52 protein-coding genes (1 of these 52 only partly in view) are annotated in these 57,671 nt (G+C 59.4%); 16 read left to right on the top strand and 36 right to left on the bottom strand.

What is annotated here, in order from left to right:
• A protein-coding gene (locus tag GXP70_RS09580) for a degradosome RNA helicase CshA (protein ID WP_162356227.1) crosses the window boundary here: on the bottom strand, nt 1–343 show its 5' portion. The gene continues 1,250 nt to the left of window position 1, outside the view; the window shows 343 of its 1,593 coding nt (coding positions 1–343); its start codon is at nt 341–343; its stop codon lies beyond the left edge, outside the window.
• 143 nt (nt 344–486) lie between these two features.
• On the opposite strand from GXP70_RS09580, the gene GXP70_RS09575 reads away from it, so the two are divergent.
• The 3 genes from GXP70_RS09575 (at nt 487) to GXP70_RS09565 (ending at nt 3,087) form a co-directional block, all read left to right on the top strand.
• The gene (locus tag GXP70_RS09575) at nt 487–1,335 is read left to right on the top strand and encodes a YitT family protein (protein ID WP_162356226.1); all 849 of its coding nucleotides are present in this window, start codon (nt 487–489) and stop codon (nt 1,333–1,335) included.
• A 151-nt stretch (nt 1,336–1,486) separates the two neighbouring features.
• Entirely contained in the window at nt 1,487–1,681 is a 195-nt protein-coding gene (locus tag GXP70_RS09570) for a hypothetical protein (RefSeq protein WP_161697648.1), read from the top strand.
• Nucleotides 1,682–1,794: 113 nt separating this feature from the next.
• Nucleotides 1,795–3,087 (top strand): putative glycoside hydrolase, encoded by a 1,293-nt coding sequence (locus GXP70_RS09565; protein WP_162356225.1) that lies wholly within the window; start codon nt 1,795–1,797, stop codon nt 3,085–3,087.
• 163 nt (nt 3,088–3,250) lie between these two features.
• Here the strand turns inward: GXP70_RS09565 and GXP70_RS09560 are convergent, their stop codons facing one another.
• From GXP70_RS09560 to GXP70_RS09530, 7 genes are all read right to left on the bottom strand, one after another.
• Nucleotides 3,251–3,784, bottom strand: a complete 534-nt coding sequence (locus tag GXP70_RS09560; protein WP_162356224.1) for an NADPH-dependent FMN reductase — start codon at nt 3,782–3,784, stop codon at nt 3,251–3,253.
• A 98-nt stretch (nt 3,785–3,882) separates the two neighbouring features.
• On the bottom strand, nt 3,883–4,098 hold the full coding sequence (locus GXP70_RS09555; protein WP_225442740.1) for a DUF3906 family protein: 216 nt from the start codon (nt 4,096–4,098) through the stop codon (nt 3,883–3,885).
• Nucleotides 4,099–4,244: 146 nt separating this feature from the next.
• The gene (gene pfkA / locus GXP70_RS09550) at nt 4,245–5,213 is read right to left on the bottom strand and encodes a 6-phosphofructokinase (RefSeq protein WP_162356223.1); all 969 of its coding nucleotides are present in this window, start codon (nt 5,211–5,213) and stop codon (nt 4,245–4,247) included.
• A gap of 41 nt (nt 5,214–5,254) precedes the next feature.
• Nucleotides 5,255–6,340: a tetraprenyl-beta-curcumene synthase family protein gene (locus GXP70_RS09545; protein ID WP_162356222.1), complete on the bottom strand. Its 1,086-nt coding sequence runs from the start codon at nt 6,338–6,340 to the stop codon at nt 5,255–5,257.
• Nucleotides 6,341–6,373: 33 nt separating this feature from the next.
• The gene (locus GXP70_RS09540) at nt 6,374–6,688 is read right to left on the bottom strand and encodes a hypothetical protein (RefSeq protein WP_162356221.1); all 315 of its coding nucleotides are present in this window, start codon (nt 6,686–6,688) and stop codon (nt 6,374–6,376) included.
• 307 nt (nt 6,689–6,995) lie between these two features.
• Nucleotides 6,996–7,193 carry a cold shock domain-containing protein gene (locus GXP70_RS09535; protein ID WP_161744850.1) on the bottom strand — a complete coding sequence of 66 codons (198 nt, stop codon included), beginning with the start codon at nt 7,191–7,193 and terminating at the stop codon, nt 6,996–6,998.
• A gap of 75 nt (nt 7,194–7,268) precedes the next feature.
• On the bottom strand, nt 7,269–7,967 hold the full coding sequence (locus tag GXP70_RS09530) for a class I SAM-dependent methyltransferase (RefSeq protein WP_162356220.1): 699 nt from the start codon (nt 7,965–7,967) through the stop codon (nt 7,269–7,271).
• 180 nt (nt 7,968–8,147) lie between these two features.
• Here GXP70_RS09530 and GXP70_RS09525 point away from each other — a divergent pair, with 180 nt between their 5' ends.
• The 3 genes from GXP70_RS09525 (at nt 8,148) to pepF (ending at nt 10,637) form a co-directional block, all read left to right on the top strand.
• Nucleotides 8,148–8,381: a hypothetical protein gene (locus tag GXP70_RS09525; RefSeq protein ID WP_162356219.1), complete on the top strand. Its 234-nt coding sequence runs from the start codon at nt 8,148–8,150 to the stop codon at nt 8,379–8,381.
• Nucleotides 8,382–8,480: 99 nt separating this feature from the next.
• Entirely contained in the window at nt 8,481–8,660 is a 180-nt protein-coding gene (locus tag GXP70_RS09520; protein ID WP_162356218.1) for a hypothetical protein, read from the top strand.
• A gap of 186 nt (nt 8,661–8,846) precedes the next feature.
• The gene (gene pepF, locus GXP70_RS09515) at nt 8,847–10,637 is read left to right on the top strand and encodes an oligoendopeptidase F (RefSeq protein ID WP_192043433.1); all 1,791 of its coding nucleotides are present in this window, start codon (nt 8,847–8,849) and stop codon (nt 10,635–10,637) included.
• A gap of 139 nt (nt 10,638–10,776) precedes the next feature.
• On the opposite strand, the gene ssuE is transcribed toward pepF, so the two are convergent.
• The 6 genes from ssuE to GXP70_RS09485 form a co-directional block, all read right to left on the bottom strand.
• Nucleotides 10,777–11,316 (bottom strand): NADPH-dependent FMN reductase, encoded by a 540-nt coding sequence (gene ssuE / locus GXP70_RS09510; protein WP_162356216.1) that lies wholly within the window; start codon nt 11,314–11,316, stop codon nt 10,777–10,779.
• A gap of 185 nt (nt 11,317–11,501) precedes the next feature.
• On the bottom strand, nt 11,502–12,383 hold the full coding sequence (locus tag GXP70_RS09505; RefSeq protein WP_162356215.1) for an ABC transporter ATP-binding protein: 882 nt from the start codon (nt 12,381–12,383) through the stop codon (nt 11,502–11,504).
• A gap of 3 nt (nt 12,384–12,386) precedes the next feature.
• Nucleotides 12,387–15,260, bottom strand: coding sequence for an ABC transporter permease (locus tag GXP70_RS09500; protein WP_162356214.1), 2,874 nt, complete (start codon nt 15,258–15,260; stop codon nt 12,387–12,389).
• Nucleotides 15,261–15,292: 32 nt separating this feature from the next.
• Nucleotides 15,293–16,333, bottom strand: coding sequence for an efflux RND transporter periplasmic adaptor subunit (locus GXP70_RS09495; protein WP_162356213.1), 1,041 nt, complete (start codon nt 16,331–16,333; stop codon nt 15,293–15,295).
• The gene (locus GXP70_RS09490; RefSeq protein ID WP_162360395.1) at nt 16,317–17,006 is read right to left on the bottom strand and encodes an ABC transporter ATP-binding protein; all 690 of its coding nucleotides are present in this window, start codon (nt 17,004–17,006) and stop codon (nt 16,317–16,319) included. Before GXP70_RS09490 ends, GXP70_RS09495 begins: the two co-directional genes overlap by 17 nt.
• A 410-nt stretch (nt 17,007–17,416) precedes the next feature.
• Nucleotides 17,417–18,235: a DUF92 domain-containing protein gene (locus tag GXP70_RS09485; RefSeq protein ID WP_162356212.1), complete on the bottom strand. Its 819-nt coding sequence runs from the start codon at nt 18,233–18,235 to the stop codon at nt 17,417–17,419.
• Nucleotides 18,236–18,389: 154 nt separating this feature from the next.
• Here GXP70_RS09485 and GXP70_RS09480 point away from each other — a divergent pair, with 154 nt between their 5' ends.
• Nucleotides 18,390–19,553, top strand: coding sequence for a GAF and HD-GYP domain-containing protein (locus tag GXP70_RS09480; protein ID WP_162356211.1), 1,164 nt, complete (start codon nt 18,390–18,392; stop codon nt 19,551–19,553).
• A gap of 86 nt (nt 19,554–19,639) precedes the next feature.
• On the opposite strand, the gene GXP70_RS09475 is transcribed toward GXP70_RS09480, so the two are convergent.
• The 3 genes from GXP70_RS09475 to GXP70_RS09465 all read right to left on the bottom strand — a co-directional run bounded on the left by GXP70_RS09475 (nt 19,640) and on the right by GXP70_RS09465 (nt 22,962).
• Nucleotides 19,640–20,374, bottom strand: a complete 735-nt coding sequence (locus GXP70_RS09475; protein WP_162356210.1) for a glycerophosphodiester phosphodiesterase — start codon at nt 20,372–20,374, stop codon at nt 19,640–19,642.
• Nucleotides 20,375–20,379: 5 nt separating this feature from the next.
• Nucleotides 20,380–21,804: a CapA family protein gene (locus GXP70_RS09470; protein WP_225442739.1), complete on the bottom strand. Its 1,425-nt coding sequence runs from the start codon at nt 21,802–21,804 to the stop codon at nt 20,380–20,382.
• A gap of 156 nt (nt 21,805–21,960) precedes the next feature.
• Entirely contained in the window at nt 21,961–22,962 is a 1,002-nt protein-coding gene (locus tag GXP70_RS09465; RefSeq protein WP_162356208.1) for an MBL fold metallo-hydrolase, read from the bottom strand.
• A 224-nt stretch (nt 22,963–23,186) separates the two neighbouring features.
• Between GXP70_RS09465 and GXP70_RS09460 the strand changes: the two genes are divergently transcribed.
• Genes GXP70_RS09460 through GXP70_RS09450 form a run of 3 tightly spaced genes read left to right on the top strand, consistent with a single transcriptional unit; the run spans nt 23,187 to nt 26,724 of the window.
• A complete protein-coding gene (locus GXP70_RS09460; protein ID WP_162356207.1) occupies nt 23,187–24,515 on the top strand; it encodes a spore germination protein in 1,329 nt (442 codons plus the stop codon).
• Nucleotides 24,512–25,627, top strand: coding sequence for a GerAB/ArcD/ProY family transporter (locus tag GXP70_RS09455; RefSeq protein ID WP_162356206.1), 1,116 nt, complete (start codon nt 24,512–24,514; stop codon nt 25,625–25,627). The genes GXP70_RS09460 and GXP70_RS09455 overlap by 4 nt, the downstream gene beginning before the upstream one ends.
• Complete coding sequence (locus GXP70_RS09450; protein ID WP_162356205.1) at nt 25,624–26,724, top strand: Ger(x)C family spore germination protein; 1,101 nt, start codon at nt 25,624–25,626, stop codon at nt 26,722–26,724. Before GXP70_RS09455 ends, GXP70_RS09450 begins: the two co-directional genes overlap by 4 nt.
• Nucleotides 26,725–26,934: 210 nt before the next feature.
• On the opposite strand, the gene fni is transcribed toward GXP70_RS09450, so the two are convergent.
• Nucleotides 26,935–28,002 (bottom strand): type 2 isopentenyl-diphosphate Delta-isomerase, encoded by a 1,068-nt coding sequence (fni, locus tag GXP70_RS09445; RefSeq protein WP_225442738.1) that lies wholly within the window; start codon nt 28,000–28,002, stop codon nt 26,935–26,937.
• 199 nt (nt 28,003–28,201) lie between these two features.
• Between fni and nagB the strand changes: the two genes are divergently transcribed.
• Nucleotides 28,202–28,924 (top strand): glucosamine-6-phosphate deaminase, encoded by a 723-nt coding sequence (gene nagB / locus GXP70_RS09440; RefSeq protein WP_162356204.1) that lies wholly within the window; start codon nt 28,202–28,204, stop codon nt 28,922–28,924.
• 3 nt (nt 28,925–28,927) lie between these two features.
• On the top strand, nt 28,928–30,118 hold the full coding sequence (nagA, locus tag GXP70_RS09435) for an N-acetylglucosamine-6-phosphate deacetylase (RefSeq protein WP_162356203.1): 1,191 nt from the start codon (nt 28,928–28,930) through the stop codon (nt 30,116–30,118).
• 65 nt (nt 30,119–30,183) lie between these two features.
• On the opposite strand, the gene GXP70_RS09430 is transcribed toward nagA, so the two are convergent.
• From GXP70_RS09430 to citZ, 8 genes are all read right to left on the bottom strand, one after another.
• A complete protein-coding gene (locus GXP70_RS09430; RefSeq protein WP_162356202.1) occupies nt 30,184–31,116 on the bottom strand; it encodes an NHL repeat-containing protein in 933 nt (310 codons plus the stop codon).
• A gap of 307 nt (nt 31,117–31,423) precedes the next feature.
• Nucleotides 31,424–32,227, bottom strand: a complete 804-nt coding sequence (locus GXP70_RS09425; protein ID WP_162356201.1) for a DeoR/GlpR family DNA-binding transcription regulator — start codon at nt 32,225–32,227, stop codon at nt 31,424–31,426.
• Nucleotides 32,228–33,142 carry a sugar kinase gene (locus GXP70_RS09420; protein ID WP_162360393.1) on the bottom strand — a complete coding sequence of 305 codons (915 nt, stop codon included), beginning with the start codon at nt 33,140–33,142 and terminating at the stop codon, nt 32,228–32,230.
• 85 nt (nt 33,143–33,227) lie between these two features.
• Nucleotides 33,228–33,653 (bottom strand): hypothetical protein, encoded by a 426-nt coding sequence (locus tag GXP70_RS09415; protein ID WP_162356200.1) that lies wholly within the window; start codon nt 33,651–33,653, stop codon nt 33,228–33,230.
• Nucleotides 33,654–33,727: 74 nt separating this feature from the next.
• On the bottom strand, nt 33,728–36,004 hold the full coding sequence (gene recQ, locus GXP70_RS09410) for a DNA helicase RecQ (RefSeq protein WP_162356199.1): 2,277 nt from the start codon (nt 36,002–36,004) through the stop codon (nt 33,728–33,730).
• A gap of 220 nt (nt 36,005–36,224) precedes the next feature.
• Nucleotides 36,225–37,166 carry a malate dehydrogenase gene (gene mdh, locus GXP70_RS09405; RefSeq protein ID WP_162356198.1) on the bottom strand — a complete coding sequence of 314 codons (942 nt, stop codon included), beginning with the start codon at nt 37,164–37,166 and terminating at the stop codon, nt 36,225–36,227.
• A gap of 210 nt (nt 37,167–37,376) precedes the next feature.
• Nucleotides 37,377–38,669: an NADP-dependent isocitrate dehydrogenase gene (gene icd, locus GXP70_RS09400; protein ID WP_162356197.1), complete on the bottom strand. Its 1,293-nt coding sequence runs from the start codon at nt 38,667–38,669 to the stop codon at nt 37,377–37,379.
• Nucleotides 38,670–38,890: 221 nt separating this feature from the next.
• Nucleotides 38,891–40,003, bottom strand: a complete 1,113-nt coding sequence (citZ, locus tag GXP70_RS09395) for a citrate synthase (protein ID WP_162356196.1) — start codon at nt 40,001–40,003, stop codon at nt 38,891–38,893.
• Nucleotides 40,004–40,350: 347 nt separating this feature from the next.
• On the opposite strand from citZ, the gene GXP70_RS09390 reads away from it, so the two are divergent.
• Nucleotides 40,351–41,871: a Ppx/GppA phosphatase family protein gene (locus GXP70_RS09390; protein ID WP_162356195.1), complete on the top strand. Its 1,521-nt coding sequence runs from the start codon at nt 40,351–40,353 to the stop codon at nt 41,869–41,871.
• An 18-nt stretch (nt 41,872–41,889) separates the two neighbouring features.
• Here GXP70_RS09390 and ppk1 read toward each other — a convergent pair whose 3' ends face one another.
• On the bottom strand, nt 41,890–43,950 hold the full coding sequence (ppk1, locus tag GXP70_RS09385; RefSeq protein WP_162356194.1) for a polyphosphate kinase 1: 2,061 nt from the start codon (nt 43,948–43,950) through the stop codon (nt 41,890–41,892).
• Nucleotides 43,951–44,149: 199 nt separating this feature from the next.
• Here ppk1 and ytvI point away from each other — a divergent pair, with 199 nt between their 5' ends.
• Entirely contained in the window at nt 44,150–45,268 is a 1,119-nt protein-coding gene (gene ytvI, locus GXP70_RS09380) for a sporulation integral membrane protein YtvI (RefSeq protein ID WP_162356193.1), read from the top strand.
• A gap of 44 nt (nt 45,269–45,312) precedes the next feature.
• Here the strand turns inward: ytvI and murI are convergent, their stop codons facing one another.
• The 9 genes from murI to GXP70_RS09335 all read right to left on the bottom strand — a co-directional run bounded on the left by murI (nt 45,313) and on the right by GXP70_RS09335 (nt 56,266).
• Nucleotides 45,313–46,107 (bottom strand): glutamate racemase, encoded by a 795-nt coding sequence (gene murI / locus GXP70_RS09375; protein WP_162356192.1) that lies wholly within the window; start codon nt 46,105–46,107, stop codon nt 45,313–45,315.
• 56 nt (nt 46,108–46,163) lie between these two features.
• A complete protein-coding gene (locus GXP70_RS09370; protein ID WP_225442736.1) occupies nt 46,164–46,559 on the bottom strand; it encodes an FxsA family protein in 396 nt (131 codons plus the stop codon).
• Nucleotides 46,560–46,778: 219 nt separating this feature from the next.
• Entirely contained in the window at nt 46,779–47,270 is a 492-nt protein-coding gene (locus GXP70_RS09365; protein WP_162356191.1) for an acyl-CoA thioesterase, read from the bottom strand.
• A 134-nt stretch (nt 47,271–47,404) separates the two neighbouring features.
• Entirely contained in the window at nt 47,405–49,159 is a 1,755-nt protein-coding gene (pyk, locus tag GXP70_RS09360) for a pyruvate kinase (protein WP_162356190.1), read from the bottom strand.
• A gap of 49 nt (nt 49,160–49,208) precedes the next feature.
• Complete coding sequence (locus tag GXP70_RS09355) at nt 49,209–50,219, bottom strand: acetyl-CoA carboxylase carboxyltransferase subunit alpha (RefSeq protein ID WP_162356189.1); 1,011 nt, start codon at nt 50,217–50,219, stop codon at nt 49,209–49,211.
• The gene (gene accD, locus GXP70_RS09350) at nt 50,209–51,081 is read right to left on the bottom strand and encodes an acetyl-CoA carboxylase, carboxyltransferase subunit beta (protein WP_162356188.1); all 873 of its coding nucleotides are present in this window, start codon (nt 51,079–51,081) and stop codon (nt 50,209–50,211) included. Before accD ends, GXP70_RS09355 begins: the two co-directional genes overlap by 11 nt.
• Nucleotides 51,082–51,217: 136 nt before the next feature.
• Nucleotides 51,218–51,412 carry a glutamate decarboxylase gene (locus GXP70_RS09345; protein WP_162356187.1) on the bottom strand — a complete coding sequence of 65 codons (195 nt, stop codon included), beginning with the start codon at nt 51,410–51,412 and terminating at the stop codon, nt 51,218–51,220.
• 295 nt (nt 51,413–51,707) lie between these two features.
• Nucleotides 51,708–52,202 (bottom strand): phosphatidylglycerophosphatase A family protein, encoded by a 495-nt coding sequence (locus GXP70_RS09340; RefSeq protein WP_162356186.1) that lies wholly within the window; start codon nt 52,200–52,202, stop codon nt 51,708–51,710.
• A gap of 185 nt (nt 52,203–52,387) precedes the next feature.
• Entirely contained in the window at nt 52,388–56,266 is a 3,879-nt protein-coding gene (locus GXP70_RS09335) for a DNA polymerase III subunit alpha (protein WP_162356185.1), read from the bottom strand.
• A 463-nt stretch (nt 56,267–56,729) separates the two neighbouring features.
• On the opposite strand from GXP70_RS09335, the gene GXP70_RS09330 reads away from it, so the two are divergent.
• Together GXP70_RS09330 and GXP70_RS09325 are read left to right on the top strand one after the other, a co-directional pair.
• A complete protein-coding gene (locus GXP70_RS09330) occupies nt 56,730–57,056 on the top strand; it encodes a YtrH family sporulation protein (protein ID WP_162356184.1) in 327 nt (108 codons plus the stop codon).
• A 3-nt stretch (nt 57,057–57,059) separates the two neighbouring features.
• Complete coding sequence (locus GXP70_RS09325) at nt 57,060–57,572, top strand: sporulation membrane protein YtrI (RefSeq protein ID WP_162356183.1); 513 nt, start codon at nt 57,060–57,062, stop codon at nt 57,570–57,572.
• The last annotated feature ends 99 nt before the right edge of the window (nt 57,573–57,671 follow it).

The following is a 57,671-nucleotide window of genomic DNA, read 5'->3' as shown; positions in this document are numbered from 1 at the left end:
GGATTTGGCGGCCGATCTCCTGACCGCCGTAAATCGGCAGCGAACGCAAACCTTTGTAACGTGTAAGCTTTCCGATTTCTTCCGACACTTGGATCGCAAGCTCGCGGGTCGGCGTCATGATGAGCGCCACGATACGGTCTTCCGTCACCGGAATCTTGTTGACGAGCGGGATTCCGAATGCGGCCGTTTTTCCCGTTCCTGTTTGAGCTTGACCGATCAGATCGGATCCGGTAAGCGCAATTGGAATGGATTTGGACTGGATCGGAGTCGATTCCTCGAATCCGAGTTCCGTAATGGCTTGCAGCACTTTAGGCTCCAAACCGAATTCAGCAAATGTTTTCAAACTGTTTCAATCTCCTTCTATCTGCATCCTACAGAAAATATACAGTTCATTATAGCACAACTGTATTTCAGAATACCAGCAAGGACTAATTACACATACTAAACGGCAATTCCCGGCCATTCGCTTTCGAGGTGAATCCTGACATGACAACGTCCTTGAGACCGTCCACGAGAACGTCCAAAATCGCGGCAACGACATTAATCAGCGCCCTGCTGATCGCATACGGCTTCAATCAACTGCTCATCCCGCTCAAAATGATCAGCGGCGGCGTCTCCGGCATTACGATGATTATCGGCTATGCGACCGGCCTGAATATCGGCTGGCTCTATTTTATTCTAAATGTCCCGGTTCTAATCTGGGGCTGGCGGGAGCTCGGCTTGCGCTTCGTCGGCTGGAGCCTCGTCGCCGTTATCGCGACGACGATCTTCATGCAGCTCATTCCGACCGAAGCGCTCGTGCAGGACCTGACGCTCGGCGCCGTCTTCGGCGGCGTCGTCGTCGGCTTCGGCAGCGGACTGGCGCTGCGGGCCGGATCGTCCTCGGGCGGCTTCGATATTATCGCCGCCATCCTGTCGCGCAAGCGGGACATGTCGATCGGCATGGTCATTTTCGCGTTGAACGGGTCGGTCATCGCGGCGCTCGGCTTCCTGACGGACGACTGGGACGTCGCCCTCTTCTCGCTGCTGTCGATCTTCACGACCGGCAAGATCATCGACCTGATTCACATCAATCACGTCAAAATGACGGCGTTCATCGTCACCTCGCGCACCGAAGCGATGCGCGAGGCGCTCATCCCGCTGTACCGAGGCGTGACGGTAATCCGCACCCGCGGCGGCTATACGAACACGGAGAACGACATGCTGATGACGGTGACGACGCGCTACGAGCTGAACGAGCTGCGCAAAATCATCGCCGCCACCGATCCGAAAGCGTTCGTCAACATCGTGGAGACGGTCGGCGTTCTCGGCGATTTCCGCAAGCCGGTCCTCTGAATCGCGCGCTGCAAACGGGCGAAGGCGAACATGGAATTTTGCAAACAGCACTAGGTTTTTCAAACTCCGGCTGTTATACTATAGCTATCCCGTACAACGCAGTTTCGTGCCATACGTTTTACCCTCCATTACGATGAAAGGGTGATGCATCATGGATATGGAAACGGTCAGACTCGTGCAAATTGTGGAGAAGCTAGCGCCTGAATTAGTGCCTTTCCTCACGGAGCGGGAATTGAATTTAAATATCGTGCTTCGGGATGGACTGGCATGGCTGGAACCGGAAGACGCGATGGAAATCGTGCAGCAAAGCATCTGTGAGCACCAAAGGGAAGTGCTTTTGCAATAGATCGGCGGAACGAGAACAACTTGTTTGTTCTCGTTCTTTTTTGTTTATGGAACATAAAGGGCCTAACCGCCGCATGATGATCGAAGTGACTTTGCTTTCGGGGAGAGATGGCAATGGACGCACTGATATCCGCATTACTTTTGCTGCTGCATGTCGCGACGGCTTCGTCTTCGCCTGCCGCGCCCGGACCGGCAACGGCCGCGACGCACCAGCTGCTCGCGACGCTGCTGACGGCTCCCGCCGCCAAGCTGCAGCCCGGCGCATTCGCGCAGCCGCCCGCTTTCGGCTTCGGCTCCGGCGGATCCGCGCCGGCAAGTCCCGGCACGGCCGGCGGCGATTCCGCGAATGCCGGCGGCGGCTCGGCGAATGCCGCGTACGGCACCGGCGCCCACTCCGTCAAGCACGATCCGCAACCGGACGCGCCGAAGGTCAAGGGCATCTACGTCACGGCCTACAGCGCCGGGGGATCGCGCATGAGCTCGCTGTTGAAGCTGCTGGACGATACGGCGCTGAACAGCATGGTGATCGACGTCAAAGACGATAACGGGTACATAACGTTCCCTACGACGAATCCCGACCTGCTCAAGTACGGCAAGCCGCAGAAATTTATCCGCGACATGCCCGCATTGATGGCGACGTTAAAGCAGCATGACGTGTATCCGATCGGGCGGATCGTCGTCTTCAAGGATACGATGCTCGCGAAGAGCCATCCGGAGCTGAGCTTCCGGCGCAAGGACGGATCGGTCTGGGCGAACGGCAAAGGCGACGGGTTCGTGAATGCCTACCGGAAGGAAGTATGGGATTACAATATCGCGGTCGCCAAAGAAGCGGCCAAACTGGGCTTCAAGGAAATCCAGTTCGATTACGTCCGGTTCCCGGAAGGCTTCGAGAACAAAGCCGACGCCCTCGTCTTCGACAAAACGGACGAGTCCCGCGTCGATACGATCGCGGACTTCGTGTCGTATGCCAAAGCCCGGCTGGAGCCGCTCGGCGTTCGGGTATCGGTCGATATCTTCGGCTATGCCGCCTCCGTCCCCGCCGCGGAAGGGATCGGCCAGGATTTCGTGAAGATCTCCAAGCACGTGGACGTCATCTCGCCGATGATCTATCCGAGCCACTACGGCCCGGGCTGGTTCGATGTCAAGGATCCCGATACGAATCCATACGCGACGATTAAAGGCGCGATGAAGGATACGCACAAGAAGCTGGATCCGATCGGCTCCTACAAGCCCGTCATCCGCCCGTGGATTCAAGATTTCACGGCAAGCTGGCTCGGGAAGGGCCATTACATCGCCTACGGCAAGCCGCAGCTCGAGGCGCAAATCAAGGCGCTGCACGAATCGGGCGTCGACGAATACCTGCTGTGGAACGCCAACAACCGTTACACGGCGGATGCCGATTTCTAACGCTGCGCATCGTATACCGCCGGGATCCGCTGTTTGGAACGCGCACTTCATTCCAATAAATGCCGGAACTCCAAAAAGCTCCACGCAACCCAAGAACGGACGGATTCATCCGCCCTCCGGGCTGCGTGGAGCTTTTATGTTCTTCTCGCGGTATCGTTGCTGCCTAGGCCCGCTGCTTCGCGGCAAACTTCAAGAAGTAGAGCACCGTCCGTTCGACGCGATTCCGCACATCCTGCGATTCCGGCGTGCCGTCCGCTTGGAATTGACGCTGCGCGCCGCCGATCGAGATCCATTCCGGCGAATTGACGCCGTGCATGTTGCGCACGATCGTCTGCATTTGCGTCAAGGAGCTTACGCCTACCGCGCCGCCGGCCGAGCTTACCGGCAGCACCGCTTTATCGTTGAACTGATCCTTGCCCAGGTAGTCCAGGGCATTCTTCAGGACGCCCGTGAGGCTCCCGTGGTACTCCGGCGTGCTCAGCACGACCGCATCGGCATGCAGGACCGTATCCATCAGTTCCGCCGTGTTCGGATGAATTTCTTCATCGTCGTCATTATATAGCGGCAGCGGCTTCTCGCGCAGATCGAACAGCGTCGCTTCATGCCCTTCTTTCCGCATAATATCCGCAATATAGGCAGAAAGCTTGGCGCTGGTAGACTCGCGCCGGGTAGCGCCGATAATAATCGCGATACGCATAGGAAAAATCCCCCTCAACTCAATCAACATTACATACATAGTAGTGTGTAATGTCGGTTTGGTCAAGGGGATTGTGTCCTATACGTGCCGGCGCCCGCTTACAGCAGGCTCTGGTGCGGAATAAAATAGCCTGCGCCGGCCGAGGTCCGCTTCTTCTCGACGATCGCCGCCGACTTCAGAACGGGCATCTTCACGTAATGGCGTTCCAGTTGGCTGTCTACCGCCTCGAATGCCTTCTCGTCCGTCTCGGCAAGGATGATCAAGTGACCCGTTGCTTCTTCCATTTCGATTTCGATCTTGTATAAGAACATCATGAACGTCCCCTATCCGTGTCCGATACGCCCCATCCGCGGCCGCGTTCGTATGGACCGCAGAGATGAAGAGAGCCCTAAACAGCCGCCTGGTCGCTAGTCCCGAGCGGCGCTTGTTCAAGGCTCTGTTGAATTTGATCCGATTGCGTTTATTGCGAGAGACGAAGCGCCAGGTTGTACAGTTCCATATTGAACGGCTTCTTCGTATTGACGACGGTATCGATGTCCGTAACGGTCAACTCGCCGTTGATGATGCCGCAGGACTTGCCGGAATCGCCTTCCATCAGCTTGCGCACCGCGAAATCGCCGAGCTGGCTCGCCAGGATCCGGTCATTGTGCGTCGGCGATCCGCCGCGCTGAATGTGGCCGAGTACCGTAACGCGGGGTTCCATGCCGCAGCGCGTCATGATGCCGTTCCCGATCTCTTCGCCCGTGCCGGCGCCTTCGGCGACGACGATGATGCTGTGGCGCTTGCCGGAAGCGAAGTTTTCCTTCATCCGGTTCGCGACCGCGTCGAGATCGAACGGCACTTCCGGCACGATGATCGTTTCGGCGCCGCTCGCGAGACCCGCGTACAGGGCGATGTCGCCGCAATGGCGGCCCATGACTTCGACGACGGACGAGCGTTCATGCGACGTCATCGTGTCGCGCAGCTTGTTGATCGCGTCGACGACGATGCTGACCGCCGTATCGAAACCGATCGTGTAGTCGGTGAACGGAATATCGTTATCGATCGTGCCCGGCAGGCCCATCGTCTTAATGCCGAGCTTGGACAGCTTGTTCGCGCCCTGGTAAGAGCCGTCTCCGCCGATGACCACCAGGCCGTCGACGCCGCGCTCGCGGAGTACTTCCGCGCCCCGCTGCTGGCCTTCCGGCGTGAGAAACTCTTTGCACCGCGCCGTTTGGAGGATCGTGCCGCCGCGTTGGATAATATCGCCCACGCTCCTGAGATCCATTTTGCGCAAATCGTCGTTAAGCAGGCCTTGGTACCCGCGCTGCACGCCGTATACTTCAAGACCGTGATACAGCGCGCTTCGCACGACGGCGCGCACCGCGGCGTTCATCCCCTGCGAATCTCCACCACTTGTAAGAACGGCAATCGATTTTACTGCTGACATACCTCTTCACTCCTCAATGTTATCTGTAAGCTGGCAAGGATCTAGTTCGAATACAGGCGCTTGCGGATCAAGACGCTGTTGCCCCAGAAGAACAGCCGCGTCAGCGGGCTTCTGCGCATCAGCCGCTTCGACACCAGCTCCACGTCCTTCTGGCCGCTCACCTTGGGATCGGATAAATAAAGCGCGATCAATCCTTCGATGACCATCCGGTGAAACCTCGGCGCCGGCAAGCTGCCGACGTCCTTGCGGGCCCGTTCGACGATCATGCCGATCCGTTCGATCAGCTGGCTCTGATTCTCGTAATAATTGCAGAAGTTCAAGTCGCCGCCGAGGCGGTCTTCTTCCTGATCGATCAAATAGTCCAGCATGATATGAAGTCCGCACACATGCGGAAAATAAGCGTTCCGAACACGCAGCGCGTCCGCGGGCGTGCAGCCCTCGTCCGAAGCGGTCAAGAACAGCATGAACATGCCGAGCGTGGATCCCGTCGCGGCCGCAAACTCGTTCCATTGCAGCTGCGGCACGGCATGACGGTGCTTCTCCCACCACGACAGCAAGGCAGGCTCCCGATTCTCTTTCGCTATATGCTTGTACACTTGCAAATCGCCGTATAGTCCGACCAGCTCGGAGACGTACGATCGAACATGCGCATATGCGGGCAGCTGCTTGACGCAGGCTTGGCAGGTGCGGACCAGCTCATGCAGATAGCCGCCGTCCGCCCGCTCCGCGCGCAATGCGTAATAATCCCGAAGCGGCGCGTCAGGATCTACGGCATCCAGCATGGATTGGTGAAGCAGCCGGAAATCGTCGGGATCCAGCGACGTGCTCCGGTCGCACAGATTGTCCAAGTAATCGCTGATCGTTTGCAGGCAAACGATCAAGGGCACGAGAATATGTCTGCGCTTTAAATTTCCGGCCGCATAGATGCCGCCGCCTTCGCAATGAAATTGTTTGCTTGTCATGCTGGCAAGCGCTTGTACGCGCAATTCATCATCCGGAATGCGTTCGGCGATGACCCGCAGCCGAGCCAGTTCCGCGCGCACTTCGGGCAACACGTATTTGTATACCCTGTACATGAGGGTAACGGGCGTTCGGGGCACTTGGCGGGCCTGCGCTGACTTGCTCATTATCGGGCGCCCTCCTTCATTCCACTCCGCTTACTAGGAATGGCGCTTGTTTTCGATTTCTTGGTTGATACGATACCAGATATGCAAGTCGTTGATCCGGCTTGCCAAATCCGCGATATCCGAATTAATGCCGCAGGAACGCTCGAAATCTTCCTCTTCGAACAATTCCGCCTGCTTGACGTTAATGATTCGCTCAAAAGCAATGACGCGATCGGGAATCGTACCGCGAATGGTTTCCCATTTCGCGACGATAGCCATCCGTTCCGATTCGCTGTATTGCTCCCATTCCAGTTCAAGATCCGGCAGCGAGATTCCAAGCCTGTCATCCCACGTAAAGTAATGGTTCACGTCTCAAAACCTCCATGCACTAATGTACCATTTCATAGAGTGTAAATCCAGCGCGAAAACTTGTTCCCCATATGCTATAGCGAGCGTTGGCGATTCGTCCGACGGCGTCCCCTCCCGGACCGCGCAGCCGTTGCGGCTGCATGCGCGCCAAGCGCATGCGCGGCCACGCCGCGGAAGGGTACTTCACGCGTTTCGGCCGCCGATCCGCGACGCAAAAAAAACCCGGCCGCATCGGCCGGGTAATCCTATCGCATGGGATCTATTCCATTACTCCATTATAAGAAGCTTCCCGCAGGAAGCCGTTACCTTACAACTTGATAACGTTAGCGGCTTGAGGTCCGCGGTTGCCTTGCGTAATGTCGAATTCTACGGATTGGCCTTCGTCCAACGACTTGAAGCCGTCGCCTTGGATTGCGGAGTAATGAACGAACACGTCTTCGCCGTTCTCAACTTGGATGAAGCCGTAGCCTTTCTCTGCGTTAAACCACTTAACTGTTCCTTTCAATGTAACAACCTCCTAAAAATGAGCGCCGTATTCGGCGGCTTTCTCCATTATATACCCCATGGGATATTTTTGCAATTAGACCTTGACAATTAGACCAAGCGTTGACCCGGGAATAAATGGCAGCTTGGCCGCGAAATACTCCGGCGATCCGCCCGCCCCGCGAATGTCGTTCAGCAATTCATCCATATGCGCGTACGGGGTCCAGCCAAGGGACATGACGGGATAAATGCGGATCTCCCCGCCCGGCTTGCAGACGCGCATCATCTCCAGCACTGCGTCCCGGTGAAACGCATAGTCGAACTGCTCCTCGTAGAGGAACAGGAAATGGCTGCACAGCACGCGGTCGAAGGAATCCGGCGCGAAAGGGAGATTCGGCAGACTGCCGGCCTTGTAGCGCGCATCCCGCTCCTCCGGCTGCCCGAAATGGGCATCGAACCGTCTAAGCGAAGCCTCCCGGTTCGCGCGATGGTTCGCCACGCTGCCGTAATAGCTGAAATCGAATTGATGGGCCAGCTTCTCGATCTTCGCCGTCGCGGCGGCGATCTCTTCCAACGCTTCCCCGACCAGCGCCTCGCTGTCCAGCGCATATCTTGGATCCGCGGCGTAAGCGTCCAGCCCGCCCGCTACGGCGTCGGCCGTAAAGGACGACGCGCCTCCCGCAATATCGAGGATGCGCCCTGCCAGCGGCCGTTCCTCCAGATCGAACATGCGCACGTACTCCCCGAAGCTGCGGCATGTCACGGCAACGCCGATTTGCTCATACTTGTCGCTCATTCTCATCTCTCCTCGTCTCTGCTCATCTCTTCTACATTCTCTTCTCGTCTCCGAACGGCAGAACGCGCGGGTTCCGCGAGTCCGGTTGCCATATTCTAACATGCGTGCCATTTGATTTCTACCCCGTTTATTGGCTATCATGGGAAGATAGACGAGCTTTATTATTGAAGGGATGGTCTTATGTTCAAGAAAGTGCAAATTTATAAAACCGACAAATACAACATGCTCAACGTCGAGGTGCAGGGCAAGACGCTGATCGTCCGCGAAATTTCCGATCAATGGGGCGAAGAATGCCATACGTTCGTCAGCCGCCAGGAGATGCTGCATTGGGCCGAGAACCGCTTCCGTCCCGAGGATTTCGTAGGCAAGGAAGAAGAGCGCGCCTCGATCATGGCAGGTTTCCGCGCGATTTAACGACAGCCTCCTCCGAGCAGGAGGAAATTGGAACCTGCATAGCGAACATAACCCTATGCGAACATGCATAGGCTTTGCGAAGGGGAGATCATTAGTCACGTGGATATGACATCGACGATCATTTTCATCATCGCGGCTTTTTCGCTGGGCGGCATCATCCTTATGCAGCGAAACAACATTCCCGCAAGCATGCGAAGAGGCCTTGCGCTCACGGCGATCGTATTCATCGCCTTCGCATTTTTCCTGATCGTGTACAGTTTGACGACCATGGGGTCATAACGAACGCGCGGCCGGGTCACACTAAGAGGCACATTCTGTCAAAGGAGCGTGACCTCTGCCGTGAAGTGGCTGCCGATCGTTCTCTCGCTCTCGCTGCTGCGCAGCAGCGCGGACGGCTTGCTCCCGCAAGCGCCCCATGCCGCAATGTCCGATTCACCATCCCAAACCGAGGCGAGGAGGGTTCCTATGAACCACGTACTGAAACGATCCGAAACCGCACCCGAATACCATTGGAAGCTCGAGGACTTATTCGCGGATCAATCCGCATGGGACAAGGAATACGCGCAGGCGAAAGAGCAAATGAAAGGCGTCGCGGCGTTCCAGGGCAAGCTGGCCGATCCGGCGCAATTGAAAGCTTGCTTCCAGCTCGAAGACGATCTGTCGCTTAAGGTCGAACGCCTCTACGTATACGCGAACATGAAGCATCACGAAGATACCGCCGAGCCGAGCTTCCAGGCGCTCTCGGAGAAATCGAAGAAGCTGAGCGTCGAAACCGGCGAAGCGCTGTCCTTCGTTACGCCGGAAGTGCTCGCCCTGTCGGACGAGGCGCTGAATGCGATGATCGAGAATCCGGACCTGGCGAAATACCGCCAAACGCTGGAAGAAATGCGCCGTCAGAAAGCGCATGTGCTCTCCAAGTCGGAAGAAGCGCTGCTTGCGCAAGTCGGCAACATCAGCCAGGCGCCGAACACGATTTACAGCATGCTGAACAACGCCGATCTGAAGTTCCCGAAAGTAAAGGACGACAACGGCGAGGAAGTCGAACTGACCCAAGGCCGCTACATACAGTTCCTCGAGAGCAAGAACCGCGACGTGCGGGCCGGCGCTTTCAAGGCCATGTACGACACGTACGGCAAATTGAAGAACACGATCGCCGCCACGCTGAGCGCGAACGTGACGAAGAACATTTTCTATTCCCGCGCGCGCAAATACCCGTCGACGCTCGAAATGTCGCTCTACGGCGATAACATTCCGAAAGAGGTTTATACGAACCTGATCGGCACGATTCACAAGCATCTGCCGCTCATGTACCGTTACATGGAGCTGCGCAAGAAGCTGCTGAAGGTCGACGAGCTCCATATGTACGACCTGTTCGCGCCGCTGGTGGACGAATTCAAGATGGACATTACCTACGAGCAGGCGAAAGAGACGGTCAAAGAAAGCTTGCAGCCGCTCGGCAAAGACTATTTGAACGTGCTGCAGCAGGGCTTCGACGACAAGTGGATCGACGTCTACGAGAACGAAGGCAAGCGGACCGGCGCTTACAGCTGGGGCGCGTACGGCACGCATCCTTACGTGCTGCTGAACCATAAGGACAACCTGAACAGCATGTTCACGCTGACGCATGAAATGGGCCACGCGCTGCATTCCTACTATTCCGACAGCAATCAGGACTACCGCGACGCGCAGTACACCATCTTCCTGGCCGAGGTCGCCTCGACGCTGAACGAAGCGCTTCTCATGGATTACATGCTGAAGAAGTCGACCGATCCGAAGGAGAAAATGTACCTGCTCACCTACTACGCCGACCAATTCCGCACGACGGTGTTCCGTCAAACGATGTTCGCGGAATTCGAGATGCTCATCCACCAGCGCGCGGAGGAAGGCGATTCCTTGACGCCGCAGGATCTGAGCAAAATCTACTACGATCTCAACAAGCTGTACTACGGCGACGGCATGGTCATCGACAAGGACATCGAGATGGAATGGGCGCGCATCCCGCATTTCTATACCAGCTTCTATGTCTTCAAGTACGCGACAGGCTTCTCCGCCGCGACGAGCTTCTCGAAGCAGATTCTGGAGGAAGGCGCGCCTGCGGTGGATCGCTACCTCGGCTTCCTGAAGAGCGGCGGCAGCGATTACTCGATCAACATTCTCAAGAAGGCCGGTGTCGACATGTCCTCGCCGCAGCCGATTGAGGAAGCGATGAGCGTCTTCGAAAGCCTGATCGAGCAAATGGAACAATTGACGAAATAATCGGCTTCCCGCCGGGAGGCAACATAAAAAGCAGCGGAGCTCCGGATCGTCCGGAACCGCTGCTTTTTTATTAGGCGTATGAGCGCCAAGGCACGATTACGGCGGCCGCCGCGCGAAGACGGCTGCCGTCAGTCGGTGTCTACTGCTTCAGCAGCAGCGTCGTCTCCGCGAACGAAGCGACCGCCGCGTTCAGCCGCTGCGCGAGCTCCTCTTCGAGGATGAACGAACCGTCGTCGGTTTTCAAGATTTGCGAATCGACCGCGTAGACGCCGGTCTCCACATGCTTGGCGTACAGCGCCGATAGGAGCGGCTTCAGCGCGAAATCGATCGCGAGCAGATGCGCGATCGTGCCGCCGATGAAGAACGGAAGGACGATTTTGCCGGCGAGCCCTTTCTGCGGGAGAAGATCGAGGAACGTCTTCAGCACGCCGGTGTACGACGCCTTGTAGACGGGACTTGCTACGATGACCGCGTCGGCTTCCGCGACGAGACGGCTTGCTTCGGCGATCGCCGGGCTGTCGAACCGGGCTTTGATCAAGTCTTCCGCGGGCAGCGACGCGACATGCAGGTGCGCGATTTCCCAACCGAGCGCAACGAGCTTCTCCTCGGCGTACAATAGAATGCCGTTCAGACGGGATACCGGATTCGGGCTTCCGTTAATGACGATTACTTTTGGCATATGATTACTCCCCCTAATCGACTACTGGATAGGCTCATTATACATTCATTATTCCTACCCGTAAACTATGAATTAATCGTTATATCGGAACATCACTCCGGGCTGCCGATGCGCGCACGCGGAACCGAAAGACCGCCTTCATCTCGAAAGCGGTCTCGGCTGTGTCGCGTATTGGCGTGCTGCAATCAAGATTCGGGCGGATAGATGATGATCCGGCCGTCTTCCATCTCGACGCGCACTTTGTTCTTCTCTTTGAATTCGTCCGCCTGCAGGTAAGTCGACGGGATTTGGAGCCGTCCGGCCTTGTCGATGACGGCGTATTCCACGTGGCTCTCCTCCGCGACGGCGATGTCGCCGTTCTCCAGCGCTGCGAGCTCCTCCGCGTACGACTGGCGCCGGATAATCTCCGACGACGTTTTGCCGTCGCGGATCGCGACGACGCGGTCTACTTTACGCGCAAGATGCGGGTCATGCGTAACGATGACGATCGTAATGCCGATGCTGCGGTTCAGCTCGCGGAACAGGTCCAGAATTTGATTCGACATCTTCGTATCAAGCGAGCCGGTCGGCTCGTCCGCGAGCAGCAGCTTCGGCTCGTTCGACAGCGCGATGGCAATCGCCACGCGCTGCTGCTCGCCGCCCGACAGCTCGCTGAGCCGGTTCTTGATGCGGTGGCTGAGGCCGACCGCATCCAGCAGTTCCAGCGCCCGCAGCCGCTTGTTGCGCCCCTTGAGCATCATCGGCAGCTCCACGTTCTCGAGCGCCGTCAAGTATGGAATGAGGTTGCGCGCATTGTTTTGCCAGACGAAGCCGACCGTTTCTCGCTTGTACGTGACCAGATCCTTCTCCGTGAATTTCAGCAAATCCTTGTCGTCCACGGTCAGCTTGCCGGCGGACGGGCGGTCAAGCCCGCCCAGCATGTTCAGCAGCGTCGATTTGCCGCTGCCGCTGTTGCCGATGATAGCCATCAGCTCGCCGGCTTCGACGTGCAGGTCAAGCCCTTGCAGCGCGACGACTTCCAGATCGTCGGTTTTATAAATTTTCACAAGTCCGTCGCAATGGATCATCGCTTATTCCTCCCCTAGCTTCAGCGCTTGCGTGATCTTCATGCGGGATACGCGGTAGGCCAGCACGCCAAGGCCGATCGCCAGCATCAAGCCGACGACGCTGTACAGCTGCACGTAATCGCTCAGTTGGCGGACGATCGCAAACGGCGGCACTTGATCCGACGCGTTGAAGGACAGCTGGAACAGCGGCACGAACAAGCGGCTGACGGTATTGCCGATGATGACGCCGAACAGAATCGCCGCCGCCGAGGTCAGCAGCTGCTCGCTTAAGAGCATGCCGAGAATCTGCCTGAACGATATCCCCATCGCCCGCAATATGCCGAACTGCAGCGTTCTGCGCGACAACGTCAGCACCCAGAACAACAGGAAGCCGAAGAAGCTGATGAGCATCGAAATGACGAAGCCGAGCGTCATGACGCCGTTGATTGCCAGCCGGAACGGATCGTTCTTGGAACGGATCAGCAGCTGGTTGGCATCGACGAGCTTCTCGATCGGAATGTTCTTCTTGATCAGATCGTCATAAATGACTTTGCTGCCCTCGCCGTCCTTCAGCTTGATCCATACTTCGTACGGCTCGAGCGCCAAGTGATTCTGGATATAAGACAGCTGGCCGACGATGAGGTTCGGCAGCCTGACGTTCTCGTCGTCCGCATTGCCCGAGGTCGGCAGCGGGCTCCAGCCCGGCCAGTAATCGACGATGCCGTAGACGATGAAGTCCGCGCTGTCGAGCCCCTCCCACTTCGCGGAAATCGTATCGCCGGCTTTGACGCCGTACTGCTTCGCCATCGAACGCGAGACGAGCACCGCCTTCGGATTCGACGCGATCAGGTTCAAGTAACTGTTCAACGGATACTGCAGCAGTCCACCGCGCATCCAGGCGACTTTGCCGAACTCGTACGTATCGATGCCGTACAAGGTGACGGAGCCGTTCTGTCCGTTCGCGGAGAAGCTGGCATCCGGCCTGCGGAAGACGCGCGCGGCCGTGTCGACGCCCGCCAGCTGGGTCATCGTGATGAACGAAGGCTCCGTGTACGTGACGACCTTCGGCTTCGTCGCCGTCGAATCGCCTGAATCTCCGCCTTGCGGCGCCCCCGGCGGCGGAGGCGGCGGCGCGTCATTATCCCAATGGACGGAGAGCTGGATATCGGAGCCGGTCGTATACTGAATCCGGTCCTCCATGTTCCCGTTGATCGTGCGGGCGGCGTTCGCGCTGAACAGCCCCGTCGCGATCGTCATGATCAGAAACACCTTGATCGTCAAATACTGGGTCGAGGAACGGCTGATCTGCAGCAGCGTGGAATAGAGCGCCGGCGTCCACCATCTGCGTCCGACCCAGAACACCAATTTAATGAACCACGGATAGATCCGAAGAATGAACAGCCCCGCGCCAAGCGAGAAAATCGCCGGCATGAAGAACATGAGCGGATCGACCTGAATGGAGGTCGGATCGAGCGCGAGCTGCTTCAAGTCGGAAAGCTGGTTGTTGAAGCGGTACAGCATGTAGACCGATATGCCGATCAGAATAAAATCCGCGCCGATCGTATGCCAGAACGACAGCTTCGTGAGCCGCGCCATCTGCTGCTTGTGGCCGACGATGGTCACCTTCGTCGCCAGGAAGGCCGGGATCAGGATCAGAATGATCGAGCCCACGACCGCGCCGGCGGCGATTTTGTAAGAGGTGCTGTTCAGAACGACGTCAAGCGAGGCACGCGACACGAATTCCAGGAACCCGCTGGACGCGCCGAGCAGCTTGGTGAAATAGACGCCGATGAACGGACCCGCCGCGAGCGCCAGCAGCCCGAGCAGCAAGCTTTCGAACAGAAACACGGACATGATCTGCATCCGGCTGGCGCCGCGGCTCCGCAGCACCGAGATTTCGGTTTTCTGCCGGTCGATAATGAGATTGGCCGCCATGTAGAGATAGAACGCTAGCATGAACATGACCGGCGAATAGAGCGACCAGAGCATCAGGTTCAGCTTGTCCTTCTTCTCCGTGTACGTCGCGATCGGCGTCTTGGCCGGCATTTCGACGTTGCCGATGCCAAGGCGGGTATTGAAATATTTGGTCATGGCATCGAATTGCGACACGTACGTGTCGATGCGGTCGATGTTCATCTGGGAATAATCGAGCGAATACTGCCAGGACAGCACCGACAGGTTAAGCTTCCCCGGGTTGTCGACGAAATCGTGATTGAACTGGTCGAACGGAATGTAGAAGGAGTTGTTGTTCGCTTCGACATTAATCTGATCGTAGGCGTTCGCTTGCTTGGACTCTATGATGCCGACCGGAATAATACGGATCTTATCGCCCGTATCCTTGTCCGTGTAGACGAGTTCCTTGCCCAGATCGCGCTTCAAATCGATAATGAACTTCGGCGTAACCAGCACCTCGTAGACGCCGTCGCTCCGCTTCGGATCCGGCAGACGCCCGTCGATCACGTTCACGCGCTTCTCGAGATCCGATACGGTGCGGAAGCTGCCGGACACGACCAGGTCGCGCTTCTCCTGGGCGGATGCGTCGGCAGGCAGGACGCGGATCGACTGCGTGCTGCGCGAGACGATGTAGGATTGCGCGTCCATGCCCAGCCTCTTCGGCGCGTCCGCCATGTATTGGTCCGCCTTCTGGATCAGCCCGTGCACGACCTCGAACGAGCGTCCCCCCGAGACGGAAGTCGCCGCGCGCAGCATGCCCGGATAGACGTTGCTGTCTTTCTGCAGCTGCTGCAGTTCCTTGAACAGCGTACGCTGCAAAATCGCGTGCGAGTAAAGCGGCATCGAGCTGAACAGCGCGACGCATATGGTAAGCCCCAGCCACAAGTTGAGCTGCAGCCAGCGGTTCTTTGCCATTTTTCGAAAAATCATCGTTACGATTGGCATCGTTTCACCTCTTCTCGCCTGATCCGCAGGGATTAGTTATTCAAAATGACTTTCATGCCTTCTTCTAATCCCTTCTTGATCTCGACATCCGTCTGCGTCATGATTCCCGGTTCCACGTCGACTTCCTTGCGGCGGTCGCCGTCGGCCACTTGCACGTAGGTGCGCCCCAAATACGTCCGCAGCCCGCTGCGCGGAATGACGATGACGTTCGATTTCTTCTCCAGACCGATTTTGATCTGGACGGATTTGCCGAGTTCGAGCTTGACGGACGGATCCGAGATGCCGACGTACAACATCTTCGTATTGCGTTCGTCGACGTCCTTGTTCCCGGTGATCGGCGCATCCAGAGGCGCTTGCAGCACCTTGCCCGCGACCGGTTTATTGTTGATCGTGATCTCAACGGGCATCTCCCGCTCGATCGACGCAATCTGCTTCGCGTCGTCGGCCGCGAAGACCAGGTACGTCTTCTTCGGGTCGTCGATCGTGACGATCGGCGTATACCCGTTAATGCTGTCGCCCGAGGACTTCTGGTCCATATAAGCGATTACGCCGTCGATCGGTGCCGTCAGCTGCGCGGATTCGAGCTGCTGCTGCATGGACTCGAGCGTAATCTGCTCGCGCTCCACGTCAATCTGCTTCAGACGCAGATCGTTGCCCGACGCGCCGTCGCGCAGGGCGGCGTTAAGCGCGATCTGGGCGCGCTCGAGGTTCAGCTTCTCCAGCTTGATCCGCAGGTCGATATCGCCCCGGTCGAGCTCGGCGATCAGCTGGCCCGCTTTGACTTCGGCGCCTTGCGTCACGTGCAGCGCTTTCAATCTGCCGCTTTCTTTATAGAAGACGGGGACCGTGTGGCTGGAAGCGACGACGGCCGCGCCGGAGAAATAACGTTCGATCGTGCCTTTCTTCACCGCGACGGCATCGATCTTCTCCTCCACCGGCTTGATGAGCGGCGGCTGAAGCGTCGTTTCTTTGGCTGGGAGCAGGGAACAGCCGGACAGCATGGCTGCGGCTACAATTACGGTGGCGGCTTGTAAGCCAATCCGCCCTCTTCGGCGATTAGACGGTCGGTTCAACGGCAATCTCTCCATCCTCCAATGCAATAACATGATCGACGATTTCCATAATGCCGGGGTCATGCGTCGTCATTACGATCGTCATGCCCAAGTTCTCAACGAGGTCGCGAAACACTTTGATGACTTGCAATCCCATCCGGCTGTCCAGCTCGGCCGTAGGCTCGTCCGCCAGCAGAAGCGCCGGACGATGCGCGATCGCCCTTGCGATCGCGATACGCTGCTGCTCGCCGCCCGAAAGCTCCGGGGGACGATGCTTCATCCTTCCTTTCATGCCCACCCATTCCAGCGCCTGCTCCGCACGCTCCTTGTGCAGCGCGGGATTGCTGCCCGCGATGCGCAGGCCGAATTCCACGTTCTCGTAGGCCGACATGAGCGGAATCAAGCCGAAGGCCTGAAACACCAGTCCGAGGTTCGTTCGCCGCCATGTGCTCCGCTGCTTCTCCGACAGGTCCGAGATGATCTTGCCATCGTAGAAGACCTGGCCTTCCGTCGGCTGATCGAGCGCCGCGAGCAAGTTGAGCAGCGTCGTCTTCCCGGATCCCGAGCGCCCTTTAAGCGCGATCATCGATCCCCGACGGATGGATAGATTGATATTTTTGATAGCGGTTACAGCATTGTCGCCCCTGCCGAACACTTTCTTCACCTTCACCGCTTGCAGCAAGACTTGCGCCATCGGCGTCTCCGCCGGAACGATTGTCACGTTCGGTCAATCCCCTTCCGCAGCTAGCTATGAATTCGCTTACAAGTTAATTAAATAAGTTGTAAATTTTTTCTATCAGAGTTAGGATACTAGGGGTTTCCCCTCTCTGTCAACCTTCATATATCTCCATTTACATAGGTAAAATTAGGTTTTTGAAATCGGATACAAGATTGCGGGCGAATTTGCGGCGTTATCGTGGATTGATTTATTCGTAATTTGCGGTTATTGGTAAATTATGGTTCAGAAGGAAAGCAGTGATATGCGGCGCTTCGCAGGCGTGCGAGCCGCTGGTGCGGTGCTGCCGCACGCGGCGCGCGAGCAAATCGGCCGTGCCAGCGAGCGCGCGCTGCGGCGTTACGCGCGCGACGCGGCCTGGACCGCGCCTAGCCGAAGGCGCAGCCGATGCCCCACGCCAGCAAGCCGGCGGCGGCCGAAGACGCGAAATTGACCGCGTCGTTCGTCATGACGGCGAAGCCGCGGATCCGCACGGCCGCGACGCCGCAATGCGCGGCGCGCTCCGTTTCGCTGCCGCATACGGGGCAGCGGTACATTGCCTGCACGGTCGCGCCGAGCAGCGAGTCCGCGAAGGCGCCGGCCGTGCCGGCGATGGCCGCGGCGGCGAGCAGCGCGCCCGGCCAGGCGTCTCCGCCGGCCGGCGCGAGCACGGCGGCGACCGCGCCGATGAACGCCGCGCCGGCCAGAGCGGCGGCGCTGCCGAGCGCCGTGACGCCGCCGCTCGTGCCGGCCGTCACGCGGCGGCCGCCGAGCAGCGAGCGCGGAGGACGGCGGCTCAACGCGCCGATCTCCGTCGCCCACGTATCCGCGTTGACGGCCGCCATCACGCCTGCGAAGGCATACATCCAGCCGGCCGCGGGCCACGCGGCGTGCGCGATGCACAGCAGCAGTCCCAGCCCGCCGTTCGCCCATACTTGCATGGCGTCGCGGCGGCCGCTTTTGGCATAGTTCGCTTCCGCCGCTTCCTTCTTCGCGTGCCGCCGCTTCCATTTGGACCACAGTGTCGAGGACAGGAAGAAAGCAAGCAGCGCGCCGGCCCATAACGGCCCGCCAAACGCCACGTAACCGGTCCCCATGATCGCCGCCGACCAGGCGCCGGAACCGGACAGCGATCTCAGCCGGTAAGCGGCGGCCGCTATCAGGCCGCTGCCCAGCAAACCCGCGGCTGCTCTTATCCACCATTCCATTTTTGAATTCCCCCGCTGCTTTGCGAATGTCGATGTCGAAATTTGTCTTTGCTCGGAAACGGAAGCAGGATTATGACCGTTGATGTTGAACTACTGTCCTAGCATCCTAATTATAAACGGAACAACCCCATATGCGAAGGAGTATCGTCTGAAGATGAACAAATCCGACTACGCGCACGCTGACGAAACTTCAACTCCGCCGGAGCAGACGCCCGAAGAGCTGCTGCGCATCATCTTCGAGTATACCGCCAAGATCGGCGGCCAGCGCAGCTTGCGAAACGTGCTCCTGCTCATGGCGGACATGGGCCGGGAAATGATCCTCGCCGACCGCTGCACCGTCTGGCTGATCGACCATGCCAACCAAGAGCTGTTCACCAACATCGCGCACGGCGTGCAAGAAATCCGCGTCCCGCTCGGAACCGGATTCGTCGGCCATTCCATCGAGACGGGAGAATGCCTCCTGATCGAAGACGCCTACGCCGACGAACGGCATAACGCCGATAACGATCAACGGACAGGCTATCGGACGAAAGCGGTCATAACCGTGCCTTTCGTCGGCAATGACGGCGTCATTATCGGCGCGTATCAGGCCGTTAACAAACAAACGCCGCAAGGCGCCTTCGCGCAGCGGGACCTCGAGCAGCTCAAGCTTGCCGCAGCCTACGCCGGCAAATCGCTGGAATCCGTCATGCTGCAGGAGGAGATCGAATCCACGCAGCGCGAAATTATATTCACGATGGGACAGATCGGCGAAGGACGCTCCAAGGAAACCGGCAATCACGTCAAACGGGTCGCGGACTACTCCTCCGTACTCGCGCTCGGCCTCGGCTTGTCCGTCCAGGAGGCGGAGCTGCTGCGCACCGTCTCCCCCATGCACGACATCGGCAAAGTCGCCATTCCGGACGCCATCCTGCTCAAGCCGGGCAAGCTGACGCCCGAGGAATTCAACCGGATGAAGCTGCATACGGAAGTCGGCTACCAGCTGCTCCGAACATCCGGACGCAAGCTGCTGAAGACGGCCGCCATCGTTGCGTACCACCACCACGAGAAATGGGACGGCACCGGATATCCGCAAGGGCTGCAAGGTGAGGAAATCCATTTGTACGGCCGAATCACCGCCGTCGCCGACGTATTCGACGCGCTCGGCAGCGACCGGGCGTACAAGAAAGCATGGGAATTGGACCGCATACTGGAGCTGTTCCGCGAAGAGCGCGGGCGGCATTTCGATCCCCGCGTCGTCGACGTGTTCCTGGACAAGCTGCCCGAGCTGCTTGAAATTCGCGAACGCTACAAGGACGACGTAGACGAAACGCCTTGATCGGCTTCCAGCCAAGCCCAGCCATTCGTCCACATAACGAGACGCATAGCCGCGGCCAGACCGCGCTATGCGTCTCTCTCAAGCTACTATTCGCAGGCATGGACCGCAGACTGGAACCGGTCCGGGTAGTTCGTGCAAATCATGAGCGAGCCGTTCAGCCTGGCCAGCCGCTTCATCATCGGCACGTCGTTCACCGTCCATGCCATGACGTCGATGCCCGCCTGCCGCATGTCCGCGAGCAGCGTCCCGGAGACGCGCGAATAGCCGATCGACAAGAACGACGCGCCCATCCGTTTCAGCTCCTCCTTCAGCGTCCAGGGCAGCGCATCGATAATGAGCCCCGTCCGCACCTCCTGCGTCAGTTCCCGCACTTGCCGAAGCGCGTCGCGGTCGAAGGACGTGATGACCGAATCATGCTGGAGCCTTTTCCGGCACAGCAGCTCGACCACCTTGCGTTCCAATCCGGGATACCGGCCGCCGTATGTTTTCAGCTCGATATTGAGCCGGCAGCGACCGATCGTCGCGTCCAAGACTTCCTCCAGCGTCGGAATCCCTTCGCCGGCGAACGACTTATCGAACCAGCTTCCCGCATCCATCCGTCCCAATTCCTCGGCCGTATAATCGCTGACCCGTCCGGCCGTTCCGGCCGTTCGTTTCAGCGAATCGTCGTGAATGACGACCGGAACGCCGTCTTTGGAAAGCTGCACGTCCAGCTCGATCCACTGCACGAACGGGAACGACATCGCCTTCCGGAATGAAGCCATCGTGTTCTCCGGCGCCAAGCCCGACGCGCCCCGGTGGGCAACGCATGGGTTTAACATCGCCATCACTCCTTCGAATGAACTTGTCCCTGCGCGTCGACGGCGGCGCGGATCGAGATGCCCGACAGCCGCTTCAGCAGCGCTTCGGCTTCCTCGCCTTCCAGCGGGGCCGGCTGCGACTGCACCGCCCGCATCGGATGGAACGTGAGCGCGCACTTCCCGGCGGCGTCGCATTGGGCGTCCAATACGCCCGTGTCGGCCGTCCGCTTGTCGGGCATGCCGCTGAATATGAAATTGCCGAGGCTGTAAGCAATCCATTTGCCTTTGTACGATTCGAAGCCTTCGAGTATATGCGGGTGGCTGCCTACGACCAGATCCGCGCCCGCATCGATATAGGCATGGCCGAGACGCGTCTGATCCGCATTCGGCATATCCTGCAGCTCGGTGCCCCAATGCACCATGACGACGACGACGTCCGCTTCCGCCTTCGCTTTCTTGATGGCGGCGACGGCCCGCGTCGGATCGTACGATTCGGCAAGGCCCGGATGATTCTTATCCGCCTTCCAGGAGGTGACGGGCACGACCCGCGTCAGTCCGATGTAGGCGATCTTGATACCGTCCGCTTCCTTGATGACCGGCTTGAACGCTTCGGTATCGTTTATCCCCGCGCCGATATAAGGCAGCTTCGCTTTGTTCAAATAATCGATTGTATCTAGAAGTCCTTCTTCCCCTTGGTCGAGCGTATGATTGTTGGCCAGGCTGACGACGTCGACCCCGGAGTCGACCAGGGCCGGCAGCGCGTCCGGCGATGATTTATAGACGTACTGTTTATTCTCGGCCGGCGTTCCGCGCAGCGTAACGGGCGTTTCCAAATTCGCGGCCGTCACGTCCGACAGCTGCAAATACTGCTGTACCTTCGCGTACGGATAGTCGTAGCCGTTCTTGAGCAGAAGCTTCTCGACCGAAGCCGCAAGCAGGATATCCCCGGTAAACGACAGGTTGACCACGCGGTCCCCGAGCGCGGCTTCTCCCGAACCGCTTCCCGTCGTCGCCGCGCCCGGGGCCGCCAAGCCGCCGGCAGCGCCGCTGTCCGCCGGACCGTCTGCGCCTCCCGTCTCCTGGCCGCTCGCCGAATTATCGCTTCCGGACGATGCGTTCGTCGGCGCTCCGCCTGCACCGTCGCCGACGGCTCCTCCGCCGGCCGAACCGGAAGCCGCTGGGCCGTCATCCGAACCAGCCGCCGCTCCGTTCGAAGCGGTCGTTCCGTTCGCATCCTGTTGCGCCGCTTCGCTGCCGGCATCGGAATCGGCGCCGGCAGCCGGAGGATCGTGCGAGCCGTCCGCTCCCGCTTCATTCCCTGCGGGCGGTTGATTTCCGTTCCGCCCGGCATCCAGGTTGCCGCCTCCGTCTTGACGCTGGATCGCGTACAAGACCGCCAGGATGCAGAGAATCGCAAGCATGACGAGATTGACGACGATCAGCCTTCGCATCCGCCTGGATCGTTTCTCCTTCTGTCGTTGATGGGATTCAGAGCGTGACATGACCATAATCCGCGGGCTCCTTTTCCGGGAAATCGCATGAAATCCCTCTATGCAATGTGCCTCTTGCAATGTTCCTCTCGCAATGTGCCTCCATGCAATGAACGTCTATGCAAAGTACTCGACTATCCCATTCCGGACGCGTCCGGCAATGACATTCCGGTGCTCCAGATGGTAAACGTGGGCCAGCGTCTCCGACATCGCGAACCGCATATGGTGGGCATCGCCCGCGATGCGTTCGCCGAACAGCCGCATGCATACCGAGTACGCCGAACCGGGCGATTCGCGCAGCATGTCGGCGATGTTCGCCAACCGCCGCTCATGATGCGCCGCCAGCTCGGCCGCCCGCTCTCCGAAGCGCTCGAACGGCTCCCGGTGCCCCGGGAAGGCGAGCTCGACGTCGTAACCGGCCAATTCCCATAGGCTGGCCAGAAACCGTTCCAGCTGCCTGTCGTCTTCGCCGGGAACGACGCTGATGTTCGGCGTAATGGTCGGCAGTACTTGATCGCCGCAGAGCATCCACCGCTTGGCCGGCGCGTAGAAGCATAATTGCCCGCCTGCATGGCCCGGCGCGTCGATCGACTGCCAGTCCGTCTCCGCCATGCGGAAGACTTGTCCCGCCGTTATGTATTGCACCTCGGGCTGCGGCGATACTTTCGCGATAAAACCGTCCAAATGCGGGCGCATCGTCGCGACAACCTCTGGCGGCATGCCGTGCAGCGCGTACAGCGCCGTCAATTCGTCCGCGAACGCCGCTCCGCCGTCCGCTCCCCACAGTCGCTGCGCGTAAGCGTGCGATTCCGCCGACATGAGGACCGGGGCGCCGCTTCTCGCTTGAAACCATCCGGCAAGGCCGTAATGATCGGGGTGCTGGTGCGTCAGTATGATCGTATGGATTTCCGGATACCCGATTCCGTGCGCGGCCATGCCCCCTTCCCATGCCTCAACCGCCTCAGGCGTGTGCAAACCGGGATCGATCAGCGTATACCCCCGCCCGTCCCGCAGCAAATAGCTGTTTACCCACTTCAGCGAGAACGGCAAAGGCACCCGCACTTGCAAAATTCCTCCGGGCCACGCTGTCGCGGCCGGTCTTCCTGCTAAACCGCTCAATGGCTTGCCCTCCCGATTACTATCATCCGAACCGAGTCCATGCCCCTTCCGCCGTTCCCGTCCAGGTGAAATTTACATATTCGCTTCAATTGTACCGTACGTCCGCCGATCTGGCAAAATGCCGCCGGAGGCATATTTTTCATGCCCCGCATCCATACTATACCAAGCCGCCGGCCCGTACGGGCCCGCAGCGCCAACTCCCTTCGCGAAAGGATGCGACCGTCATGCTGAACCGGATTCAAACGTTGTTTGCCGAAGCGCGGGATCTGACCATGAACCGCCTGCAGAACGGTCCGCTGATCGTCGAGTTGGCCTATATCGAATCGCTGTGCGACGAGAGCAAGGTCAGCGACTTCATCCTCGTCCCGTTCACGAAGCAGGAAATTCCGTTCGAAGAGATGGTGCAGCACGACCCGTCCTTCATTCGGCTGGACGACCCGGCCAAGTGGGCGGAAACGCTGCTCCACGGGTTTGCGCTGCTGCAGGTGAACAGTCGGATCTACAAGCTCGACGTGGCGCGCATCATCCGCAACGAGAACCCGCAGACGATGGTGGAAACCGTCATCATGGGACCGCAAATCGCGCTCAGCGAAGACCTGATCGATTCGATCAATATTATTCGCAGCCGCTATCCGAGCGAAGAGCTGGCGATCGAGGAACGGACGGTCGGCACGCAATCCAAAACCCGCATGACGCTGGTGTACGACAAGCACCGGGTCGACGCTACCGTGCTCAGCCATATCCGGGCGAAGCTGGAGCGCATATCCGATCCGAGTTATACCGCCGCGGGCGAATTGGTCCGCTCGCTCGGCGACCGCTATCGGCTGTTCCCGTCCATGATGATAACGGAGCGGCCGGACCGGGTATGCTCCGGCATCGGGGACGGCAAAGTGATTCTGCTGCTGCAGGGCTCGATGTTCGCGATCATTTTGCCCGCTACGTTCTTCGACTTCCTGCATGCGATCGACGACGAATACGATTCCTTCTGGATGACGCGCACCATGATCCTGCTGCGCTACATGGCCGTCGCTTTCACGGTCACGCTGCCTGCGCTCTACGTTGCCATTATGTCGTACAATCCGGAATTATTCCGCGTACAGCTGACCTTCTCCATCGCGGGGAGCCGGACCGCGGTGCCCTATCCTTCGTTCATCGAGGTATTCATCATGCTCTTCATGATCGAGGCGCTCATCGAGGCCAGCGTTCGCCTGCCCAAATACATCGGTTCTACGGCGACGACCGTCGGCGGCTTGATTCTGGGCCAGGCGGCGCAGCAAGCCGGACTCGTCAGCAGCATCATGATCATCGTCACGTCCGTCGTCGCGATTTCGAATTTCGTCATCCCCGTCAACAACATGTCGACGGCCATCCGGTTTCTGAAGTATCCGCTGATCGTGCCCGCGATCTTCTTCGGCATTTCCGGCGTGACGATCGGCCTCTTTTGCTACCTCGTCTACTTGGCCGATCTGCGCAGCTTCGGCAAACCGTACTTCCGACTATTCGGAAAGCAGCGATCGCTTTCCACCGACATTGGGCAGGTGAGCCAAGAATGAACCGTTACTTCTATTACAACGTCATTTTCATCAGCTTCCTGAATTTAGCGCTGTTCGTTCCGCACACGCTGATCGAATACCGTTATACGGGAGCCATCACCTCGATGGCATGCGCCACGGCGGTCGGCACCGTTATGGCCGTCTTGTTTATGCATGTCATGAAAGCTTTTCCCGGCAAAGGGATTCCGGAAATTCTGTCCGCGTTCTTCCCGAAGTTCTTGATCGCGCCCTTCCTGCTGCTATGGGCCTTCGTCTGGTTCTCGGCTTCGACGCTGTCGCTCAATACGTTCTCGGTGCTCATCAACCGTTTCTTCAATCCCGATACGAGCCCGCTCATCGTGCTGATCGTCATGTCGCTGGCCTGCATGTACGGGGCGACGCGCTCCTTGCTGACCATCGTCTTCGTCCTTGAAATCGGCCTGCTGACCAGCGCGCCGATCATCGCTTTCGTCTTCTTCAAGGCGCTCAACAACCCGAATATGCAATGGGACGCAGTCATGACGGTGGTCCAATATTGGAAACAGATGCCCCGTATCAAGCCGTTCGCCGCGGCTTCTTTCGCGTTTACGGGCTACATCAATTTCTTCCTGATGAACCGGCTGGTGTCGCCGAATGCCCGTCTCCGGTTCCGCTGGCTCATTCCGATCATCGGCTCGCTCACGCTGCTCATATCGTTCTTCGTGCCGATCGGCATTCACGGAACGGAAGGGGCCGCCAATTATTTGTATATTTGGAGCGTGACCTCGGACACCCTCATCATGTCCTACGGATTCATCGAACGGGTTATTTTCGTCTTCCTGCTCATGTATTTGCTGCTGACGCTGATCTTCGCTTCCATCGGCTGGCTGATGGCCATGGAAATGGTCAAGAGCTGTATGCCGAAACAAAAGCCGGACATCGACCCGCCGCGCACGCCGCGTTCGAATTGGATCATCGTCGGCTTGTTCGCCGCGATGACTGTCGCCTATTCGCACTGGATCAACGAGAAGCAGAACTTCCAAGTGACCGGCTACTGGATCGTTATGCGATCGGGCGTCGAGATCGTCTCCATCTTGTTCCTGTTCGCGCTGAGCCTGTTCGCGCCCAAGGCCGGGAAGAGGCTGGAACAATGAACGCCCTGCGGATCGCATTGCTGGCCGCGCTGGTGCTGCTCCTGCCGATCGTAACGGGCGGATGCGGCTTCAAAGATATCGACAAACGGTTCTTCGTCGTTACCATGGGCATCGATCCCGCCGACAAAGGCGCGAAAGGGTATAAAGTGACGCTGCGTCTCGCGGTTCCGTCCCCGAAGAACGAACCCGGATCGAGCATGAGCAAAGTCGTCTCGACCCAAGCCACTTCGATCGCGGAAGCCGTCCGCCTGCTGAAGGCGCATGTCGACAAGGAGCTCGATTTCGGGCATTGCAAGCTGTTTATTATCGGGAATGGGCTGGTAGAAAAAGATTTTAAACCGTCGCTGAATTGGCTCACCCGCAGGCGGGATGTCCAAAGCATCGCGTACATGGCCGTCGGCCAGCCCGATGCGCAATCGATTATCCAGATCCAGCCGACGACCGAGCGGTATCCCGGCAATACGCTCTTCCTGATGTTCGGGAACGACGGCACGAACACGTCCTACTTGACCCACGTCTATTTGTTCGATTTCATCCGGCGCTTCGAGGAGAACGGCATCACGCCCGTTCTTCCGATCATTCGCGGCGAGAAGGACGGATACGCGGTTACGCGGATTGCCTTGTTCGACGACACCAGACTCATCGGCACGTTAAATCCGGCCGAAACTGAAACGTTCAATCAGATCAAGAACCGCAGCAAAAAGTCGACGGTGGCCGCGATGATGAACGGTGCTCCGCTGATCATTAACGTCGACCGCATCAGCTCGCATTACAAAATCGTCAAGGCGAATAACGACCATGTGGTTAAGCTTGCCTTTCACGTCAGCGGCTTGTTCGAGGAAGCGCCGCTCGGTATTTACGGAGAGGATTGGGGAAAGCTGGAGGCGTTGTTCAATAAGCAGATCAGCGGAGATATCGAGAAGCTGCTCCTGAAATTCCAGAAGGCCGGCGTCGATCCGATGGGCTTCGGCCTTCGCTACCGGGCGACGCATGCCGGCAGCCCGCAGACGTGGCAGGCGTGGCAGAAAATCTACCCGAATTTGAAGTTCGACGTCAAGGTCCGCGTGAAGATCGACGGCGCGGGGCTTGTGAAATAACCACCAACGAAAAACAGACCCGTGCGCAGCGCGTTGAGCAAGGGTCTGTTTAGGGCAAGGGTCTGCTTGAAGTTAGTCCACTTACGGTCTGGCTGCTGCAAGGCTCAGCTTGCAGCCAGGTCTGCTTACGGTCTGGCTATTGCAAGGCCCAGATTGTTCGCGTTCGGCGCGATAAGCGCCGTGCCCTGCGGCGGAGCGCAGCAGAAGCTGTTACGGGTATGCGCGTACCAGACGGTCCGTCTCGCGCAGGCGGCGGATCGAATCGGCGCCGATGCCGAACATGGCCGCGCGCAGCTCGAATTCGATGCGCGCCATCTGGCCCGCGAGCGCATCGGCGCTGCCGGCTTCCGGATCCGCCGCGCCGGCCAGCAGCGACCGCCCGAAGGCGGCGAGATCGGCGCCGAGCGCAATGGCCTTCGCGGCGTCGACGCCGGTGGCGAGCCCGCCGCTGGCAATGACGGCCGCGTCCGGCAGCGCCGCGCGGATGTCGCGGACGCAGTCGGCCGTCGGCGTGCCCCAGTCGGAGAACGCGCCGGCGGCATGCGCGCGCAGCTCGTCGCGCGCGCGGTATTTCTCGACCTGGCTCCACGACGTGCCGCCCGCGCCGGCGACGTCGATGAACGACGCGCCGGCTTCCAGCAGCGCGGCGGCCGTCTCCGCGTCGATGCCCCAGCCGACTTCCTTGATGCCGACAGGCACGTCCAGCCAGCGGCATACTTCGCCGATGCGGTGCAGCAGGCCGCGGAAGTCGGTGTTCCCTTCGGGCTGGAACACTTCCTGCAGGCTGTTCAGATGCAGGACGAGCGCGTCCGCCTCGGCCAGCTCGACCGCGCGCCGGCACTGCTCGACGCCGTAGCCGTAGTTCAATTGCACGGCGCCGAGATTCGCGATAATCGGAACGCTGGGCGCCAGCTTCCGCATTCGAAACGAAGCGGCAAGCGCCTCGTTCTCGATCGCCGCCCGCATGGAGCCGAGCCCGAGCGCCCAGCCCCGGGCCTCGGCCGCTGCGGCAAGCCGTTCGTTAATGAGCGCGGTCTCTGCCGTGCCGCCCGTCATCGAGCTGATCAAGAGCGGCGCCGACAGTCTTCTGCCGAGGAAGGAAACGGACGGGTCGATGCCGCGGAAATCGATTTCCGGCAGCGCCTGGTGGCGAAACCGGTAGCCGTCGAACCCCGTGCCCGCTCCCGTGTTGTGCACCTGCTCCTGCAGGCATATGCGAATGTGCTCGCCCTTCCTCTTGGCGGTAACGGCATGCTCCGCATCCATTCTGTCTGCCATGCTGTACGTAAGCTCCTTCCAACATCTCTCGTCATTTCCATCCATCATGGCATAGTGCGGACGTCTGAGCAAGCTTGCACGAAGGAAAGTATATTTTGATCGTTTTTATCTATAAAATGACTTTTATAATCATTTTAATTGTCGGATCGAACGAAATGCCATATAATTATTTCATAACGAGTTTTAGGAGGCGCACGACATGCAAGTGAAATGCTTCGATACTACATCCGATCTGGACCTCTATGCCGCGCGGCTGTTCGCATCGGCCCTGAAAGCGAAACCGGAAGCGACGCTCGGCCTGGCGACGGGCTCGACACCTATCGGAATTTATGAAAAAATGATAGAGATGTACGAAAACGGCGAAATGTCGTTTCAATATGCGACCACCTTCAACCTGGACGAATACGTCGGTCTGCCGCCGGACCACGAGCAAAGCTATGCGCGGTTCATGCGCCGTCATTTGTTCGGCCATATCGACCTGCCGGCCGGCAAGGCCCATCTTCCGAACGGCAACGCGGCCGATCTGGCGGCGGAATGCGCCGGCTATGACCGGATGCTCGAAGCGCAGCCCGTCGACATTCAATTGCTCGGCATCGGGCATAACGGCCATATCGGCTTCAACGAGCCGGACGAGGAGCTTCAAGGCGGTACGCATATCGTCGCGCTCGAACAGGATACGCGCGAGGCGAACGCACGCTTCTTCGCTTCCATCGACGAAGTTCCGACGCAAGCGATCACGATGGGGGTCGGCTCGATTCTGAAGGCCGAGTCCATCCTGCTGGTCGTCAAAGGCGCGGACAAAGCGGCGATCGTCAAGCAGGCGCTGCAGGGCCCGATTACGACGGAATGTCCCGCATCGCTGCTGCAAACGCATAAGAACGTCACGGTGCTGGTGGATCGCGAGGCTGGGAGGTTATTGTAAGCAATGAATGAAACTGCTGGAAATTGGCTCATTCGCGGCGTGAATGCCGTGGTCGGCGACACGGTCGTCGAAGGCGCGGCCGTCATCGTCGAGGACGGCAGGATCGCGAAGATCAGTAGCGGAGATGCGCCGGTTCCGGCCGGCGTCCTGACGGTGATCGACGGCAACGGCGGCTGGCTGCTGCCGGGCTTCATCGATATGCATGTCCACGGCGGCTTCGGCGCCGACTTCATGGACGCTTCGAAGGCATCGTACGATGCGATCACGTCTTTCCACGCTTCCAAAGGCACGACGCGCATGCTGGCGACGACGGTCACCGCTCCCCCGGAAGCGATCGAAGCCGTGCTTGACGCCTCGGCCGCGTACCGCAGTGGCGACATGCCGCATGCCGCCCTGCAAGGCGTGCACCTGGAAGGCCCGTTCATCAGCGAGCTGTGGCCGGGGGCGCAGAACCCGGCGTTCATCTCGCCGCCGCGGCTCGACTGGGTACAAGCCTGGCTGGAGAAGCATCCCGGCCTGATCAAGCAGCTGACGCTCGCCCCCGAGAAGGGAGGCGCGGCCGAAGTCATCGCATGCTTGGCCGAACATGGCGCCGTCGCCGCCGCCGGACATACGGACGCCCTCTACGCGCAGGTGGAAGCGGCGGTTGAAGCCGGCCTGACGCAGGCGGTGCATACGTTCAATGCGATGCGGCCGCTTCATCACCGCGAGCCGGGCACCGTCGGCGCCGTGCTCAGCGACAACCGGATTCATGCCGAGCTGATCGCCGACGGGCATCACGTTCACCCTGCCGCTATCCGGCTGCTCGTGCAGGCGAAGCCCGTTGACCGCGTCATTCTCATTACCGACGCGATGTCCGCCGCCGGCCTTGGCGACGGCCAATACGACCTTGGCGGGCTGGCCGTCGACGTCGCGCAGGGCGTCGCCCGCCTCCGCGAAGGCGGTAGCCTGGCCGGCAGCACGCTGACGATGATCGATGCGTTCCGCTTCATGCTGACGCATACCGGTCTCGGCGTCGCCGAGGTCAGCCGGATGGCCAGCGCCAATCCCGCGCGCCAGCTCGGCTTGCAGGAGGTAACCGGCAGCATCGCCGAGGGCAAGTACGCAGACCTCGTGCTGGCGGACGCTTCCTTCGAGACCGTCAGCCGCACGTGGGTGGAAGGCAGACTCGTATACCGCGCCGACGCGGAGTAACACACACAAAAGCCCATGGAAGTCCGGCATGCCGGACTTCCATGGGCTTTATTCCTGTCGTCTGCTTATTTCTGGCGAACCAGCTTCGTCACGCGGCCGTCGAAAATCCATTCCGCCACGTACACGTTGCCCTGCGAATCGACGCAGACGCCGTGCGGCGAGCTGAACTTGTCGGGACGGTAGTACGACTTCGGCAGGTTCGGCCATCCTTGCTGCTTGTAGGCCTTCTGGTCTTCGCCCAGGTGCGTGATCAAGCGATCTTGGCTGTCCAGCACCGTAACGCGGCTGTCGAGATCCGGCAGGTAGACTTCATCGCCGAAGAAATAGAAGCTGCACGGCTTGTCGAGGTTATGATCCACGAAGCGCTTGTGCTCGCCTTCGAGCGTGAACACTTGAATGCGTCCGTTGCCGCGGTCGGCCACGTAAATTTCCGGCTCGCCGCCGCGCAGGTTGATGGAGATGCCATGCGGTTCGATCACCTTGCCCGGCTCGGAGCCGCGGCCGCCGAACGTGCGGATGTAGCTGCCTTGGGCACTGAACTGGTGAATGTGATACTGGCCGTAGCCGTCGGATACGTAGATATCGCCGTTCGGCGCTACGCAGACGTCCGTCGGTACGTAACGGCGCTCCGCGTCGTACAGGTCCGGACGGTCCGGCGAGCCGATTTCGAGCAGCACGTCGCCGTTCAGCGTCGTCTTGACGACCAGCGCCCGGTTCGTATCGGCGAAGTACAAGTATTCGATGCCGTCATTGTCGCGGTGCAGGTAGAAGCCGTGCGCGCCGCCTTCGAACTCCGCGCCCCAGGACGTCTTGAAATTGCCGTCTTTGTCGAAGACGACGACGGAATCTTTGCTGGTGTTATGTACGTAAACGTTATCGTTCTCGTCGACGACGATCCCATGCGTATACCCGTATGCAATGCCTTCAGGAAGCTTGCCCCAGCCGCTAACCACTTCGTACGAATGCGTGGCGTTGCCGACGATCAGTTTATCAGTCACGAATTCATTTCCCCTTTACGATATAATCGTTATCAGTATACCAAATAATATGAGGACCGGAAGTAAAATTATTTTAACGATCCTGACCTTGTTTTTAAACATACGGATGGGTACCGCAGCACGATACGCATGGCACTTCCGGCTGCGGGCGGCCAGTCACCGGCTTCGTTTACGGCGCCAGAGGGCTCTTGCAGCAACAAAAAATGCAATGTCCGCGGATTTCCTGAGGAGTATCCTGCACACATTGCATTTACGCTTCCGTTCCTTATCGGCTCTGTTTCCATCCCTGGAGACGGGCAAATCGCCGCTACAGGCTGATCTCCTGCTCTCCGCCGGCGACAACCGTCTGAATGCCGTGCGATCTGGCGATGGATGCGAGCTGCTGCGGCAGTTCCTTGTCGGTAATGAACCCTTGCAGCTCGGACAACGAAGCGATCGAGAACAACGACGTCCGGCCGATCTTCGTATGGTCGAACATCGCGTAAGTCGCCTGCGAACGCCGAATCATCGCTTTGGCAATCTGGGCTTCCTGCTCCGAATACGTCGTAATGCCGCCCGTTGACGATACGCCGTCGACGCCGAGAAACATTTTGCCGATGTTCAGCTGCTCGATCATCCCTTCGCCCAGCGGCCCGCACAGCTCGAAGCTGTTATGGCGCATCATGCCGCCGGTGACGACGACGTTGATCTCGCTGCCTGCCAGCTCCATCGCGACGTTCACCGTATTCGTCACGACGGTAATTCCCCGGCGCGTCTTGAGCAGCTTCGCCAAGTAATAATTCGTCGTGCCGCCGGATAACCCGACGACGTCGCCCTCGGCGATCAAGCCTGCAGCGGCGGCGGCGATCCGCTCCTTCTCCAGGAAGAACAGCCCTTCCTTCTCGGCGAACGGCAGCTCGCGCACGGCGTTCATGCCGTCGTACATGGCCCCGCCAATCGTCCGAATGACGGGCTCCGCCTTCTCCATCAGCTCCAGATCGCGCCGCGCCGTCGCTTCGGAAACCCCGAACCGCTCCACGACTTCCTGAATGGTGATGCGCCCCTGCCGCTTCAGCACGTTCATGATTCCATCGCGCCGCCGCTGTCCTTTCGACGATTGCACGTCCGCCATTTACCGCTCCACCCAGCCTTTATCCGATAATCTGCGGCTGGCCGTCGTCCAGTCGGGCAGCGCTTCCCAATCGCCGCGCATTTGCACGACCAGCGCGCCGTTGATGCTGCCGAGGCGCACGGCTTCCACCGGACTCATGCCTTTCATCAGGCCGGCCAGGAAGCCGGAGCAGAACGCGTCGCCGGCGCCGACCGTATCCACGACCTGCTCCGCGGGATAGAACGGCACTTCGACGGCATTGCCGTTCTCCAGCACGACCGTCGTGTCGCCGACGCCTTTGATGACGCTTACCGCGTTATACTCGGAGAGCTTGGCCTTAACCGCTTCGAAGTCGTCGGTTTCATGGAGCAGACGCAGCTCGTCCCAGCCCGGCAGGTAATAGTCCGCCAGCTCGGCGAGCGGCAATACGACCCGGCGCGCCTCCTCGATCGTCCACAGCTTCAGCCGCAGGTTCGGATCGAAGCTGATGCGCACGCCCGCTTCCTTAGCCGCCTTCACGGCTGCAAGCAGCGTGTCCCGGCAGCTGTCGCTGAGCGCGGGCGTAATGCCCGTTACGTGCAAAATTTTACAGCCGCGTATGTAATCCAAATCCAGATCGTCCGGCGTCATGCGGCTTGCGGCGGAATGCTTGCGGAAATAGTGCACGGCAAGCTTGCCGGCAACCATTTCGCGGAACATCATGCCCGTCGGCGCATCCTCGCTCAATCGCGAACGGGACACGTCGACGCCTTCCCCGCGCAGGCGCTTCTGGATGATGCGCCCGAACGGATCGTCGCCGAGCGCGCCGAACCAGCCGACCGAGCAGCCGAGCCTGGCCGCCCCGATCGCCACGTTGCTTTCCGCGCCCCCGAAGCTCTGGTCAAGCGTCGAAGCATGCTCGATGCTCCGGTATTCCTGCGGCATGAACAGCGCCATCGTTTCTCCGAAAGTCAATAAATCCGGTGACTGTGAATTCGACAACCGTAACCCCTCCAACAGCTATTATCGATTGATATCAGGCCTATTTCAGAATCGGGTGCTGCATGAAGTAAATCGTCACCAGGTACACGATCAGCAGAACAACGCTCAGCGTGCGCACCTTGGCGATATGCGCCGAAGCGCTTTGACCGCCCTGAATCGACACCGCGATGCGCTTCAGCGGCTTCGAGATGATGCCGCCGATGGCCGCGATCGCCAGGAACAGAAGCGTTACGATAATCATCCAGACCACTTTATAATCAGCTTGCGACATCAAATAGCCGCCCGTGAGAAGCTGCAACACCAAGAAATACTGCGCGATCCGGTTCGCGCTCGCCAGCCCGTCGGCAAGTCCTGCCTGTCCGTTGCCGTCCAGCTTGGATGCGCGTCCGGCCATGAAAGGCAGCGCGATATAGAACCCCAACCCCGCTGCGCCGACCACGTGCAAAAATAACATGAAACTAAACATCAAGCGTCCTCCTCGGGAAAATATAGTCACTTGTAAGTATACTAGAACTGGCGGGGCAATTCAAAAAGAAACGATTATTCACCGGCAGGCGACAAGCGATGCTTGACGATGACGGCCTTGATCGCGAAATAATCGACATCCTCCGGCAGCGCTTCCTTGATCGGCTTCAACTTATCGGCGCCGACCCGCGCGATCGTCTCGACGATGAGCGCTTCGTGCCGCTCCGGAATGAATTGCTCCCAGGGCAGCTCCTCTCCCTCCTCGCCGCAGCGGAGCAGATGGTTCTCGATCGTGACGCGGCTCATGCCGCGCAGCGAAGCGATCTCCGCCAGCGACCTGCCTTCCGCGAACAGCGTCAGCGTCTGTATATGGCTTGGCAGCCCTTCCAGCTGGGCCGGTTCCGTATTCGCAGGCTCCGCCGCCATTCCCGCCGGTCCTGGTCTCTCCGAAACCTCCATTGCCGCGCCTGCATCCGCGCCCGAGCCGGCCCCCGGCCAAGAAGCGTATTCCGCGCCCTCGGCGCGGCCGTCGTCGCCATTGCCGCCCGCATTCGCGCCTTCCTTGAACCGCCTTACGATGCCGATGACATCAAGGCCGTACTTGTTAACTTTGGCCGCGCCGATTCCCTTCACCGCGAGCAGCTGCTCAGGCGTAACCGGCTGCCTGTCCGCGATTTCGCGCAGCGCGGAATCGAAAAAGAGCATGAACGGCGGTACCTTCTCCTGCGCCGCCGTCTCCCGGCGCCATTCGCGCAGCGCCTCGAACAGCGGCGCGTTCGCCGCGGACAGCGCGGCGCCGCCCGCCGCCGTCTCTCTCCGCTTCGCCGCGGCGCTCTGCCGCCGATGAACGGACACGGTGCCTTCCAGCACCGGCAGCGCGTCGGCCGTAAGCGACACGGTCGGGTATTCGCCCTCGCTGATCCGCAAGCAGCCTTCGGCTACGAGAAAATAGAGCAGATCGGATATGTCGCGCTCCGCCCACTGCCGCATCAGGCCGTACGTCGACAGCCGGTCGAAGCCGAATTCGAGAATGCGTTTCTCCCGCGACCCTTTCAATACTTTGGCTGCCATCGAAATGCCGAACCGCCCTTTCAGACGGCCGACGCAGGACAACGCCTTGCGGGCATCCTCCGTCACGTCGACCATGGCGCTCGCATCCAGGCAGTTGCTGCATTTGCCGCATTCCGGCACGTCCGCCTCGCCGAAGTACCGGACGATGTATTGCAGCAGGCATTTCTCCGTGCGCGCGTAATGCATCATCGTGTACAGCTTGTTCAGCTGAATCGACTTGCGCTCGGGATCGCCCGTGCTCCGGTCGATCAGGAACCGCTGCACCTGCACGTCCTGCGGCTCGAACAGCAGCACGCATTCGCTCTCCTCGCCGTCGCGCCCCGCGCGGCCGGCTTCCTGGTAGTACGATTCGACGTCGCCGGGCATCTGCCAGTGGATAACGTAGCGCACGTTCGGCTTGTCGATGCCCATGCCGAACGCGTTCGTCGCCACCATTACCCGGATGTCGTCGAACCGGAACTTCTCCTGCGCGTCCGCGCGCTCGTCGTCGTTCAAGCCGCCGTGGTATTTGCCCACCGGGACGCCGAGGCGGGACAGATCGTCGCACACCTCTTCCGCTTCCTTGCGCGTCGCCGTATACACGATGCCCGACTGGTCGGGACGCTGCTGCACGAAGTCCCGCAGGAACTTCCGCTTGTCCGTCCCCGTCACGACCGAGAGCGTCAAGTTCGTGCGCGCGAAGCCCGTGACGAATATATTCGGGTCATGCAAGCCGAGCATGGCCGCGATGTCCTGCGACACTTCCGGCGTCGCCGTCGCCGTGAACGCGGCCACCGGCGGCCGGTTCTCCAGCCGGCCGATCCAGCCGGCAAGCTGCCGGTAGCTGGGCCGGAAATCATGGCCCCATTGCGAAACGCAGTGCGCCTCGTCGATCGCGATCAGCGGAATATGCATCTGCGCCGACAGCGACTCGAACATGCCGCTGTCGAGCCGTTCCGGCGCGACATAGAGCAGCTTGTAGGCGCCCTGCGACGTCTGTCGCACGACCTCGCGGTATGTCGCCGCATCCAGCGAGCTGTTCAGGTAAGCGGCAGGCACGCCGAGCCGGTTTAAGGCGTCGACCTGATCCTTCATCAGCGAGATGAGCGGCGATACGACGATCGAGGTGCCGGGCAGCAGCATCGCCGGAATTTGATAGCAGACCGATTTGCCGCCGCCCGTAGGCAGAATCGCCAGCGTGTCTTTGCCGGTCAGCAAGCCTTCGATGATATCGCTCTGCCCTTTGCGGAAACTGTCGTAGCCGTAGACGCGCTTTAATGTCTGCAATGCCTCTTGCTGCATATAATCCCTCCTTAAGTTGTCATGCATAACGGTTCCCTGGAATGATCCTGGAATGATGCGTGTAATGATTGCCAAGATGGATGTGCCTTACGGTTTCGAACAGGCGCGTTCAGCCTCTCCTCCCGCCTTGCGGGCAAGTTCCCGTACAACAGGAAGACCCTGACGGGTTGATGCGTCAGGGTCTCATGTGCTTCATGAGCGAGATGCGCAAATGGGCGCGTTAACCGTTCACCACGGCGATGACGCTGCGTACGGAGTCGGCGGACTTGTCCAACGCCGCCTTCTCGTCATCGGTCAGATCCAGCTCGAATACTTTCTCGATGCCGTCGCCGCCGAGGATGGCCGGCACGCCCATGAACAAGTCCGTGTAGCCGTATTCGCCCTGCAGCAGCGCGATGACAGGCGTAATGCGCTTCTTGTCTTTCAGAATCGCTTCCGTCATTTGCACGAGCGATGCCGCCGGGGCGTAATATGCGCTGCCGTTGCCCAGCAGGTTGACGATTTCGCCCCCGCCGACGCGCGTGCGCCGCACGATCGCGTCGATGCGGTCGGCCGGAATCAGCTTCTCGATCGGAATGCCGCCGACATTGGAATACCGCACGAGCGGCACCATATCGTCGCCATGGCCGCCGAGCACGAAGCCGCGAACGTCTTCGACCGATACGTTCAATTCCTCGGCGATGAACGTACAATAGCGCGCCGTGTCCAGGACGCCGGATTGGCCGATGACGCGGTTGCGCGGGAAGCCAAGCGCCTGATATGCGACATAGGTCATCGCATCGACCGGGTTGGACAGGATGATGACGTACGCTTCAGGGCTCGTCGCCTTCACGTTCTCGCAGACCGACCGTACGATGCCTGCGTTGGTGTTGACCAGATCGTCGCGGCTCATGCCCGGCTTGCGGGCGATGCCGGCCGTAATGATCACGACCTGGGAATCCTTCGTCTCTGCGTAATCGGACGTGCCCGAAATTTTGGCGTCGATGCCCTGAACCGGCGTGGATTCCATCATGTCGAGCGCTTTGCCCTTCGTCGGATTCTCCAGCTGCGGAATATCGACCAGCACCACGTCGCCAAGCTCTCGCTGCGCCAGCATCAATGCCGTCGTCGCTCCGGTAAACCCCGCGCCGACAACCGTAATCTTGTTCCGTTTAATCGCCATCTGTAAAGCCTCCCTTAAATGTGCCGCCTTGCGGCTCTGTTGACCATCTGCATCGAGCTGCCTGCTATAGTCTTAACCAAGCGCCGCGTGCGCAAACCGCCGAACGCGCAAGAGCGAGCAAAATTCGCATGGCGTACGCCATGCGAATTTCGTTCAAGTAGGGATATGGATCCGAATGCTTTTCGGTTATGGCTTATAGGTGCTAATGACCTACAGGTTTTTGATGATTTCGTCAGCGAATGCCGAGCATTTCACTTCCGTTGCGCCTTCCATCAGACGGGCAAAGTCATACGTAACGGTTTTGTTGTTGATTGCCGTTTCCAGGCCTTTGTAGATGGAATCGGCCGCTTCTTGCCAGCCGAGGTGCTCAAGCAGCATAACGCCGGACAGGATAACGGAACCCGGGTTGACAACGTCGAGGTCCGCGTATTTCGGAGCCGTGCCGTGCGTAGCTTCGAAGATCGCATGTCCTGTCAGGTAGTTGATGTTGGCGCCCGGCGCGATGCCGATGCCGCCGACTTGCGCAGCCAGCGCGTCGGACAGGTAGTCGCCGTTCAGGTTCAGCGTCGCGATAACGTCGAAGTCCGTTGGACGAGTCAGAACTTGCTGCAGCGCGATGTCGGCGATAGCGTCTTTAACGATCAGCTTGCCTGCAGCTTCGGCTTCTTTTTGCGCTTTGTTAGCCGCATCCGTGCCTTCTGCTTCTTTAATGCGGTCGTATTGGCCCCATGTGAACGTTTTGTCGGCGAACTCTTGCTCTGCGACTTCGTAGCCCCAGTTCTTGAACGCGCCTTCCGTGAACTTCATGATGTTGCCTTTGTGAACGAGCGTCAGCGATTTGCGGTTATGCTTCAGCGCGTATTCGATCGCGGCGCGAGCCAGACGCTTCGAGCCTTCAGCGGATACCGGCTTGATGCCGATACCGGAAGTTTCAGGGAAGCGGATTTTGTTAACGCCCATTTCGTTTTGCAGGAAGGAGATCACTTTCTTGACCGCGTCGGAACCCTCTTGATACTCGATGCCTGCATAGATATCTTCCGTGTTTTCGCGGAAGATAACCATGTTTACGAGCTCGGGACGTTTAACCGGGGAAGGCACGCCGTCGAAGTAGCGGACAGGACGCAGGCACACGTACAGGTCCAGTTCTTGACGAAGCGCAACGTTCAGGGAACGGATACCGCCGCCGATCGGCGTCGTCAACGGTCCTTTGATCGCAACGATGTATTCGCGGATTGCCGTCAGCGTGTCGGCTGGCAGCCACTCGCCGTAAGTATTGAACGCTTTCTCGCCGGCGAACACTTCGTACCAAGCGATTTTCTTCTCGCCGCCGTATGCTTTCTCGACAGCCGCGTCCAGCACGCGCTTGGATGCCTTCCAGATGTCGCGGCCCGTGCCGTCGCCTTCGATGAAAGGAATAATCGGGTTGTTAGGCACTTGAAGAACGCCGTTGTCGATCGTGATTTTCTCGCCTTCGGTAGGGAGTGCGAATTTGTCGAGTTTCATGGAATGATTCCTCCTGAAAATGTAGTTTGTCTTGCTTCGGCTTCAAGAAGCCGCCTTGCAACGATAACGGTACACATAACATGACGGGAGCCGGCAACGCAGCTTGAGCCAAGCGGCGCGTCAACACCCCGTCAGAGGCGGGACGGCGAGGGCATACGCACCCGCGGCCGTCTGTTTGCAATTCGTCGGATCACGCTGAAGCAGCCGAACGTTGCTGATGATTAACGTTCCGAGATCGGCGTTACCTTCTGATCGACCGGACCCGTGTATTCCGCGCGCGGACGAATCAGGCGATTGTTCTCGTACTGCTCAAGAATGTGCGCGGTCCAACCCGATGCGCGGCTGATCGCGAAGATCGGCGTGAACAGGTCGCGCGGGATGCCCAGCGTCGTGTACACCGAAGCGGAGTAGAAGTCGACGTTCGGCTTCAGCCCTTTTTGGCCCGTAACGAGCTCTTCGATCTTGACCGACATTTCGTACAGCTCCATGTTGCCGGTCATCTTGCCGAGCTCGCGGGACATCTTCTGGAGATGCTTCGCGCGCGGATCGCCGTTCTTGTAGACGCGGTGGCCGAAGCCCATGATCTTCACTTTGTTCGCGAGCTTCTCGTTGATGTACGGCTCGACATTGCCGATCGATCCGATCTCTTCGAGCATTACCATAACGGCTTCGTTCGCGCCGCCGTGCAGCGGTCCCTTAAGGGCGCCGATCGCGGACGTAATGCCCGAGTAGATGTCCGACAGCGTCGCAACCGTAACGCGGGCCGCGAACGTCGAAGCGTTCAGCTCGTGGTCGGCGTGAAGCACAAGCGCTTGATCGAGCGCTTTGACGGCGACTTGATCCGGCTCTTGGCCGTTCAGCATATACAGGAAGTTGTATGCGACGGATACGCCTTTCTTCGGCGCGACCGGCTCTTTGCCTTCGCGCAGACGCGCGAACGCGGCAATCAGCGTCGGGATTTGAGCTTGAATCTTGATTGCCTTCGTAATATTCGCTTCATGGGACATATCGTTAGCTTGCTCGTCGTACAAAGCAAGGCTGGAAACGGCGGTGCGAAGCGCTGCCATCGAGTTCGTGTTCTTCGGGTAAAGCTTCAAGGCATCCAGAACGCCGGCCGGAATCGCCGCATATTCGCCGAGCTTCCCGAGCAGTTCGTTCAGCTCGGATTGGTTCGGAAGCTTGCCGTACCAGAGCAGGTAGGCCACTTCTTCGAACGTCGCGTTCTCCGCCAAATCGTCGATATTGAAGCCGCGGTACGTCAGAACGCCGTCGATGATGGAGCTGATCGAAGAGGTCGTGGCGACAATACCTTCGAGACCTTTGGTTGCTGTCATGTTTCTCTCTCCTTTAGCATCTATATTATTTAACAAATATAGGGGCAACGGTTAACAATAATTGGATTCGGGTTCCGTATCGTCGTATTCAATCATATCGGATTTCGAACAGGAAGGAAACAAAACAGGATATAAAAATGCTTTATCGCCACCATAAAAGCTTTTTTCGAAGCTTTTTTTCATTTTTTTCGCGGACGAAATCCGTTTTCACCGGGTAGAATCCTTCCATGATTTTACCCCAATCGACGCTCTTTTACCCGCGCGAAACAAACCTTTGTTGCGCCATCCTACTAATGGTAAAATGTGATTTAACATCGCATCATGATACCCGAAGGAGGCGCTCCGCCATGACTGAACAACGCATCGGCATTATCGACATCGGCTCCAATTCCATCCGTTTGGTCGTGTATGAACGGACCTCCGCCGGCGCTCACCGCGTTATTGACGGCAGCAAGCGCGCTGCCCGCTTAAGCGAGCAGGTGGCCGAAGACGGAACGCTGCCGGACAAGATCATCGAGGAACTCGTCGATATGATCAACCATTTCCGGCTGATCTGCGCGCATCATAACACCGGACTCATTCGCGCCGTCGCGACGGCCGCCATTCGCAATTCCGCCAACAAGGACCATGTCTTGTCCCGCATCCATTCGGAAACGGGGCTGCAGATCGAGCTGATTTCCGGCGAAGAAGAGGCCGGTTACGGCTTTCTCGGCATGATCAATACGATGTCCGTGACGGACGGCTTCCTCATCGATATCGGCGGCGGCAGCACGGAAGTGTCGCTGTTCAAGGAGCGCCGGCTTGTCCGGGCCGTCTCGTTCCCGTTCGGCTGCGTCAGCATGACCCGCCAGTTCGCCAAGGGCGGCATGCTGCCCGACGCGCAGCTCAAGGAATTGGAGCAGTTCGTCGAGCAAGCGGTCGACCGGCAGCCGTGGCTGAAGCAAAATCCGGGATTGCCGCTCGTCGGCGTCGGCGGCACCGCCCGCTCGCTCGGCAAAATCCAGCAGGCGCTCGTTAAATATCCGTTCGAAAGCACGCATAACTATCCGATCGAAGGACAAGCCGCGGACGCGCTGTTCGAGCTGCTGCGCAAGCTTCCGATCGGCAAACGCAAAAACATTCCCGGCCTGTCCAAAGACCGCGTCGATATTATCGTGCCCGGCATCGCGATCCTGCGGACGATCTTCCGCGTCACGGGCGCGAGCAACTACAGCATATGCGGCGCCGGACTGCGCGACGGTCTGTTCTTCTCGACGCGTTTTCCCGAACAGCCCAGACTCGAAGACGTCATTATGTACAGCGTGAACAACTTGGCCGCGCTGCACCCCGAAGCGCCGCTGCAGCATACGTCGCAAGTCAACCGGATCGCGCTACAGCTGTCCGGGCTGCTGCTTGCCGGGCAGCCGTCCAAGGAGCAATCCCTGCTGTTCGCCGACGTCGCTTCAACGCTTCATCGAATCGGGGCAAGCATCGATTATTACGACTATAAGCGGCACACGTTCTATCTGATGATCAACTCCCGCCTGAACGGCTTGACCCACCGGGAGCTGCTCGTCTGTTCGTTAATCGCCTCGTACAAGAGCAAAAACCGCATGAAGCAAATGGCCGCCCCCTACAAGGCGCTGCTCTCCGACGACGATCTTACGCTGATCTGCAAGCTGGGCACGCTGCTGCAGCTGGCGATCGCGCTGGACCGCAGCGAAACGCAAGCCATCGGCAAGCTTGCCGCCGAAGAATCGGACGGGAAGCTGCATCTGCGCGCCGTAAGGGCTAACGGCTCGCTCGATGTGGAACGCAAGGAAGTGGAGTCCCAAGCCGGCGAATTCAAAAAGCTGTGGGGGCTGAAGCCTGTCCTGCATGAACATTAAGCCCCGGCAGCTCCGGCGTCAGTTCTTCCAGATCGGAATGTTCGAAGCGTGGAACTGGCTCCGAAGCGGCTCCCGGTCCGTAACGACGCGTTCGTAATTGCCGTTCGACTGCAGTTCCCGCGCTTTCTGGTTGTCGTCCAGGTTCATCTGCAGAATGTTCTTCAACGTATCCCGCAGCCTCGGGTTGAACACCGGGCTCATCAGCTCGATGCGCCTCGTCAGGTTGCGGGTCATCCAATCCGCGCTCGACAGATACACTTCTTCCTCCCCGCCGTTATGGAAGTACATAATCCGCGAATGCTCCAGGAACCGGTCGACGATGCTGATCACGCGAATATTCTCGCTCAGGCCGGGCACGCCCGGACGAAGGCAGCATACCCCCCGGATGATCAATTCGATTTGAACCCCGGCGTTCGAAGCTTCGTACAGCTTATCGATCATCTCCTGATGCGACAAGCTGTTCATTTTGGCGATGATACGCGCCGGTTGTCCCGAGGCGGCATGCGTTTTCTCGCGGTCGATCAGGCCGAACAGCTTCGGCTTCAGGTCCGTCGGCGCAACGCCGAACGCCTTCCATTCATATGGCGAGGAATAACCCGTAATTTCATTGAACAACGCGGAGGCGTCGGCGCCGATGACGGGATGACAGGTGAACAGGCCGATATCCGTGTACAGCTTGGCCGTGCTGTCGTTGTAATTGCCCGTGCCGACATGGACATAACGGCGCAGCATGCCCTGCTCGCGGCGGACGACGAGCGTGATCTTGGCGTGGGTTTTCAGCCCGACGAGGCCGTACACGACGTGGCAGCCCGCTTTCTCCAGCTGCCGCGCCCAGGCGATGTTGCGCTCCTCGTCGAACCGCGCTTTCAGCTCCACGACGACCGTGACCTGCTTGCCGGATTCCGCGGCCAGCGCCAGCGCCTGAACGAGCGCGGATTGTCCGCTGACCCGGTACAGCGTCATTTTGATCGCCAGCACGTTCGGATCCTGCGCCGCGTCCATGACGAAATCGCTGACGGCATCGAACGATTCGTACGGATGATACAACAGCACGTCTTCCTGGCGGATGACGGCGAACATGTCGTCGGTTTCCTCGAACTCATGGGGATAGACCGACTCGATGCGCGGATATTTCAAATGCTCGTACCCTTCGAGCGAACCGGCGAAACGCATCAGGAACGACAGATCCAGCGGCCCGTCGATCTCGAACGTATTCTCGCCCTGCTCCAGCTCTTCCTTCAGCATTTGCAGCGAGTACGGATGCATGTCCTTGCAGTATTCCAGCCGAACCGGCAGCCCCCAGCGACGGCGGCGCAGCTCCTTCTCGATCTCTTCCAGCAAATCCTCCGCGCCCTCTTCGTTGAGGGTCAAGTCGGCATTTCGAGTTAAACGAAACGGATCGACGGCAATCGTCGTATAACCATTGAACAACGTGTTGATATGCCGCTCGATCAGCTCCTCCAGGAGCACGAATTCATGCTTCTTGCTGTTGACGCGGCCCGGAACCTGGATAAAGCGCTGCAGAATCGACGGTACCTGAACGATGGCGAAGAACGGCTCCTCCTCGAGCTCCGTCTGCGCGTCGCGGCCAAGCAGAACGGCCAAATACAGCTCCTTGGAGTGCAGCAGCGGGAACGGACGGCTCTGGTCGACCGCCATCGGCGTCAGAACCGGGAAGACGATATCGAAGAAATATTCGTCCACCACTTTCAGCTGGTGCGGGTTCAGTTCGGCGATGCCGCGGAAGCAGAGCCCTTCTTTCGCGAGCCCGCGCAGCACCTCCCGGTACGTCCGGTACTGGTCGCCGACCATCTGGTCCGTCCGTTTCATCAAGCGTTTCCATAGTCCGGCAGGCGAATAGCCCGTGAAGTCGCGCTTCGTGTAACCCGCCTTTATCTGATCCTGAATGCCCGCCACGCGGACGCTCATGAACTCATCCAAGTTGCTGGACACGATGGCCAGAAATTTAGCGCGCTCAAGCAGCGGATTTCCCGGGTCGTGGGCTTCTTCCAATACTCTACGGTTGAACTCCACCCAACTTAGATCGCGGTTTACATAAGGCGATAACGTTTTATTCATCGAATCATGGAGCCTCCTGTAGTCGAATAAATCAATTATGCAGGAATAATGTTCGGCATATATTAAAAGTTTGTAAATACCGCGTAAACAAAAAAGACCCCGGCTTATTTTTTGGTAAAGGCCATACTCGCTATGCTACAATTATACATTATGTATGAAGAGCTCTCGGCCGCCTAGCTATCGAAGGAGTGATCGTTGAATGGATCGGGTCATATGGAAAAGAATTTGGCGAACCCTGCTGGTACTGTTTTTGCTCGTTGTTTTCGTGCTTGCCGTCATTTACGTGACGCCGCTCGTGTATCCGTTCCTGCTCGGCTGGCTGCTCGCTTACGCGATCAACCCGGTCGTCAATCTGCTTAATCGCAAATTAAAAGTGCCGCGCTGGCTCGGCGTCGCCTTGACGCTCGTCGTCTTCGTCATCGCCATGCTGACCATCGTCTCGGCGCTCGTTACGCGCCTCGTCGTGGAAATCATCACCTTATCCAAATCGCTCAACAACAACATCGACTGGTGGCGCGATCAATTCGAATACATAATGGACAGACCGGAAGTGCAAAATCTGATCGAGAAGCTGACGTCCTTCTACCAGGACAATCCCAACTATCAGGAAACGATCAACGGACGCATCTCCGATACCGCGAACCTGGTAGCCCAGACGAGCACCCAGATTATTACGTCGATCTTGAACGGGATCGTCAGCATCATTACGTCGCTGCCGAACGCCGCCACGATCGCAATCGTCGTGCTGCTCGCCGCGTTCTTCATCAGCAAGGACTGGACACGGCTCGGACAGCGGACCTCGGGCTGGCTTCCGCAATCGATCATGCAGTCGGTGTCCGTCGTATGGCGCGATCTCAAGAAAGCGCTCTTCGGCTACTTGCGCGCCCAATTCATCATGATCTCCATCACGGCCTTCGTCGTTACCATCGGCCTGCTTATCATCGGCGTCCATTACGCGATTACGATCGGCATGCTGATCGGTCTTGTCGACCTGCTTCCGTATCTCGGCGTAGGGGCGGCAATGATTCCATGGATCCTCTATACGTTCATCTATGGCAACGTCACGCTCGGCATCGAGCTGTCCATCCTGTACGGCGTCATTCTCGTCGCCCGGCAGACGATCGAGCCTAAAGTGCTGGCCAGCAGCGTCGGACTCGAAGCGCTGCCGACGCTGATTGCCATGTTCGTCGGCCTGAAGCTGTTCGGCGTGCTGGGCTTGATCATCGGTCCGGTCTCGCTCGTAATCCTGACGGCCATCCATCGGGCTAACGTATTCCGCGATCTGTACGCCTTTGTCGTTCGAGGGCCGAAGACATGACTAGCATGCCCGCGGCCCTCGATGGATTAACCGGCGAGAGCCGGCTAATCCGCCTCTCCGCTTAGCACAAGCGTACGCTGGACGTAGGCTAGCGCCGTCTGCATCTTCGCGATGTACGCAGGATCGTCGCCGGAACACATGAAACGGACGTCGCCGCTTCCTCCGCCTTCGCCGATTCCGTAGCGGCTCAGCTGCGCCGCGAGACGCTTGACCGTGCCGGCGTTGCCGTGAACGATGCCGATATGCGGCGGGAGCACCTCCCGCAAGATAGACGTATAATAAGGATAATGCGTGCAGCCAAGCACGATAATGCCATAGCGGTCGAGATCAAGCTCGGCCAGCTTGCCGATGAAGTAGTTTCGCATGATTTCCTCGTCGAACTGCAGCTGCTCGCAATACTCGACCAGCTCCGGGAGCGGCATCGAATCGACGATCCGCTCTTCGTCCACGCGCGAGAGCAGCGCACCGTATTTCTGCTGCCGCAGCGTGAGCGGCGTCGCGAACACGAGCACCCGTCTGCCGGTGGCGCGGTTCATTTCGACCGCGGGCTTTACGGCCGGCTCCATGCCGACGATCGGGAAGGCGTACGTCTCCCGCAGCTCTTGAATGGCAATGCTGGTCGCCGTATTGCAGGCAACGACAAGGGCGTCGATGCCGACCTCGACCATTTTACCGACCGATGCCATAATAAACTTCCTTACTTCCTCTGGCGGTTTCGTGCCGTATGGCACATGGAGCGTATCCGCCATATACAGATAATCCTTGGCCGGAAGCCGCCGCAGCGATTCTGCCAATACTGTCAACCCGCCGATTCCCGAGTCGAAAAAACCGATCCTCATGGTCATCTATTCCTTACGTTTATAATTTTGTCTTGTGCCTTGCAGCGAGCCGAGGACTATCTTCTGCGGATCACGAACGAGCCGTTCCGAACCTTCTTCTCCAGCCACTTATAAAGCAGCATCCGATAGAACGGTCTCGTCATCGGCAGCAGCAGCGTGACGCCGATAATGTCGGAGAAGAAGCCCGGCACGAGCAGCAGCAATCCCCCGGCCAGCACGCATACGCCGTTCAGCATGGCATGCCCCGGCGGCTTGCCGCTCTGCAGCTGCTGCTGAACGACCGCGAACGCTTTGCGCCCCTCCGTGCTGGCCAGCTTCGCGCCCAGGAATCCGGTAAGCAAGATTAAGCCGAACGTCGGCCATCCCCCGATGAGATGACCCATCTTGATAATACCCCATAATTCAACCGCCGGGATAATAATTATTGCGGCAACCAGCCATTTCAACATCATCGATCACTCCCTCGGTTGCATGGGCGAGCAGTTCCGCGTCAGCGGAACGACCAGCCTAGGTTGCATAGGCGAGCAGTTCCGCGTCAGCGGAACGACCAGCCCTGGATGCATGGGCGAGCAGTTCCGCGTCAGCGGAACGACCAGCCCTGGATGCATGGGCGAGCAGTTCCGCGTCAGCGGAACGACCAGCCCTGGATTCTTGCCCGGCAAGCTTACAGGTTACAGGTTCAAAGCCGCCGCCTGCAGCTTGGCGTAGAGCTCGGGAAGCGCTCTGTCGAGGCGCGACGGCTTCCATTCGCGATTGACCCATACATGGCGCGTTCCCCCATGGACAAGCAGCTTGCCGGGCGGTTCCGCACCGTCCCGGAAGGCCGGGTAGGTCTCCCCTTCCCCGACAAGGCGCACTTGCGAACGGAACGCCATCCGAATCGGCGACAGCTGCTCGATTCTCGTGCAGACGAGCACATTGTCGTCGTAGCGCGCAGGCGAGACATAGGCGCAATCCAGATCGACGACCGGCAGGAGCAGCCCTTCCTTCTCGACCGCCGTATACGGCGTCCCAAGCGCGCGCACGATCTCGGTGCGTCCGACTTCAAACCAGGTTGCATAATTGCCGTAGAACACGACGCCCATCTGGTCGGTTTCCTGATACCTGACCCGCATCGGATACAGATGCCAGCGATAGCTCGTCCCCGCGATTTCCTTCGTCATTCGCAATCTCTCCTTGCTTCGATCGATGCTTCATTCCATCCGAACCTTCCGTTCGAACGGTTCCATTCGAACGAAAAGCGACGGCGCTTGCGCGCCATCGCTTCTATATACGTACTATAAATCTGGTCGGTTCCTTACATGACCTTCGCTTGTCCGGAATAAATAACGCCGACTTCCGCGTAAACCGTCACTTCGGTACCGTCGTGCAACAGTTCCAGCGCGTTCTGAACGCCGAGAATAACCGGGATGCCCAGATTGAGCGCCACGATCGCCGCATGGCTCGTAATGCCGCCTTGCTCCGTGATCACGGCTGCCGCTTTCTGGATCGCAGGCATATATTCGCGGTCGGTGGAAGACGTCACGAGAATAGAGCCTTCCGTCGTCTTCGCGATCGCTTCCTCAGGCGTGCGGGCGACGACGACCTTGCCCGTCGCGCTCTGGCTGCCGATGCCTTGGCCTTTGGCGAGCATTTCGCCGATCGTATGGATTTTGATCAGGTTCGTGGAGCCGGAACGGCCTACCGGTACGCCCGCCGTAATGATGACGGTGTCGCCCAATTTCACGAGACCGGAGTTGATGCCGCCTTGAACGGCGATGTCGAACATCTCGTCCGTCGTTTGCGCCGGCGTTCCGAGCGCCGGGATAACGCCCCAAATGAGCGCCAGACGGCGCATCACTTGCTCGTTCGGCGTCACGGCGATAATCGGCGACTTCGGACGGTACTTGGACACCATGCGCGCCGTATAGCCGCTCTCCGTCGACGTGATGATCGCTTTCGTGTTCAAGTCGAGCGCGGAATTCGCCACGGCTTGGCTGATCGCTTCCGTGACGGTCGATTGCTGCGCTTTGGCCTGCTTCGTGAAAATCTCATGATAATCCAGCGCGGATTCCGCGCGCACCGCGATACGCGACATCGTCTGTACGGATTCGACCGGGTACTTGCCCGCAGCCGTCTCGCCGGAAAGCATGATCGCATCCGTGCCGTCGAAAATCGCGTTCGCGACGTCGCTTGCTTCCGCGCGCGTCGGACGCGGGTTGCGCTGCATGGAATCCAGCATTTGCGTCGCCGTGATGACCGGCTTGCCGGCGCGGTTGCACTTCTGGATCATCGTTTTCTGCACGAGCGGCACTTCTTCGGCCGGGATTTCGACGCCCAGGTCGCCGCGGGCAACCATCAGGCCGTCGGACACTTCAAGAATTTCGTCCAGGTTGTCCACGCCCTGCTGGTTTTCGATTTTGGAAATGATCTGGATATGGCTCGCATTGTGCTTCTCCAGCAGTTCGCGGATTTCGAGCACGTCCGTCGCTTTGCGCACGAACGAAGCCGCGATGAAATCGATGCCCTGTTCGATGCCGAACACGATATCGCCCGCGTCCTTCTCCGTAATGCCCGGCAGCGAAATATGTACGCCGGGAACGTTAACGCCCTTCTTGCTCTTGATCGGACCGCTGTTGACGATGCGGCATTTGATCTCCGTGCCCTGCACTTCTTCGACCGTGAGGCCGATCAGGCCGTCGTCGATCAGAACCGTCGAACCGACTTCGACGTCGGCAGGCAGGTTGGCGTACGTCACCGGAATCCGGTCGCGGTCGCCCAGGATTTCTTCGGTCGTCAGCGTGATCGTCTCGCCCTGGTTCAGCTCGATCGGCTCTTCCTTCAGTTTGCCGAGGCGGATCTCCGGTCCCTTCGTATCCAGCAGGATCGCGACGTTCTTGCCGAGCTCGCGGCTTGCTTGACGGATGTTCTTGATCCGGTTGCCGTGCTCTTCGAAATCGCCGTGCGAGAAGTTCAAGCGTGCGACGTTCATGCCCGCGTTAATCAGTTTCTTCGTGTTTTCCAGCGATTCGCTGGAAGGACCGATTGTACATACGATCTTTGTTTTGCGCATAGGTAATTTCCATCCTCCGTTAGATACGTCTACGTTTATTGGCGATTGCTTACACTTGTGCGGATTCGACCTCGGCGACGGGCGCCGCGGATACCGCCGGCGGCTCCGGCGAACGATAAGCGCCGACTTTGCGGAATTTATTGTAACGGTCCGTGACGAGCTCTTCCGGCGTCATGCGGGACAGCTCGACCAAGTGGCGCCACAAGGCTTCCTTGATCGTTTCGGACTGTGCCGCGAGATCGCGGTGGGCGCCGCCCTGCGGCTCCCCGACGATCTCTTCGATGATGCCGAATTCGAGCAAATCGGCTGCCGTAATTTTCATGACGGCGGCTGCTTCATCCGCGCGGCCCGCGTCCTTCCACAGAATGGACGCCGCGCCGTTCGGCGAAATCGCCGAGTAAATGGCGTTCTCCAGCATCAGCACGCGGTTGCCTACGCCGAGCGCAAGCGCGCCGCCGCTGCCGCCTTCCCCGATAACGACGCAGATGATCGGAACGCCGAACGTGGCCATTTCGCGCAAGTTGCGGGCGATGGCCTCCGATTGTCCGCGTTCCTCCGCGGTATTGCCGGGATACGCGCCCTTCGTGTCGATCAACGTCACGATGGGACGGCCGAATTTATTAGCTTGCTGCATCAGACGCAGCGCCTTGCGGAAACCTTCCGGATGGGGGCTGCCGAAGAAGCGGGCGATGTTGTCCTTCGTATCTTTGCCGCGCTGGTGGCCGATAACCGTTACCGGCACGCCGTTCAGCTTGGCCAACCCGCCGACGATCGCCAGATCGTCCGCGAACAGGCGGTCGCCGTGCAGCTCGATGAAATCCGTAAAAATCGCCCCGATGTAATCGAGCGACGTGGGGCGTCCGTGGTGACGGGCCAGATGCATTTTCTGGGCCGGCGTCAATTCATTGTACAAGTCTTCCTGCAGCTGCTTGCAGCGTTCCTCGAGGCGGGAAATTTCATCGCTGAAATCGATGCCCGACTCTTGGCCGAATTTCTTCAATTCTTCGATCTTCTTCTGCAGCTCGTTCAGCGGCTTCTCAAACGGCAGCTCACCCGCCATTGATCATATCCCCCTTCGCGGAATGCATATCAAGCAATTTGGTCAGCAGCGGCTTCATTTCTTTGCGGTGCACGACCTTGTCCAGCTGTCCGTGCTGCAAATTGAATTCCGCCGTCTGGAAATTATCCGGCAGTTTCTGGCGGATCGTCTGTTCGATGACGATTCGGCCGGCGAAGCCGATCAACGCGCCGGGCTCGGCCAAATTGAAGTCGCCCAGCATCGCGAAGCTTGCGGATACGCCGCCAGTCGTCGGATCGGTCATGACGGAAATGTACAGTCCGCCGTCGCTTTGGAACTTCGCCAGCGCGGCGCTCGTCTTGGCCATCTGCATGAGGCTGAGGATGCTCTCCTGCATGCGGGCCCCGCTCGACGTCGAGAAAATAATAAGCGGCACTTTCTTCGCATGGGCTTGTTCGATCGCGCGGGTGATTTTCTCCCCGACGACGGAACCCATGCTGCCCGCGAAGAAATCGAAGCTCATGAAAGCGGCGACGACCGGCATGCCGCCGATCGTCCCCTCGCCGGTCACGACCGCGTCGGTCAGGCCGGAGCTCTTCTTCTGTGCTTCCACTTTGCCGGCGTAGCCCGGGAACCCGAGCGGATCCACGGAAGACAGCTCGGCGTCGAACTCCGTCAGACGGCCCTCGTCGAGCGTGATCGCGATTCGTTCCCAGGCGCTGAGACGGAAATGATGGCCGCAGCTCGGGCACACTTTCAAATTTTTCTCCACTTCTTTAGAGAACTGGATATTGCCGCACTTCGGGCACTTGGACATCAAGCCTTCCGGAATTTCCGGCTTCGTACGCGGCTGGCCCGAAGGGATCGTGGCGTATTTTTTTTTATGGAATAAGTCCTTGAACACGAGTGACACCTCTTTGGGGCGCAGTTTGGAATTGCCAGCCTGCGCATGGAAACGCAGTCGGATTAGAATTGCATGCCGCGCATAGGAACGCAGACGCTTGGAAATGCATGTTTCGCTCGGAAGTTCGGTCGGTTCGTTACCGTTGCGAGTTCAGAATGCTGTTCAATACTTCCTGCACTTCTTCCAGCTCGCCCGACGGAACCAAGATTTCGTATTGCTGCTTCGAAACGTTGATCGGGCGAATCTTCACAAGAAACCCTTCCTGGGTCAGCCGGTTTTTGATGCTCTCCGCAATTTTTGCCGTAGGCGCGATATAGATAACCGTCCACATGAAGGAACCTCCTGGCTTTGTTAAAAGATCATCTGACCGCACAAGGCGAAACGCCCGACGCCGTCCGAACGGCGGCGACGGCGCTACGATCCGGAGAAATACAAGCTTACCGATAAGCCGCAAACGATGCAAGCCGACGAAAGCTTCTATTTCATGGAAAAGCCATGGCATGCATGCCTTATAAACTCTCGTTATCTGGGCATATGATGTCATAATGATACCATATGTGTAGATTCCATCGCAACGCCGCATGGCTGGAAGCGCTGCCGCGTTCTGGACGGCCGGCCCGGAACCGCTAGGATTGGCCTCCGATTTCATAGCGGTTCGCTTTCGGATCCTGATGCGCGATCCGCGCCGAGGCCGCCGCCGCCAAGCCGGCCACAAGGTCGTCGAGAAACACGTGCACATGCTTGCCTTTCTCGTTCAGCTTGCGGATGATGCCCGGCTTCACTTTGTCGAGATAGCCGAAGCTCGTCAGGCCAATCATCCCGTACACGTTCGTAATGCCGAGCGCAAGCGTTTCGTCCACGCCGTACAGCGATTCGTCCGCCTCCATGATCGCCTGAAGCGGCTCCGGCAGCATTTTGCGTTCGGCCAATTCATCCAGCGCGATGCCGGTGAACAGCACGTATTGCACTTCCCGCTTGCTCAACACGTGCAGGACGCTCTCTTCGCATTCTTGGTAAGTCAGGTCCGGATTATAAGGGCGCTGCAGCGAAAAAACGATATCCGCGACATCGCTCACCTCAACCCCGCGCCGATTCAGCCAGTTCTCCATATTGGACGACATCCATAATCCCCCCGCATCGGCTTGTACGATAAGGAGCGCGCCCGGGCGGAAATTCAGCCGCCGCGCGGTGCGCCGCATACGCGCAAGCCTCGGAAATGCGGAGCCGCCAGTCTTGTTTAGCTCCGTGTCTCCTAAATGTATGCGGAGATTCGAAAACATGTGCATGCAAGATAAAAAGGCTGACGTTATTTGACGATCGCCGAGCCTTTGCCGAAAATCGCTTCAATGTCGTGCAGCAGCCGCTCGGAAGGCTTGACCCGGAACGACTCGCTCAGCGCGACCGTACGCCCTTCGCGCTCGTAGAAGAGCACCGTTTCGAGCGGGCCCGCGCTGCGGGTCAGCAGCGCTTTCAGCTTCTCCAGCGCCGCGGGTTCCTCGCGGCCGGCGGCGATTTTGACATAGAGCCGCTGGACGCGCCTGGCGGCCGGGGCGGCGCTGCCCCCCGCGGCGGCAGGCGCTTGCGCGCTCGGCGCGGCGCCCTGCGCATCGGCGCGCGGCTCGCGGCCGCCGCCGTCCCGGGCCGCCTGCGGCCGGCCCGCCGCGGGGCCGCTGCGCGCGCGGCCGCCGGGCTGCGCCGCCGTGTGCGGCCTGCCGGCCGCATGGCCCGGCTCCGCCTGGCGGCCGCCGGCTGCGCCGGAAGCGCCGGCGCGGCTGCCCGCGGCGCCGGGTACGGCCGTGCCCGCGCCGTCCGGCCTGGCGCCGCCGAACGGCGCGGCCCCTGCCGGCGCGACGGCGCCGCCGTCCTGCAGCGCAGCTCCGCCGGCGCCGCGCCCTTGCGCGGCCGCTTGATCCCGCGCGGCCCGGCTTTGGCCGAAGCGCAGCAGGCGCTGCACCTGCGCCGCGAGGTCTCCCGGCGCGCCGCCGCCCTCGCCGCGGCCGAGCGGCAGCACGTCCTCGAGCAGCAGCTTATAGTCCTCGTCCTGCTGCTGCAGCTTGGCCAGCGCGAGCACGAGACGGCCGGGCTCGAGCGCCTGCTCGTGGCGCTTCCACACCGTCGGGAACGCCACCGCCTCCACGCGCATGATGCGGTCCTCGATCTCGAGGAACGCCATCGCCTGGCCTTTGCGCGTCATCAGCGGCTTCCGCGTGAGAACCATCGCCGCGACGAGCACGTACGCCCCGTCCGGAGCTTCGGCGAGATCGACGAGCCGGTCGACCGGCAGGCCGTCCAGCGCTTCCTCGAAATCGTCGAGCGGATGGCCGGACAAATACATGCCGAGCAGTTCCCGCTCCAGACCGAGCAGCTGCCCGGTCGTGTAAGGCAGGACTTCCGGCAGCTCGACGTCCCAGTTCTGCACCTCGTCGAAGCCGAACAGCTCGATTTGGAGCTCCTCGCGCTCCTTGCGCCATTTCAGCGCGGCTTCGACCGTTTCGTCCAGCGCCGCGATCAGCTGCGCGCGGTGCGCGCCGAGCGAATCGCAGGCGCCCGCCTGGATCAGCGACTCCAGCACGCGCTTGTTCACGACGCGCAAATCGACGCGGCGGCACAGGTCGAGCAGGCTGTCGAACTTCCGCTCTTCCCGCTCCTTCAGCAGCGACTCGATCGCCTGCGTGCCGACGTTCTTGATCGACGCCAGGCCGAACCGGATCGCGCCGCCGACGGGCGTGAACGTCACGCTGCTCTCGTTCACGCCGGGAGCCAGCACCTCGATGCCCATCCGGCGGCACTCGTCCACGTATTCCGCCGTCTTGCGCTGATTGCCCGTCACGGAAGCGAGCATCGACGCCATGAACGGCACGGGATGATTCGCTTTCAGCCACGCCGTCTGGAACGCGAGCACGCCGTACGCGGCCGCGTGCGCGCGCGGAAAACCGTAGTCCGCGAAGCGGACGATCATGTCGTAGACGGCGTTGGCGTCCCGTTCGCTATAGCCCTGCGACAAGCTGCCGCTGACGAAATGCGCGCGCTGCTCGTCCAGCACCTCGCGCTTCTTCTTCGACACGGCGCGGCGCAGCAGGTCGGCTTCGCCGAGCGAGAAGCCCGCCATCGACGACGCGATCTGCATGATCTGCTCCTGATAGACGATGATGCCGTACGTGTCGGCAAGAATCGGCTCCAGCGACGGATGCGGGTACTCGACGTCCGCGAGACCGTGCTTGCCCGCGATGTACTTGGGGATAAATTCCATCGGCCCCGGGCGGTACAGCGCAAGCACCGAGACGATATCTTCGAATTGCGTCGGCTTCAGCTCCTTCAGCACCCGGCGGACGCCGGCGGATTCCAGCTGGAAGATGCCCGTCGTCTCGCCGCGCGTCAGCATCGCGTACGTCTCGGGATCGTCGTCCGGAATGTGGCGGAAATCGATCGTAATGCCCTGCTCCCGCTTCACCCAGTCCAAGGCGCGCTCCAGAATCGACAAGGTGCGCAGCCCGAGAAAATCCATCTTCAGCAGGCCGACGGCTTCCAGATTCTCCATGGAATACTGCGTCAAGGCCGTTCGCTCGGTCCCGGCCTGCAGCGGCACGTAATTCGTGAGCGGCTCGCCGGAGATGACGACGCCGGCGGCATGGGTCGAAGCATGGCGCGGCATCCCTTCGACCTTGAGCGCCATGCGCAGCAGGTCGGCCGTCTTCGGCTGGCGCTCAGACGCCTCGCGCAGTTCGGCGCTCGTCCGCAGCGCCTCTTCGAGCGAAATGCCGAGCTGGTTCGGAATAAGCTTGGCCGCGCGGTCGACTTCGCCGAACGGCACCGCCATCGCCCGGCCGACGTCGCGGACCGCCGCTTTGGCGGCCATCGTTCCGAACGTGATGATCTGGGCGACATGCTCCTCGCCGTATTTGGCCGACACGTAGGCGATGACTTCGTCCCGCCGCTCGTCGTTGAAATCGACGTCGATATCCGGCATCGAAATCCGCTCGGGATTCAGAAAACGTTCGAACAGCAGCTTGTATTTCAGCGGGTCGACGTCCGTAATGCGAAGCGTGTACGCCACGAGGCTGCCCGCCGAGGAGCCCCGTCCGGGGCCTGTCCGGATGCCCTGCTCATGGGCGAAGCGGATGAAATCCCATACGATCAGGAAATAATCGCTGAACCCCATGCTGTCGATGACGCTCAACTCGTACCGGAGCCGTTCCGTCGCGCGCTCACGGTAAGCGGCGTCCGCCGTCCACTCCGCAGTGCCCGCATAGCGCGCGTCGAGTCCTTCCCGGCACAGCGCCTCCAGATAAGCGGATGAGCTCATGTCGGCCGGAATCGGGTGGAAGGCAGGCAGCAGCGCCCTGCCGAACGTCAGCTCGAGCGAGCATTTCCCGGCGACTTCGGCCGTGCGCGCCACCGCGTCCGCGGCTTGCCCGAATTGCCGGTACATCTCGTCCGCCGATTTCAAATACATCTGGTCGGTCAGCATTTGCAGCCGGTCGTCGTCCTCGACGGTTTTGCCGGTGCCGATGCAGATCAGCACGTCCTGCACCGCGGCATCGGACGGCTGCAAGTAATGGACGTCGTTCGTCGCCACGGTCTTGATCCCCGTCTGCTCGGCCAGCGCCAGCGTCGCCTGCAGCACCTTCTTCTGCTCCAGCATGCCGTGATCCTGAAGCTCGAGGTAGAAGTCGTCGCCGAAGATCGACCGGTACCGTTCCGCCGAGCGGAGCGCATCGTCATGCCGGTCGTGCAGCAGATGCTGCGCGATTTCGCTGCCGAGGCAGGAGCTGAGACAGATCAGGCCGTCCCCGTGCGCCCGCAGCGCGTCGAAATCGATCCGCGGCTTATAGTGGAATCCCTCCAAATGCCCGATGGAGCTCAGTTTCATCAAATTGCGGTAGCCTGTCTCGTTCTTCGCGAGCAGGATGAGGTGATAGATCGGATTATCCTTGCGCGCCCCTTTATCGAAACGAGAGCCCGTCGTCAAATAAACCTCGCAGCCGATGATCGGCTTGATCCCCCTGGCCCGGCAAGCTTTATAAAACGGAACGGCGCCGTACATGACCCCGTGGTCGGTCAGCGCCAGCGCCTTCATGCCCTGCTCCGCGGCAGCCTCGACCAGGTCCTTGATCCGAGCCGCCCCGTCGAGCAGGCTGAATTCGCTATGTACGTGCAAATGCACGAATTCCCGTCCGCCGTTCATCGCCATTCCCTTCTTTCTATCGTAACGAGCATCGTTCTCTATCTATCGATTGCTTTCTATGCTTTCTTATTATTTTATCATATTGGCGCCCCGCCCGCCCATACAATGGACTAGGGCTGGTCGTTCCGCTCACGGAACTGCTCGCCCATGCATCCAGGGCTGGTCGTTCCGCTCACGGAACTGCTCGCCCATGCATCCGGGGCTGGTCGTTCCGCTCACGGAACTGCTCGCCCATGCATCCAGGGCTGGTCGTTCCGCTCACGGAACTGCTCGCCCATGCATCCAGGGCTGGTCGTTCCGCTCACGGAACTGCTCGCCCATGCATCCGGGGCTGGTCGTTCCGCTCACGGAACTGCTCGCCCATGCATCCGGGGCTGGTCGTTCCGCTCACGGAACTGCTCGCCCATGCATCCGGGGAGGACGAGCCGTCCCCCTTACTTATGCGGAAAGGAGCGCGTTCAGCATGGACTCCTTCGTTACGAAAGCCACGATCGACTTCTTCATCGCCTTCGGCGTCGTGTTCGGCGGCTCGATGCTTGCCGGCATCGGCTCCGTGTTCGTCATGACCGCGCCGGCGGACGCGATGCTGGACACCGCGTCCCGCTTGAAAATCTGGGCGCTCGTCGCGGCCGTCGGCGGCACGATCGATCCGATGCGGGTGATCGAGAGCAATATGATCGAAGGCCGCCTGTCGCCCGTCGTGCTGCAGCTCGGCTACATCCTGTGCGCCTTTCTCGGCGCCCACATGGGAACGGAACTGATCCGCTGGCTGTGCAGAGGGGCGGTCTAGCGAATGCGCGTGCCGCCCTTCGAGCGTTTTACGAGATTAATGGCAGCCTCTGCCTACGTCGTGCTCGGCACGATTATCGGCGCCATGCTGTACCATGCCGTCTTCTTCATGAATTTCAACGCCTTGCGCGATACGAACACGGAGCTGGAAGGCAAGCTGAGCGAATACGAGGACCGGATCGAGAAGCTCGACCAGTTCAAGAACCAGCATACGGTCGTGAAGAGCATCATGACCATCTTGTTGGACGGGAAGGATGACGAGTCGGACAAGAACCTGGACGAACAGTCGAAGCTTGCCTTGAAAACCCAGCTGAAGGAAGACCTGTCCGTCTTCCTGGGGACCAGCATTTACAAAATCAATTCGAACGCGGAGCTGGCCAGATTGCTGCTGAAGCACAAAAACTATATCGTCGGGGGAAATAAAGAATATACCGTGGAAATCCATACGGTGCTTGTCGTGGATAACGTGCTGCAGGTGTGGTTCGTCGCCAAGAAATACGATCGGCCGCTCGGTTGATTCCGTTCGGACATCTCCGGGGCAGCCATGCGCTTGGGCATTTACGCTTGCCGCTCCTTTCGTGGTACAATAAAGCAAATCATTAAGCCTGTCACGATA

This window comes from Paenibacillus lycopersici, assembly GCF_010119935.1.
Classification (GTDB): domain Bacteria; phylum Bacillota; class Bacilli; order Paenibacillales; family Paenibacillaceae; genus Paenibacillus_Z; species Paenibacillus_Z lycopersici.
This window is presented reverse-complemented; position numbering and strand designations above follow the sequence as displayed.

Excerpts from the sequence above, each read along its gene's own strand:
- GXP70_RS09575 (WP_162356226.1), top strand. The coding sequence starts at position 487 with ATGACAACGTCCTTGAGACCGTCCACGAGAACGTCCAAAATCGCGGCA.
- GXP70_RS09570 (WP_161697648.1), top strand. The coding sequence starts at position 1,487 with ATGGATATGGAAACGGTCAGACTCGTGCAAATTGTGGAGAAGCTAGCG.
- GXP70_RS09565 (WP_162356225.1), top strand. The coding sequence starts at position 1,795 with ATGGACGCACTGATATCCGCATTACTTTTGCTGCTGCATGTCGCGACG.
- GXP70_RS09560 (WP_162356224.1), bottom strand. The coding sequence starts at position 3,784 with ATGCGTATCGCGATTATTATCGGCGCTACCCGGCGCGAGTCTACCAGC.
- GXP70_RS09555 (WP_225442740.1), bottom strand. The coding sequence starts at position 4,098 with ATGATGTTCTTATACAAGATCGAAATCGAAATGGAAGAAGCAACGGGT.
- pfkA (WP_162356223.1), bottom strand. The coding sequence starts at position 5,213 with ATGTCAGCAGTAAAATCGATTGCCGTTCTTACAAGTGGTGGAGATTCG.
- GXP70_RS09545 (WP_162356222.1), bottom strand. The coding sequence starts at position 6,340 with ATGAGCAAGTCAGCGCAGGCCCGCCAAGTGCCCCGAACGCCCGTTACC.
- GXP70_RS09530 (WP_162356220.1), bottom strand. The coding sequence starts at position 7,967 with ATGAGCGACAAGTATGAGCAAATCGGCGTTGCCGTGACATGCCGCAGC.
- GXP70_RS09525 (WP_162356219.1), top strand. The coding sequence starts at position 8,148 with ATGTTCAAGAAAGTGCAAATTTATAAAACCGACAAATACAACATGCTC.
- pepF (WP_192043433.1), top strand. The coding sequence starts at position 8,847 with ATGAACCACGTACTGAAACGATCCGAAACCGCACCCGAATACCATTGG.
- ssuE (WP_162356216.1), bottom strand. The coding sequence starts at position 11,316 with ATGCCAAAAGTAATCGTCATTAACGGAAGCCCGAATCCGGTATCCCGT.
- GXP70_RS09505 (WP_162356215.1), bottom strand. The coding sequence starts at position 12,383 with ATGATCCATTGCGACGGACTTGTGAAAATTTATAAAACCGACGATCTG.
- GXP70_RS09500 (WP_162356214.1), bottom strand. The coding sequence starts at position 15,260 with ATGCCAATCGTAACGATGATTTTTCGAAAAATGGCAAAGAACCGCTGG.
- GXP70_RS09490 (WP_162360395.1), bottom strand. The coding sequence starts at position 17,006 with ATGGCGCAAGTCTTGCTGCAAGCGGTGAAGGTGAAGAAAGTGTTCGGC.
- GXP70_RS09485 (WP_162356212.1), bottom strand. The coding sequence starts at position 18,235 with ATGGAATGGTGGATAAGAGCAGCCGCGGGTTTGCTGGGCAGCGGCCTG.
- GXP70_RS09480 (WP_162356211.1), top strand. The coding sequence starts at position 18,390 with ATGAACAAATCCGACTACGCGCACGCTGACGAAACTTCAACTCCGCCG.
- GXP70_RS09475 (WP_162356210.1), bottom strand. The coding sequence starts at position 20,374 with ATGTTAAACCCATGCGTTGCCCACCGGGGCGCGTCGGGCTTGGCGCCG.
- GXP70_RS09470 (WP_225442739.1), bottom strand. The coding sequence starts at position 21,804 with ATGCGAAGGCTGATCGTCGTCAATCTCGTCATGCTTGCGATTCTCTGC.
- GXP70_RS09460 (WP_162356207.1), top strand. The coding sequence starts at position 23,187 with ATGCTGAACCGGATTCAAACGTTGTTTGCCGAAGCGCGGGATCTGACC.
- GXP70_RS09455 (WP_162356206.1), top strand. The coding sequence starts at position 24,512 with ATGAACCGTTACTTCTATTACAACGTCATTTTCATCAGCTTCCTGAAT.
- GXP70_RS09450 (WP_162356205.1), top strand. The coding sequence starts at position 25,624 with ATGAACGCCCTGCGGATCGCATTGCTGGCCGCGCTGGTGCTGCTCCTG.
- fni (WP_225442738.1), bottom strand. The coding sequence starts at position 28,002 with ATGGCAGACAGAATGGATGCGGAGCATGCCGTTACCGCCAAGAGGAAG.
- nagB (WP_162356204.1), top strand. The coding sequence starts at position 28,202 with ATGCAAGTGAAATGCTTCGATACTACATCCGATCTGGACCTCTATGCC.
- nagA (WP_162356203.1), top strand. The coding sequence starts at position 28,928 with ATGAATGAAACTGCTGGAAATTGGCTCATTCGCGGCGTGAATGCCGTG.
- GXP70_RS09425 (WP_162356201.1), bottom strand. The coding sequence starts at position 32,227 with ATGGCGGACGTGCAATCGTCGAAAGGACAGCGGCGGCGCGATGGAATC.
- GXP70_RS09420 (WP_162360393.1), bottom strand. The coding sequence starts at position 33,142 with ATGGCGCTGTTCATGCCGCAGGAATACCGGAGCATCGAGCATGCTTCG.
- GXP70_RS09415 (WP_162356200.1), bottom strand. The coding sequence starts at position 33,653 with ATGTTTAGTTTCATGTTATTTTTGCACGTGGTCGGCGCAGCGGGGTTG.
- recQ (WP_162356199.1), bottom strand. The coding sequence starts at position 36,004 with ATGCAGCAAGAGGCATTGCAGACATTAAAGCGCGTCTACGGCTACGAC.
- mdh (WP_162356198.1), bottom strand. The coding sequence starts at position 37,166 with ATGGCGATTAAACGGAACAAGATTACGGTTGTCGGCGCGGGGTTTACC.
- icd (WP_162356197.1), bottom strand. The coding sequence starts at position 38,669 with ATGAAACTCGACAAATTCGCACTCCCTACCGAAGGCGAGAAAATCACG.
- citZ (WP_162356196.1), bottom strand. The coding sequence starts at position 40,003 with ATGACAGCAACCAAAGGTCTCGAAGGTATTGTCGCCACGACCTCTTCG.
- GXP70_RS09390 (WP_162356195.1), top strand. The coding sequence starts at position 40,351 with ATGACTGAACAACGCATCGGCATTATCGACATCGGCTCCAATTCCATC.
- ppk1 (WP_162356194.1), bottom strand. The coding sequence starts at position 43,950 with ATGAATAAAACGTTATCGCCTTATGTAAACCGCGATCTAAGTTGGGTG.
- ytvI (WP_162356193.1), top strand. The coding sequence starts at position 44,150 with ATGGATCGGGTCATATGGAAAAGAATTTGGCGAACCCTGCTGGTACTG.
- murI (WP_162356192.1), bottom strand. The coding sequence starts at position 46,107 with ATGAGGATCGGTTTTTTCGACTCGGGAATCGGCGGGTTGACAGTATTG.
- GXP70_RS09370 (WP_225442736.1), bottom strand. The coding sequence starts at position 46,559 with ATGATGTTGAAATGGCTGGTTGCCGCAATAATTATTATCCCGGCGGTT.
- GXP70_RS09365 (WP_162356191.1), bottom strand. The coding sequence starts at position 47,270 with ATGACGAAGGAAATCGCGGGGACGAGCTATCGCTGGCATCTGTATCCG.
- pyk (WP_162356190.1), bottom strand. The coding sequence starts at position 49,159 with ATGCGCAAAACAAAGATCGTATGTACAATCGGTCCTTCCAGCGAATCG.
- GXP70_RS09355 (WP_162356189.1), bottom strand. The coding sequence starts at position 50,219 with ATGGCGGGTGAGCTGCCGTTTGAGAAGCCGCTGAACGAGCTGCAGAAG.
- GXP70_RS09345 (WP_162356187.1), bottom strand. The coding sequence starts at position 51,412 with ATGTGGACGGTTATCTATATCGCGCCTACGGCAAAAATTGCGGAGAGC.
- GXP70_RS09340 (WP_162356186.1), bottom strand. The coding sequence starts at position 52,202 with ATGTCGTCCAATATGGAGAACTGGCTGAATCGGCGCGGGGTTGAGGTG.
- GXP70_RS09335 (WP_162356185.1), bottom strand. The coding sequence starts at position 56,266 with ATGAACGGCGGACGGGAATTCGTGCATTTGCACGTACATAGCGAATTC.
- GXP70_RS09330 (WP_162356184.1), top strand. The coding sequence starts at position 56,730 with ATGGACTCCTTCGTTACGAAAGCCACGATCGACTTCTTCATCGCCTTC.
- GXP70_RS09325 (WP_162356183.1), top strand. The coding sequence starts at position 57,060 with ATGCGCGTGCCGCCCTTCGAGCGTTTTACGAGATTAATGGCAGCCTCT.